This window comes from Neorhodopirellula pilleata, assembly GCF_007859915.1.
GTDB classification, from domain to species: domain Bacteria; phylum Planctomycetota; class Planctomycetia; order Pirellulales; family Pirellulaceae; genus Rhodopirellula; species Rhodopirellula pilleata.
The window spans coordinates 362,359-420,029 of sequence record NZ_SJPM01000002.1 but is presented as its reverse complement, the minus strand read 5'-3'; the positions used below and the strand labels follow the sequence as shown (position 1 = coordinate 420,029).

At 57.2% G+C, this 57,671-nt stretch carries 40 protein-coding genes (1 of these 40 running past the window's edge); 18 read left to right on the top strand and 22 right to left on the bottom strand.

From position 1 onward, the window contains the following. The first annotated feature begins 119 nt into the window (after positions 1 to 119). Both Pla100_RS06690 and Pla100_RS06685 read left to right on the top strand, forming a co-directional pair. On the top strand, positions 120 to 2,765 hold the full coding sequence (locus tag Pla100_RS06690) for a ComEC/Rec2 family competence protein (RefSeq protein ID WP_231602785.1): 2,646 nt from the start codon (positions 120 to 122) through the stop codon (positions 2,763 to 2,765). Positions 2,766 to 2,856: 91 nt separating this feature from the next. Then, positions 2,857 to 4,038 (top strand): aminotransferase class V-fold PLP-dependent enzyme, encoded by a 1,182-nt coding sequence (locus tag Pla100_RS06685; RefSeq protein ID WP_231602784.1) that lies wholly within the window; start codon positions 2,857 to 2,859, stop codon positions 4,036 to 4,038. Between the two features lie 375 nt (positions 4,039 to 4,413). Here the strand turns inward: Pla100_RS06685 and Pla100_RS06680 are convergent, their stop codons facing one another. Together Pla100_RS06680 and Pla100_RS06675 are read right to left on the bottom strand one after the other, a co-directional pair. Beyond that, positions 4,414 to 6,504, bottom strand: a complete 2,091-nt coding sequence (locus tag Pla100_RS06680) for a S9 family peptidase (protein ID WP_146576907.1) — start codon at positions 6,502 to 6,504, stop codon at positions 4,414 to 4,416. A 55-nt stretch (positions 6,505 to 6,559) separates the two neighbouring features. Beyond that, a complete protein-coding gene (locus Pla100_RS06675; protein WP_146576906.1) occupies positions 6,560 to 8,449 on the bottom strand; it encodes a hypothetical protein in 1,890 nt (629 codons plus the stop codon). 968 nt (positions 8,450 to 9,417) lie between these two features. Here Pla100_RS06675 and Pla100_RS06665 point away from each other — a divergent pair. From Pla100_RS06665 to Pla100_RS06655, 3 genes are read left to right on the top strand one after another with little or no spacing between them, the layout of a single operon-like run. Continuing rightward, positions 9,418 to 9,651, top strand: a complete 234-nt coding sequence (locus Pla100_RS06665) for a type II toxin-antitoxin system Phd/YefM family antitoxin (protein WP_146576904.1) — start codon at positions 9,418 to 9,420, stop codon at positions 9,649 to 9,651. A gap of 5 nt (positions 9,652 to 9,656) precedes the next feature. After that, positions 9,657 to 10,034 (top strand): type II toxin-antitoxin system VapC family toxin, encoded by a 378-nt coding sequence (locus tag Pla100_RS06660; protein WP_197167745.1) that lies wholly within the window; start codon positions 9,657 to 9,659, stop codon positions 10,032 to 10,034. Beyond that, on the top strand, positions 10,031 to 10,315 hold the full coding sequence (locus tag Pla100_RS06655) for a hypothetical protein (RefSeq protein ID WP_146576902.1): 285 nt from the start codon (positions 10,031 to 10,033) through the stop codon (positions 10,313 to 10,315). The genes Pla100_RS06660 and Pla100_RS06655 overlap by 4 nt, the downstream gene beginning before the upstream one ends. Before the next feature lie 99 nt (positions 10,316 to 10,414). On the opposite strand, the gene Pla100_RS06650 is transcribed toward Pla100_RS06655, so the two are convergent. The 4 genes from Pla100_RS06650 to Pla100_RS30390 all read right to left on the bottom strand — a co-directional run bounded on the left by Pla100_RS06650 (position 10,415) and on the right by Pla100_RS30390 (position 14,438). After that, a complete protein-coding gene (locus Pla100_RS06650; RefSeq protein ID WP_146576901.1) occupies positions 10,415 to 11,575 on the bottom strand; it encodes a hypothetical protein in 1,161 nt (386 codons plus the stop codon). A gap of 106 nt (positions 11,576 to 11,681) precedes the next feature. Next, positions 11,682 to 12,629 (bottom strand): glycoside hydrolase family 18 protein, encoded by a 948-nt coding sequence (locus Pla100_RS06645; protein WP_146576900.1) that lies wholly within the window; start codon positions 12,627 to 12,629, stop codon positions 11,682 to 11,684. Between the two features lie 102 nt (positions 12,630 to 12,731). Continuing rightward, positions 12,732 to 13,409: a hypothetical protein gene (locus Pla100_RS30395; protein ID WP_197167744.1), complete on the bottom strand. Its 678-nt coding sequence runs from the start codon at positions 13,407 to 13,409 to the stop codon at positions 12,732 to 12,734. A gap of 33 nt (positions 13,410 to 13,442) precedes the next feature. Then, the gene (locus tag Pla100_RS30390) at positions 13,443 to 14,438 is read right to left on the bottom strand and encodes a hypothetical protein (protein ID WP_197167743.1); all 996 of its coding nucleotides are present in this window, start codon (positions 14,436 to 14,438) and stop codon (positions 13,443 to 13,445) included. Positions 14,439 to 14,737: 299 nt separating this feature from the next. Here Pla100_RS30390 and Pla100_RS30385 point away from each other — a divergent pair, with 299 nt between their 5' ends. From Pla100_RS30385 to Pla100_RS06605, 6 genes are all read left to right on the top strand, one after another. Further along, entirely contained in the window at positions 14,738 to 14,944 is a 207-nt protein-coding gene (locus tag Pla100_RS30385; protein ID WP_197167742.1) for a hypothetical protein, read from the top strand. Between the two features lie 1,222 nt (positions 14,945 to 16,166). Further along, entirely contained in the window at positions 16,167 to 17,114 is a 948-nt protein-coding gene (locus tag Pla100_RS06625; RefSeq protein WP_231602783.1) for a DUF4132 domain-containing protein, read from the top strand. Then, entirely contained in the window at positions 17,111 to 22,363 is a 5,253-nt protein-coding gene (locus Pla100_RS06620; RefSeq protein WP_146576897.1) for a DNA-binding protein, read from the top strand. The genes Pla100_RS06625 and Pla100_RS06620 overlap by 4 nt, the downstream gene beginning before the upstream one ends. Next, positions 22,356 to 23,570 carry an ATP-binding protein gene (locus Pla100_RS06615; RefSeq protein WP_146576896.1) on the top strand — a complete coding sequence of 405 codons (1,215 nt, stop codon included), beginning with the start codon at positions 22,356 to 22,358 and terminating at the stop codon, positions 23,568 to 23,570. The genes Pla100_RS06620 and Pla100_RS06615 overlap by 8 nt, the downstream gene beginning before the upstream one ends. A 40-nt stretch (positions 23,571 to 23,610) precedes the next feature. Further along, positions 23,611 to 27,420, top strand: a complete 3,810-nt coding sequence (locus Pla100_RS06610; protein ID WP_146576895.1) for a DUF5682 family protein — start codon at positions 23,611 to 23,613, stop codon at positions 27,418 to 27,420. Then, positions 27,417 to 29,297, top strand: a complete 1,881-nt coding sequence (locus Pla100_RS06605) for a hypothetical protein (RefSeq protein ID WP_146576894.1) — start codon at positions 27,417 to 27,419, stop codon at positions 29,295 to 29,297. The genes Pla100_RS06610 and Pla100_RS06605 overlap by 4 nt, the downstream gene beginning before the upstream one ends. A gap of 181 nt (positions 29,298 to 29,478) precedes the next feature. Here Pla100_RS06605 and Pla100_RS06600 read toward each other — a convergent pair whose 3' ends face one another. Both Pla100_RS06600 and ispH read right to left on the bottom strand, forming a co-directional pair. Then, on the bottom strand, positions 29,479 to 30,969 hold the full coding sequence (locus Pla100_RS06600) for a leucyl aminopeptidase (RefSeq protein ID WP_146576893.1): 1,491 nt from the start codon (positions 30,967 to 30,969) through the stop codon (positions 29,479 to 29,481). A 286-nt stretch (positions 30,970 to 31,255) separates the two neighbouring features. Next, a complete protein-coding gene (gene ispH / locus Pla100_RS06595) occupies positions 31,256 to 32,206 on the bottom strand; it encodes a 4-hydroxy-3-methylbut-2-enyl diphosphate reductase (RefSeq protein ID WP_146576892.1) in 951 nt (316 codons plus the stop codon). Positions 32,207 to 32,413: 207 nt separating this feature from the next. Here ispH and hpnC point away from each other — a divergent pair, with 207 nt between their 5' ends. From hpnC to Pla100_RS06575, 4 genes are all read left to right on the top strand, one after another. Continuing rightward, complete coding sequence (hpnC, locus tag Pla100_RS06590; RefSeq protein ID WP_197167741.1) at positions 32,414 to 33,379, top strand: squalene synthase HpnC; 966 nt, start codon at positions 32,414 to 32,416, stop codon at positions 33,377 to 33,379. Next, positions 33,376 to 34,392, top strand: a complete 1,017-nt coding sequence (locus Pla100_RS06585; protein WP_146576890.1) for a phytoene/squalene synthase family protein — start codon at positions 33,376 to 33,378, stop codon at positions 34,390 to 34,392. Before hpnC ends, Pla100_RS06585 begins: the two co-directional genes overlap by 4 nt. Continuing rightward, positions 34,389 to 35,861: a hydroxysqualene dehydroxylase HpnE gene (gene hpnE, locus Pla100_RS06580; protein ID WP_146576889.1), complete on the top strand. Its 1,473-nt coding sequence runs from the start codon at positions 34,389 to 34,391 to the stop codon at positions 35,859 to 35,861. Before Pla100_RS06585 ends, hpnE begins: the two co-directional genes overlap by 4 nt. Before the next feature lie 104 nt (positions 35,862 to 35,965). Beyond that, on the top strand, positions 35,966 to 36,331 hold the full coding sequence (locus tag Pla100_RS06575) for a DUF3127 domain-containing protein (protein ID WP_146576888.1): 366 nt from the start codon (positions 35,966 to 35,968) through the stop codon (positions 36,329 to 36,331). 170 nt (positions 36,332 to 36,501) lie between these two features. Here the strand turns inward: Pla100_RS06575 and Pla100_RS06570 are convergent, their stop codons facing one another. The 3 genes from Pla100_RS06570 to Pla100_RS06560 all read right to left on the bottom strand — a co-directional run bounded on the left by Pla100_RS06570 (position 36,502) and on the right by Pla100_RS06560 (position 38,831). After that, a complete protein-coding gene (locus tag Pla100_RS06570) occupies positions 36,502 to 37,347 on the bottom strand; it encodes a PP2C family protein-serine/threonine phosphatase (protein WP_231602782.1) in 846 nt (281 codons plus the stop codon). A gap of 87 nt (positions 37,348 to 37,434) precedes the next feature. Continuing rightward, the gene (locus Pla100_RS06565; RefSeq protein WP_146576887.1) at positions 37,435 to 38,277 is read right to left on the bottom strand and encodes a serine/threonine-protein kinase; all 843 of its coding nucleotides are present in this window, start codon (positions 38,275 to 38,277) and stop codon (positions 37,435 to 37,437) included. A gap of 296 nt (positions 38,278 to 38,573) precedes the next feature. After that, positions 38,574 to 38,831: a hypothetical protein gene (locus Pla100_RS06560; protein ID WP_146576886.1), complete on the bottom strand. Its 258-nt coding sequence runs from the start codon at positions 38,829 to 38,831 to the stop codon at positions 38,574 to 38,576. Between the two features lie 343 nt (positions 38,832 to 39,174). Here Pla100_RS06560 and Pla100_RS06555 point away from each other — a divergent pair, with 343 nt between their 5' ends. After that, the gene (locus Pla100_RS06555) at positions 39,175 to 40,878 is read left to right on the top strand and encodes a vWA domain-containing protein (RefSeq protein ID WP_146576885.1); all 1,704 of its coding nucleotides are present in this window, start codon (positions 39,175 to 39,177) and stop codon (positions 40,876 to 40,878) included. 152 nt (positions 40,879 to 41,030) lie between these two features. Here Pla100_RS06555 and Pla100_RS06550 read toward each other — a convergent pair whose 3' ends face one another. Further along, on the bottom strand, positions 41,031 to 42,698 hold the full coding sequence (locus tag Pla100_RS06550) for a UxaA family hydrolase (RefSeq protein WP_231602781.1): 1,668 nt from the start codon (positions 42,696 to 42,698) through the stop codon (positions 41,031 to 41,033). 137 nt (positions 42,699 to 42,835) lie between these two features. Here Pla100_RS06550 and sucC point away from each other — a divergent pair, with 137 nt between their 5' ends. Together sucC and sucD are read left to right on the top strand one after the other, a co-directional pair. Beyond that, the gene (sucC, locus tag Pla100_RS06545) at positions 42,836 to 44,020 is read left to right on the top strand and encodes an ADP-forming succinate--CoA ligase subunit beta (protein WP_146576884.1); all 1,185 of its coding nucleotides are present in this window, start codon (positions 42,836 to 42,838) and stop codon (positions 44,018 to 44,020) included. 118 nt (positions 44,021 to 44,138) lie between these two features. Further along, on the top strand, positions 44,139 to 45,011 hold the full coding sequence (sucD, locus tag Pla100_RS06540; RefSeq protein ID WP_146576883.1) for a succinate--CoA ligase subunit alpha: 873 nt from the start codon (positions 44,139 to 44,141) through the stop codon (positions 45,009 to 45,011). A gap of 423 nt (positions 45,012 to 45,434) precedes the next feature. On the opposite strand, the gene Pla100_RS06535 is transcribed toward sucD, so the two are convergent. The 10 genes from Pla100_RS06535 to Pla100_RS06490 all read right to left on the bottom strand — a co-directional run. Further along, positions 45,435 to 46,580 carry a TIGR00266 family protein gene (locus Pla100_RS06535; RefSeq protein ID WP_146576882.1) on the bottom strand — a complete coding sequence of 382 codons (1,146 nt, stop codon included), beginning with the start codon at positions 46,578 to 46,580 and terminating at the stop codon, positions 45,435 to 45,437. Between the two features lie 10 nt (positions 46,581 to 46,590). Beyond that, positions 46,591 to 47,277 carry a TIGR00266 family protein gene (locus Pla100_RS06530; RefSeq protein WP_146576881.1) on the bottom strand — a complete coding sequence of 229 codons (687 nt, stop codon included), beginning with the start codon at positions 47,275 to 47,277 and terminating at the stop codon, positions 46,591 to 46,593. Between the two features lie 10 nt (positions 47,278 to 47,287). After that, entirely contained in the window at positions 47,288 to 47,944 is a 657-nt protein-coding gene (locus tag Pla100_RS06525) for a TIGR00266 family protein (protein WP_146576880.1), read from the bottom strand. Between the two features lie 36 nt (positions 47,945 to 47,980). Continuing rightward, complete coding sequence (locus Pla100_RS06520) at positions 47,981 to 49,105, bottom strand: M48 family metallopeptidase (RefSeq protein WP_146577312.1); 1,125 nt, start codon at positions 49,103 to 49,105, stop codon at positions 47,981 to 47,983. Between the two features lie 17 nt (positions 49,106 to 49,122). After that, positions 49,123 to 51,102: a glycoside hydrolase family 16 protein gene (locus tag Pla100_RS06515; RefSeq protein ID WP_146576879.1), complete on the bottom strand. Its 1,980-nt coding sequence runs from the start codon at positions 51,100 to 51,102 to the stop codon at positions 49,123 to 49,125. A 75-nt stretch (positions 51,103 to 51,177) separates the two neighbouring features. After that, complete coding sequence (locus tag Pla100_RS06510; protein ID WP_146576878.1) at positions 51,178 to 52,098, bottom strand: alpha/beta hydrolase; 921 nt, start codon at positions 52,096 to 52,098, stop codon at positions 51,178 to 51,180. Between the two features lie 130 nt (positions 52,099 to 52,228). After that, positions 52,229 to 53,245, bottom strand: a complete 1,017-nt coding sequence (locus tag Pla100_RS06505) for a glycosyltransferase family 4 protein (protein ID WP_146576877.1) — start codon at positions 53,243 to 53,245, stop codon at positions 52,229 to 52,231. 1 nt (position 53,246) lies between these two features. Next, a complete protein-coding gene (locus Pla100_RS06500; protein WP_146576876.1) occupies positions 53,247 to 54,881 on the bottom strand; it encodes an alpha-amylase family glycosyl hydrolase in 1,635 nt (544 codons plus the stop codon). 11 nt (positions 54,882 to 54,892) lie between these two features. Then, on the bottom strand, positions 54,893 to 56,341 hold the full coding sequence (locus Pla100_RS06495; RefSeq protein WP_146576875.1) for a glycoside hydrolase family 130 protein: 1,449 nt from the start codon (positions 56,339 to 56,341) through the stop codon (positions 54,893 to 54,895). A 7-nt stretch (positions 56,342 to 56,348) separates the two neighbouring features. Continuing rightward, positions 56,349 to 57,671, bottom strand: the 3' portion of a protein-coding gene (locus Pla100_RS06490) for a glycosyltransferase family 4 protein (protein ID WP_231602780.1). It continues 957 nt past the right edge of the window; 1,323 of the gene's 2,280 nt are visible here — the last part of the coding sequence; its start codon lies off the right edge, out of view; the stop codon is at positions 56,349 to 56,351.

The following is a 57,671-nucleotide window of genomic DNA, read 5'->3' as shown; positions in this document are numbered from 1 at the left end:
CAACCGCTAGACTTTATCACCAGTCGCTCCGGTTTCGCAGCGAAACCCTGCCGCCTGTAATGATTGTCCTGATTAATGTGTGACATCTTGCCAGATTTTCGGTGGATTCATTGGAAGTTTTGAAGCGAACGAACGAGCGACCTACCCCCTCTCGGATCGGGGCGGCACTGGCGACACTCCGGCAATCCGTCACACGCCTAGCGGTGACACAACCGATGACGGCCCTTGCGTCTGCTGCCCTGGCGGGAGTCGCCATCGACCACGCATTCCCGATGAGATTGGCCGTATGGTTGTCATTGATGGCGGCCTCGACTTTGGCTTGGTGGACGATTCGTCGCCGTTTGACCGCTGATCAGACGGCACGCAAATATCGTGGATGGGACGTTGTCTGCTTGTGCATCACGGTCGCTTGCGTGTTGGCGATTCGGCATCACTCCGTGATCGCACGCTATCACGACGCTAGCGTCTTGGACGTCCTCACCGAAACGGCCGAGCCGACGATCGCGATCGGCGTGGTTGATGAAGCGGTTCGTGTGCGACGCGACCCGATCGATGAAGTCGCCCCATGGATCGACGCGGCGGATCTTTCGGGTCAGCCGGACGCCTCGAGTCGCTATCAATCGTTGATCACGTTGCAACTCCAAACGCTCCGACGCGGGATCCAGGATATTTCGTTTTCGGGACGGGTGCTGGTGCGCGTCAACGGAGACCTCTCCGAGCTCCGACCGGGGGATCGCGTTCGTGTCTTGGGTCATATCGCAACCTTGCCCGCTCCGTCGAATCCTGGGCAAAGCGATCCTCGCATTTGGGCGATGCGGAACGAGATCCATGCGACATTGAAAGCGGACCGTGTCCGAGACATCGAACGATTGGAAGGTCAATCAAGGTCATCGAATTCTTATCGATGGGTCCAACGACGTGTCACCGATATCGCCACATCGGCGCGCCAAACGATCCTGCAAACGGTTTCGCCGGAACAACAAGGAATCGCATTGGCGTTGATCCTCGGTCAGCGTGACCTGCTCGAAAACGATACTTCCGAAGCATTGATCGTGACCGGAACGGCTCACTTGCTGTCCGTCAGCGGCCTGCATTTGGGGATCTTGTTTCTGGTCGCTCGTTTGATCGCGGGGTTATTGCGAATGCCACTGGGCGGCCAATTGATTTTCTTGGCGGTCGTGACGTTGTTCTATGTCGCAATCACCGGCGGCCGGCCGCCCGTGTTGCGAGCGGCGATCTTGTTGGCGACGTTGATGTTATCGATCGCGATCGCGCGTCCTTATCACCCGCTCAATTCACTATCACTTGCGTTGATCTTCTTGCTGTGGGCGATGCCGCTGGAGATTTTCAGCATCGGGATGCAATTGTCGTTTCTAGCCGTGGCGACGCTACTGTCGTGTGGGCGTCCGAACCGGCGCAGCCCCACGGCCGCCAACGACGCCGTCGACTTAGAAGAAAATTTCGATCGGTTGGCCGATCAGTCTCGCCCGCGTTGGGTGCGCGTCGCTGGATACTTTGTTTATGCGGTGAAAACGGCGATTTGGTACAGCGGTTGTGTGACGGTCGTCACGTTGCCACTGGTTTGGCACGAGTTCCATGTCGTCTCTCCGGTCAGTGTCTTGGTTAACGTGATCTTGTCACCGATGATGATGGTGGCGTTGTCCGTCGGCGTCGCTACGGTGGTCGTCAGTTGGATTTTCGCGCCGCTGGCGATCATTCCGGGTTGGTTGTGTTCACTCATCCTGTCATGGATGACAAGCGTGATCGAATGGGCCAGCGAAGTGCCTGGCGGACACTTCTGGCTGCCTTCGCCATCGATGTTCTCGGTGGTGACGTACTTCGTCGGTCTGGTCGCGATCTTGGCGTTTCGCGCACGGCAATCACGACGCAAGCCGATCACGATTTGGTCGGTCTTATGGATCATGCTCGCTTGGAAGTTGGCAACGATTCCTGCTCCGCTTCCTCCCGCAACCTTCGAATCCACGTTCATCGATGTGGGACATGGCACCGCCACAATCTTGCGACCTGATCGAGAGACAGTGTGGTTGTACGATTGCGGTTGGCTGGGAAATTTTCGCAACCGAAGCGACATGATTGATGAGGTTTTGTGGTCGATGGGAGTCACTCGAATCGACGGCATCGTTTTGTCCCACGCCGACGCCGATCACTTCAACGCACTGCCCGGGTTGGTCAAACGTTTTGCGATCGAAAGAATCGTGACGCCCCCGGGGATGTTGAGCGGTGAAGGCAGATCGCTCGGACAAGCTCGGCGAGCAATCGAAGCGTCCGGTGTGGAGGTGACCGAACTGGACGCGACCAGCGAGATTCCACTGAATCAGTTAGGCGATTGGTGGCGTCAGGTTGAGATCTTGCATCCACCGGCGCAACGCATCGAAGGCAGCGACAATGCCAACTCAATGGTGTTGCAAATCAACCATGCTGATCGTCCGTTGTTGTTGCCCGGTGATCTGGAACCTCCCGGCACGTCGGTATTGATATCACAACCCCGACCGCGACCGGGCGGCGTGATGATGGCTCCCCATCACGGCAGCTTGCGAATGGACGCCGACGCGGTACTGCAATGGGCACGGCCGAGCGAAACCGTCGTCAGCGGCGGCAAGCGAGCGGCCAAGGTGGAAGTCACCGAGATGTTGTCGGCCACCGGTGGCGGGGTTCACGTGACCTCAAACGTCGGTTGCGTGCGGGTGCGGATCGACGGGGGCGGAACGGTGCAGATTCGTTCTTGGAAAGTTTCGCCTTGGTAGGGAAGTGTTGGTAGGGAAGTGTTGGTAGGCAAACGCTACTCGGGCAGAAGTTGCGGTGCAGCCGGAAGCCAATTTGTGATACGCTTCCTGCATGAACATTCCCCCGAATCCTTGTCCTACATCGATCGATCTTGTCTGGCCGTGGTGGCGAGATCAAATGCCCGTGTCGCGAGAATGGGCCTACTTCGATCACGCCGCCGTCGGACCGCTCAGCGGCGCGGCCGCCGATTCGTTGTCGCGGTTCAGCCAAGATGCTTCGCTGAACGGTGACGTTCATTGGATGCAATGGTCGGGCCGGGTTCAAGAATTGCGGCAGATGACATCGGAGTTACTCCACTGCGGGATCGATGAAGTCGCGCTGGTGCCCAACACGACGACCGGCATCAACTTCGTCGCCAACGGTTTCCCCTGGACCGAAGGGGACAACGTGATCGTTCCCGATGGCGAATTCCCCAGCAACTTGTTCCCCTGGTTGAATCAAAACTCTCGCGGCGTCGAAGTCCGCGTCGTGCCGCGTCGCGACGGCCGGGTGATCGTCGACGATTTGATTGAGCGGATCGACTCCCGCACGCGATTGATCGCGGTCAGTTGGGTTGGGTACGCCAGCGGATTCCGAATCGATTTGGAACGACTCGTCGAGCAGGCACATCACCGCGGCGTGCTGGTGTTCTTGGATGCGATCCAAGGGCTCGGCATTTATCCGCTCGATTTGCAGACCTGCGACGTTGATTTTCTATCCGCCGACGGACACAAGTGGTTACTCGGTCCCGAAGGTGCCGGCGTGGCGGTCATTCGCAAACGTCATCTCGAGACGCTGCGATGCGACAGTGTCGGTTGGGCCAGCGTTCAGAACTCGCATTTGTTTTCAGGAGCCACGTTCGACTTAAGAGAAACCGCACAACGGTTCGAAGGCGGGTCGGCGAACATGAGCGGTCTGATGGCGCTCGCTTCATCAATGGACATGTTTTTGTCGGTGATCCGAACACACGGCGTCTCGGCGATCGGCGATCGCGTACTCGAGCGGGCAACGCGACTGCGTGAGTTGTTGCGGCAACGCGGGGCCAACTTGTTGTTTGACAACGAGCCCTTCGACCAACACGGTTCAGGAATCGTGACGTTCGAAGTCCCTGGACAAACGCCCGCCGACTTTCGATCTCGAGCCCTTGAGAATCACATCGTGGTCAGTTGTCGTGGAGGCGGCATCCGGGCAAGCGTCCACGTTTACAACAACGACGCCGACCTCGAGCGATTGTCGGAACTGGTCGCTCGCTAACAGATCGCGACATCGATTGACGCCACGTCAACCGTGGGCCCTCCTTGACCCAGCCCACTTCGGTCACCAAGTAGGCTGGGTCGCAGCGATAGCGGAGACCCGGCAAGAGTTCAAGCAATCCAAACATTCCGATGGTCGATGCTCTTCCCGGAGCCTGCGTCTTCTTCCATAAAAAAACATCTGCGAACGGTAAGCATCGCGTGAACAATAAGTGATGGATTCTCAACGTGGCGTCGACTTTCAGTCGACGTTTCAGGGTTTGGCGACTGAAAGTCGCCACCACTTAATGTTCACGCGATGCTAAGAGTGCAGACGTGGGCAATGACCACTTTATGGGGATCAATCGTTTCACGACGGGCCAAACGAACCATGACCTCAATGGGCATCGGATGCTTCCTTCGTTCGTGGTCCCGGGGGGAGGTTCTGTAACAGATAACGCGTAATTAACATCCTCACGTGAATCAGAGTTCCGGTGCCCTCTTGCAGCCCGTGATCGCGGTTGGGATACACCATGTAGTCGAACGGCTTCCCGAGTTCGATCAGGCGATCGACTAGCCCTTCGATAATTTGAATGTGCGTATTGGTCTCTCCGGAGCCGGTCACGATTAACAACTTTCCCTTCAAACCCTCGGCATAATGGATGGGGGCGGATCGCTGGTAGCCGCCCGGATTGGTTTCACGGGTCCGCATGTAGATTTCTTGAAACCACGCGTTGTACAGATGCGGTTGCGGTTTAGGTACCACCGCGATGCCGACATGATAAACGTCGGGTTGGCGAAACATGGCATTGAGTGTGTTGGATCCGCCACCGCTCCATCCCCAAATGCCCACACGAGAAAGATCGACGAAGGGACGCATGCGTGCCAATTCTTTCAAGCCAGCGGCTTGCTCCTCGGTCGAGAGGGGACCGAGGCTGCCGAAGATCGCTCGACGCCACGCAGCGCCCTTGGGGGCCGGCGTGCCTCGGTTGTCGATCGACACCACCAAATAGCCAAGATCCGCGACGGCTCGCAAAAAGTGACTTTGCCCGGCGCCCCAACTGTTCAGCACCGTTTGTGAATGTGGTTCACCGTAAACATAGATGAAAACGGGGTACTGTTTCGTTTCGTCGAAATCCTTAGGTTTCATCATCCACGCGTCCAGGCTGATGTCGTTGCCGATATCAAGTTGCACGAACTCGGTCGGATGATGCACGACGGATCTCGCTAACTGGTGCAGTTCCTCGTTCGATCGGACCACCGCGACGGTTCGATGCCCCGCGACTTCAATGAGTTCAACGATCGGAGGTGTGTCAAAGGTCGAAACCGTGTGAAATGCCCACTTCGCATCAGGAGAAAAGTCGTAGTCGTGGGTTCCCGGCTGGTTGGGCGGTGTGATCCGTTGTGGCTTGCCTGACCCATCCAAGGAAACTCGATATAGGTATCTTTCCGTTGCGTTCTCGGGGGAAGCGTAGAAATAGTACCAACGGTTGGTTTCATCAACCGTGGCGCGATCGATTATGTCGTAATTCCCAGGAGTCAGCAGCGACAACTCCTTGCCGGCTCGCGAATAGCGATAGGCATGTCGCCAGCCGTCTTTTTCGCTAATCACAATGAACTCGTTCCCATCACGAATCCAAACCAGCCCGGAATTCTTTGCCTGGCTGGCCACCACCCAAGCGGGATCCGATTCATGAAAAATCCGTTTCATCTCGCCATCAGGCTTCGCAAGAAAAAACTCGCGGACGTCGCGAGAGCGACTCAATCGTTCGATGAGCAGCTCATCGGTGCCCCCCGCCCACTCCACCGTTCCTAAATAAAAACCTTCATCTGGAGATTCGAGGGGCAGCCACTCGCACTTGCTTGACTCGACGTTGACGATCCCAACTCGATGCGCAGCAATCTTCCCGCCAACACGTGCGAAACGTTGCTCCCGAACCGCAGGATACGAGGGATCCTCAGGGACCAGCATGGATCGCTGCTTGACGAGTGTCTGGTCGACCTCAATGACGGACACGTGTTTTCCATCGGCACACCAGCTTAAACCACGAAAAGAGATGTCGCGGTCGGGCGTGCGATGCGTCAGTTGGGCGAGCTTGTCCGTTTCCAGGCTCCGCACAAAGACATCGCGGTCTTGAAACTCAATCTTGTATTTTCCATCCGGGGAAACCAACCGGCGTGAGTTGGATGGTTGCTCCACGGTCCGTTGCGGATCGAATGGCTTGGCCGTCTCAACGTTGAAGTGGACCGTCGTCGATCTTCCATTGCTAGGATCCGTTTGCTCGACCGAGTAGCCACTGCTGTCGGGTAACCATCTTGCTTGAAAAGGATCCGGACGAAACTCATTGCGTTCGTACACCGATTTCAAGCGAGCCAGTGTCGTCCCATCAACCCACGCCTTCGGAAGCGGCTCCGCCGAAAGATCGGAGTGCGCGCAAAGAATCATCAATAGCACGAAAACCGATGAAGAAAAAAGAATTCGAATCATTCGCCAAGTACCTAGAAAGTGACACACTACCCCAAGAATCGTTCCGCCGCTGGATTCAGGTGCCACCTGCACGCGACTTCAGATCTTCTGCTTGCCGCAATATCCGTTCAACGTCCTGTTGACGCAACGCGTCGAGCAACCTGCGTTGCTGTTGACGGTCCAGTTTCGTTGTTATCTCCGATTCGTGCACACCAAGAGGAACATTCTCCAGCGACCAATCGTCGCTACGCTGCGTGGCAAAGGGGATGTCTGTCATGCGTTCGGCTTGCAGGTTTCCTAACGGACTACGTCCCCAAGCGTAACGGAAGTGGATCGGGCGAGGGACCATTGGACTGCTCAATACCAAGACCTTTTTGTTCGTTTGCGGCTGGCCTCGATCGGTCTTGCCGGTCACGAGATGTTCGGCTTTGGCGGGATGAAATCTTCGGTCTTCTCCTGCGACGGCAAAGCCAAGGATCGGACCACCATCGTCAACTGCGCTCGCCGGCTCGTCGAGTTGCAGCTCGATATGGTCTTCGGAGACACGGACGCCCGTCGCGATCGGTGGTTTCCAACGAATGGATTTTTCGAATCCGTATTGGGTCGCCAATGCCCAACGAGCGATCCGTTCTCCGGCTGGGATTTTCAACTGTGGATGATACCAACGGCGGCGAAGGTCGTATGTGCTCACAAAGCCGATGTTCTTGTCGCCATTTTGATACAGGTCCAAGAACGTTTGATACTGAGCTTCGCGGATGAAAGGACCCGGATTGGCCATCATCTCGCAATAGTTGTCCAGTGTCTGCGCTGGTCCTTCGGTGCATAGCGACAAGATGCCAAATGACATCTCGGGATCGTTGAACGCCGCCCTCCAAGATTCGATCATGTGAGGAAAGACATCCCGATACATGATCGCACCTTCGGTTCCGTTAAAGCAATTGTTGTAGCCCTGGTGAAAGATGGCGCCTTTGATTGAGAGTCCTTCCAGCGGACCGATCATGCTGGCGTAACAATTGCCAGGCCGATTCTGATCCTTCGCGGGTCCGGGACGCAGATCAGTCGGCTCGGTCTCGTTGGCTGGCATCTCTCGGCCTTCCTTTTCGAAACGCTCAATCTTTTGCCGATGGTTTGCAACGCGTTGCTCAAGGTCAGCTTTGGAATCCCAAACGGCGACCTTTTGATCCCATTCTTGCAACAGGGTTCGCACTTGCGGCGAGTCGATTGTCCTGAGTACCGAATCAGGCGTCCAGGTCTCGACCGTCGTGCCGCCGCGGGATGCATCAATCACGCCGATAGGCACTTGAGAAGCCATATGAATGCGTCGAGCAAACACGTATCCGATCGCGGACAGTTCGCGAACAATCTCGGGAGAACACTCATCCCAATCGCCTTTGCGATAGTGGCGTCCGAACCAGTCACTCCACTCGTGCAGTCTCGCGAAGCCCGGTTTTTTGTCCTGGCCGTTCATCGCCGGAACGGTCAGAATCCTGATGCCGGGGTAATGAGCCGAGATGATTTCCAGCTCACCGTTCTCGACTCGATCCAACGGAAATTCCATATTGCTCTGACCACCCAACACCCAAATGTCGCCGATCAGGACGTTGTCTAATGTCAGCGTTTTGCGGGTGCCTTTGATCGTCATCGTTTGCGGCTGACTGTTGGCGGTCATCGCAGGCAATGTGACTTTCCATCTTCGGTCATCCGCCGCCGTTGCCGTTTGTTTTTTACCCGCAAACGAGACGACGATGTCTTCACCAGGCTCACCCCATCCCCAAACAGTGATGGGTTTGTCACGTTGCAATACCATATTCGATTGGAACACATTGCTAATGCACAAGCCGCCACTGATCGCAGGGATGTCAATGACATCTTCACGTGGCATTTGTGCGTTCTGGGCAAATCCAATGACTGCGACGCATGCGATGATGAGATTGGCACAGATCACGACCGAAGTATTCTTGAGCATGGGAATCCTGTTGGTAACCTAATCGAAGAGTCGCTGGAAAGTCTCGCAGTTCCGTATAGCATCGCGTGAACTTTAACTGCGGCATTATCAAATTGGCGCAGGCTTCCGACCTGTGTTTTTGTTTCCACAGGCTGGAAGCTTATGCCACTCATTGTTCACGCGATGCTAAGCTGTTTCGGAGAATCGTAACAGTCTAGTCCCTCAACGCCTGTATTGGTTTGAAACGTGAAAGAACGGGGACTGAAAGAACAGTAAAGAGCGGGTACAGAGCACGTAAGAGTCGAATGCGTGGCATCCCCAAGAAATGGGGACAGAGCAATCTCTAGAGGTTGACACTCTGCCGCGATAAGAAAATATGGAATCAGTCGGTGATGCCGAGTCTCAATCCTCACCTCACGTACTGGGTTGCTGTGATGGTTCGTTTGGCACGACGGGAAACGATCGATCCCAACGAAGTGGTGATTGCCCATGTTTGCAACCGCACTGTTCGCAAATGTTTTCTCATGGGAGGAGACTCAGACTCTGGAAAGAATTTCGACCATCGGAAGGTCTGGAAAGGCTCACGCCGCTGGAAAGGCTCACGCCGGGGTCAGTCTGGGTTTTCGGTTTTGACCATGTTGGAATCTGACGGACTTACATGGGATTTCGCTTGGAGCTTGCTACTCTGCTTGCCAACTTCGCGTTGAGTGCCCGGTGCGCTTTGCCATCTGATCAAAACGAAAACGCGTCGTCTGGGTGACGCCCCAGATTCGAGATTCAACACTGGCGATGATCAGATGGAGAATTATGGACGGCAGAAACCACGACCGCATCCGTATCGCGGGTGCTCGTGTTCGGTGAAGCGGCGGGTGCTATGGTTCGTCAGGAAAACGAGCAGACAGACACCTGAGTAAAGTTTTGAAAGTCGATCTTCTTGATTGGGGTAGTTGTCGGTTACAATGGAGGCACGATGAACAATGGAAAATCCGATGGCCGACAGAATCTCAATCGACGAAGCCCAAGGGCATTTGAAGGACCTGATCGCGGGTCTGGCTCCCGGTGCGGAGTTGGTGATTACGGATGACGACAAACCGGTCGCCAAATTGGTTTCCGAGCAAAGGAAGCTAGCCGAGTTTCGTAAACCAGGACTTGGCAAAGGCATGATCTCGATCGTCCGTGACGATGACGCGCACCTGGACGACTTCGCCGACTACATGCAGTGAGAGTCTTGCTCGACACTCACACGCTGTACTGGTTCATCGAAGGCGATGCCAAGCTGAGCACCCCAGCAGCCGCTGTGATCGGTGAGCCAACCAACACAATTCTTTTCAGCCCAGCTTCGTACTGGGAAATGGCAATCAAGATTAGTCTTGGCAAGTGGCAATTGAATCAGCCGTATTCTGACTTCATCGACATCGCACTGGTGAATTATGGCTTCGAGATTCTGAACATCAGCCCCGGTCATACGGCAGAGTTGCTGAACCTGCCCTTTTACCATCGCGATCCATTCGATCGCCTCCTCATTGCCCAAGCGATCGCCGAAGGCGTCGAAGTTGTTTCGGCGGATACGCAGTTCGATGCGTACCCCGTCAATCGAACGTGGTGAAACGTCAGCCAGAGTCGCCGCAGGTAGCTTGGTGCAGTCTTGGTCCACCTTTGGACCAACCGATCCGCGAAGCGATCGTGCTGCTTGTCCATCAGGAGGGCCGGAGGGTGCCATCCACGTTTCTTCGCGTTCGGTGCACGGCCTGGTTTCGACCTTCTTTCGTGCTCGTGCTCAGCATCGCGGTGCTCGTGCTCGCTCGAAAGACGATGGAAATCGAGCCAATCGCTGTCGAACGCTGGTTCAGTCATCGCGGCAATTCGGTTGGCATGGAATTGCAATGATTACGATTTTCACGTTTGATATGACGATGAGGGCAGCGGCAAGCCTAACCGACCGGTTCAGTTGTCAGTTTGAACGGACGACGATTGGAAGCACGCCGACTACGCGAAGCAGGCCGCACCGCTACCCTGGCCGCGGTAGTGGTGGCGGCCCGTTTGCTCGGCGTGCTGTTTCATGGACTCGGGACGACCCACACACGCGCTCTTGCCAAAGTAACGTTGCCAGTTCCAAACCAAATCTCGCCACATCGACACATCAATACCCAGTGCCGCTAAACACTTCGCCAACCGTGGAGGCACCTCCGCTTTGACGCCTTGGACACTCTGCTTGGCCGTCCAACAAAGCAGTTCCCAGTAGTCCTTCCAAGACAGACTCAAGAACCCACGATCACTACTGCGAACGCCACCGGAGTGAACCTCGGCTTCGCCGGACAGGATATCCGGCTTCATTGTCAAAGGGCTCAACCAAGCGTCACGCAGGATCCGACGGCCGGTTGGGTTCTTTCGCTTCGCTTTGCGTTCTTTCCGCAGGTCATCGACCGGTGTCTCGCGGATCTTGCGGCCGGCTTCCTCCGTCGGAATCGGCTTCAGGTCAAACGCGGCGGAGTCGACTTGTTCTCCCTTTTGTGCCTCAGCACGATCATAAGCACTCGTAAACCGACACCCTTCGGGGCCTCCCGCGATTGCCGCCCGGACCGGGTTCAAATCCACGTACATGCTGCAGGCAAGCAACCCGGCGTCATCGATAATTCTTTGAGCCTTGAACCTACCTTCCCAGAATCGACCGGTGCACTGATCTTGAAAATTGGCCATCCGTGCGATCGGTTCCGAAAGCGCCCTCATGAACCAAGACACATCGCAGAGTCGCCGCCGCACCTCCGCCAAGCGTTTCTTATCCCGGACAAGTGTTTTGACATCATTCTCGGTCGGTTCAGCCAAATGTTCTTCCATCCGTCGACCGGGAAAGACTCTCAGCCAGCGAATCGCGACCTCTTCGTCGGACCACTGCGCACAGACATCGGGCCGATTTCGCAGGATCTGGTGGATATGATTGCTCATAATCGCATAGGAAAGCACATCGATCGCGAACACCGAGGCAAGAGCCTCCATTCTCCTGCGAATCCATTCTTTCCGGAACGAATAATCGACCCCCGAGACCGGATCGACCCCAGCCAGCCATGCTCTCCGAACACAGCGTTGTATGCAGTGCACATAACAAATCTCTTCTGGCGAGAACTGTTCGGAGCGTTGTGGACGAGGCATGGCAATCTCCCGGTTTGAGTAATTTCCCGAATTCTACGGACCACCTCGCCCCTAGTCAATGGTGGGTGGCACCATTTATTCCACCGCTTTGTTCGCCACGGTCGCGTTATTTGATGCTTCTCGATACAGCTTCGCGGATTACTTTCAGCAGGGACTGATTACCGGGCGCATCCTGCCCAAGTTCCCACACCATTACCCCGGCAAGCCGAGAATCCATTGCGGATTCGACTTTGCGACGGATTGTCTCCGGGCCATTGAAGTACATTTGCCCGATCTGATCAATCTTCGGATCGGGAGCGAATTTAGCAACAAGTTCACCGTACGTGCTCGCCTGCCGACTCTGAACGTCGCGACCGTAAAACGGTAGTCCAAGGACAATTTTCCCCGCCGGGATATGCGCATCGATGAGAGTTTGCACGTCCTTCCGGGTTCCGTCGATCGTCGAGTGCTGCTTGTCGTGATCGTAAGCCATCAGTTGCACACCATCGACGGAATGGATCGCCAAGGCCGGGAGCCGCTGCCACGCGGCAATAGTCACTGTCAGCATCAACCCATGTGGCTTGGACGCTAAGCGAAGGTCGGCAAGCAACTGGCCGTAGGCTTCCTGTTCCGGGCCATCTGTCGGGTGTTCCCAATCCAGGTCGATCCCATCCAATCGCTTTTCAAGCGCAAATCGTAGCACGGCGGCCGCAAATGTCTTGCGTTTTTCCTGGGATGCCGCGACTTGAGCGAAATGCGTTGAGCGATCCCACCCTCCTACGGTGAGGAACAATCGAACGCGACGCTTCGTTTTGAACGCGAGCAGTTTTTCCCACGGGCAGTTCTCCAATCGCTTCAGATTGAGGCTGCCGTCCACGTTCGGTTCGGCAGAAAAGACGATCAAGTCCGTCAGGCCGTGGAGGGGCTCGACATCGAGTTCGGCGAAGCGATAGTCCGGTAAGTATCCGGCGACACGGAACCCGCCGAATGCCCTATCGTCATCGGCTTGCAGCGAGCAAGGGGCGGCAGTGGCGATGACCAGCGCTGACAAGGAGATTGCAAGTACGTCTCGCATTGATGGTCTCTTCCGACAGCCTTTGTTGGGCGAACGTCCGCGATAACCGAGTCGCGGCGATTGATTTTCTATTGTCAAAAACGCCTGCTCCGCGACTTCGGTTCATCGTTTGGTTCGCCCATCTGCTTCCAATGACTTCAAGCCCGCTTGAGCATTATCGATGAAGTGTGGTGCCAGGGCAACCCATTGTTGATTCAGCGCCTGTGCGAGAGCTTCCAGTTGTTCGCACCACCACGATTGGCGTTGCTCGTCCCAATAGCTGCATTCGCAAGGCTGGCTAGGTTGCTGGATCGTAGAAAGGCAACGTTCGTAGAAATCTTGTGCGACGTCAGGATTCGTGTCAGCACATGCATGACCGCGATTACATAAGGCACCGCCAAGGTAGACTTCGTTTTCGCGGTCCTTCGGAAACAATCGTTGCAGTTCCTGGCGTACTGAGATCGCCATATCGAATGATGCTGCCGCCTCGGCAAGCATATGTTCGTCGAGGTATTGAAGACCCAAGTGATTATGACATGCTGCCACAACGCTGAACGTCGCCAATGACGCTTTCGTCCGCGAAGGGCGTATTCCATCGAGAAGGGCAATCCCACTACGGAAACTGTCCCTCGCCAAATCATTGGCACCGTTCTGACGAGCAACGTAGCCAATATCGTAGCATTGATCGAGTAGGCGTTTCCGTCTTCCGGGCCACCACAGAAACTTCATCTGGCTGCGAACGACACCAAGGCGAGCTTCACATTGATCGATGTCATCAGGAGATGGACGGTCAACGGTCAAGGCAGGTATACCATTGTGGGCGAACGACAGCGATCAGCGGGCGGCGGGAGTTGATTCGCCATTGTCAGAAACGCCGCCACCGCCGCTCCGTTGCATCGCCTGGTTCGTCACATCGAGGGCATCTATTTCCCGCTCTATATCATCATATGTACATTCGATCACGAAAACACGCTCGCGCAGATCTTCTGGTAATAGTTCAAGTAATGCCTCGGTGGTGCTCGATCGTAACGGTTGCTCTTCGTCGGTAAACAGAAGCAGCACTAGCTTGGTGATCAACCCTTTTTTTAATTCTGGTAGCGCACTCAACAAAAACAACTGAATGTCCCGCGCTGGCCAACTCGGCCGGAATGTGGAAATCGCGACCTTGTCGCCACGTCGTGAGTAGATGCCATCAAATAGGTTTTCACCTTCCTCATTTACCGAGCCGTGCTCGAGCTTCATTACTTTAAAGTGCTGCTTGTTTGCAAACCCAATGAGAGCCTTTTTGTGGGCGGCCTGATAGGCTTCTTCGCGAGCCTCCTCAAGTTCTTTGTCGCGTTTCCTTTGAGCTTCACTTTCCTGCGATCTCAGCGATCTGAAGATCTGCTGGCGAATTGCTTCTTCTGTTTGGTCTGGTGACTTTCGTGACCGGGGTATGTTTCGTGCGAGATCATGCGAAATTTCGCCAACGCGTCCTGATATTATGTCCTCAATTCTTTTCTCTGTAACGTCAGTCGAGGCGGCAATCTTCTGAAGTGCCTCTGCGGTTTTCGTGTAGATTTCGGTCTGCAATCGCAGGCTGTCGTCGTTGCGGGCGGCGAGCGTGGTTTCAGATGACCGCCCGAGCTGGATAGCTACGACCGCGAGGATAATCGACGCCCCGCCGAGAAGGACCGAAATCACGAATCCGATCAGAGCCATAGGCGTCAGTGAAGTTATTTGCGAATTCGAAGCGGAGAGAAAGAAAAGGCCTACCAGCAGCCCGGCAACAAAGGTAACTCCTATCACTGAGAGCTGACGGTATGTAATTGATCTGGGAGTGTCGCTCATGTAGTGGTCTCAAGGATTGCAATTGGGTCTGACGAACAACATAATTATACAGGTTTGAACCGGTATATACTCATACACCGGGCTTTATCCTGCGAATATACCCCGCGGAGGCCTTTGGCGCTAGCCAGAAACCACAAGGCTGTGAAAGTGCTTTGTGGACCTGGGCTGGTTGGGCAATTGTGGGGCTTTGTCATCGCTTAAGGGAACACTAGCGTTGCTCGATCTCTTTTTGACGACACTGTTGAGCTTTGGCATGGCTGTGGCTTCGGCGGATGGGTTGTTATCGCGAACTCGTATTGATGCGTTCGAAACCTAGCCTTTCGGCGATCGTTGCGACTCTGGCTCAAAAAGGGAAGCAAGAACGCATTCTTGATCTGCATGTGTCGACGACGGTTCAGAAGTTGATGGGGCACAAGGACATCGAAACGACGATGAATTATGTGCACGTGGAGGTCGGGTTTGACAGCCGCTTGCAAAGCCCGGTGGATCGGTTGTTGCAGGGGTGATGCTGGGCTGTCAAAAACTTGGTATCGCGACATTTTCGTTCTCCACAACTTCCTGTCACCTCTCTGCGAAGCTGGGAGCGGTCGGATCGAGCGAAGCAAGATCCGGGAGGGGGCATCCCACGGCAAACCAAGCCGATCCAGCCAAACAACTCTCGTGCCCCCTCCCTCGCGGTGGCCTGACGAATCGGTGCGGAACTGGGTAAAGCCGGTAAGGATTTGGAACGCGAAAATGGTCGCTTGTTTCGCATCATTTTCGACTTTCTGATTTTTAGAATTTGTATACCGGATGGTGTTATTGAGGTCTGTCAATATTGAAACGCGTTCCTATGACCTTATCTCGATGCGACCACTTTTTTGACCCGTCTTAACACCGATTCGTCAGGCCACCCTCGCGGACTCCTGAACGTCGTCGCTCGACCTCCCCCAAACTGCGTTCGGGAGAGGTGACAGAGATCACCCAGTCCTTCGGACTGGGCTGGGCAAACGGATGGGCCGTTGGCCCGAAAACCGTGCCGACCCGCTTCGGGCCGGGGAGGGTTACGCTTTGGGCTGGTATCAACCGCGTTTAAATAACACGAAATACGGCAATCACTGATGTCGAATCTGCGACCCATTCTGGGTCGAGAGATCGCGCAGATCACTGACCGGAGGTGTTCGCTGCGCTCGAACCTCCGGCTAATGGCTATGATCCCTTCGGGATATAAACCTTGCGCAAACCAAAACGCCCGCAACACGAACCTTTTGACAGGCCAACGTTCGCGGGTTGATGGTTTAATCCTCATCAAAACCCGACGCGTGAGTTTTGAAGTAGCGATTTTGCCTGTGGCATTGGTTTTTCGGAACCCGCTGCGTAAGGAGGGATGAGCCGATATCAATTATCCCTCGCTCACGCTTCGGGTTACGATTAAATCAACACGCCGCTAGCCGCGGGCTTTATCGCAAATAAGCCACCATTCGGAACCCGTGGCTAACGCCATCGGCTCACAAAAACTGACGAACGCACTAGATCAACAGCCCGTTGCGCGTCGGGCTTCTATGGATTCGGCGTAGCACTTTACAAATTCTTTCGGCGGTTGCCCCACGGACGTTGGCGGGTGTGCCAAAATGCGCCTCGCTTTGCATCGCGTGAACAATAAGTGGTGGCGACTTTCAGTCGCCATGTCCTGAAACGGCGACTAAAAGTCGCCGCCACTTGGAAAACGCGTCACTAATTGATCCGGCGATGCTTAGTATCTGTGTTGGGTGTATTGGCATTGTCACTTGGAGGTGGGTCATGGTGGCGGAGGCGGTGGCGGCTTGGCTGCCTGGGGAACGGGGTTACGAAATCGGGTTGCGAAAAGGCAAATTGGTTTGCCGTAATCCTCAGGGCAAAACGTTGGCTTCCTTGCCCAAGTGGTTGAAGGAAAGCGAGATCGCCGAGTCGCTGCGGGCGCTCGCCGAATGGCTCGACGATCACCAAGCCGAATGTCGGCACACGATCGAACGTTGGATGCTCCGTTCACTCTCGGTGCCTCGGGAAGTTGTCAACGAAATTTGGGCCGACCCGGATTGGCGATCGAGCCTGGAAAACCTCGTCGTCGCGCCCGTCGATGCGAAGGGTAAACCGAATTTCGAAAAAACCGGTTTGCTCAAACAGGTCGACGCCCAGCGCGGCTTGGGCGTGGTCGACCTCGATGGCGAGACGCGATGGCACAAGTCGCCTGCAATGACGGTGCCCCACCCGATCTTGATCGCCGATTTGGAAGAGCTTCGCGAACTTGCCAGCGACCTTTCGATCACACAAACGATCGATCAACTTTACCGCCCCGTTCATCAACCGACCAAGGACCAAGCGGAACTTAAATCGATCAATGATTACACCGAGGGCATGTTCGAACAGCTCAACTTCGCACTCTCACTGTGCCGCCGTTTGGGCTATCCCGTTCGCGGCGGCTACGCGACGTGCCGCGTTTGGGAAAACGACGTGATGATCGAAGCCCGCTATTACGTCGGCGACGAGTATCCGGAAGCGGAAACCTACACCGGTCCGTTGGTGTTCGTCGACGCCAATGACAAAGCGGTCAAGATCGCGGACTTGGGCCCGGTCACGTTCAGCGAAGGGGTTCGCATGGCGTCGGCGATTTACGCCAAACGCAAAGTCGAAGAATCCGCATCGGAGGAAACGCCATGAGCAAGGCAACGAAACCTGGTCCAAGAACGAAACCGGCCAAAAAAGCCGCCGCGAACGCCAAAGCCGGCAAGCCGACCGCCGAGCAACTGCGATTGGAAGCGACCTTGGCTGCCGGCGGGATGGTGGCCGCCAATGCCGACGTCGATCCGAGCGTGACCGAGAAGGTCGTCGCGAGACGTTACACCGGCGGGGCACTCGGCGATCGGGTCGTCGTCCGCTTGGGTGCCGACCGTTTGGGACCTGCCGAAGATTTGGCGATGGAGTTCCTCGGCTTGCGGCCCGATGGAGAGAGCCAACCCGTCGCCGTCCAAAGTCGCCGGGCGTTGGGGTTCGCCAGCTGGGCGTTGATCACGCATCCCGAAAACGCCAAGGACGCGTTGGCTTTGGTCAAACAGATCAAAGCCGCCGGCCGCAAGGCGAAGTCCAAACCGGGACACGCGATGGAGTTGTTCACCGAGATGGCAAACGTGCTGAACCGTTCGGTTCGCCATTTCTTGCCTCCGTTTTGGGAAGAGGTTGCGAGGATCTATAAGGACTTGGGCAACGTGACCTACGCCGGTCGCGCGATCGGCAAGTCGCTCGAAGCCGAACGGGTCCACGCGTTGGTCGTCGATCGGCACCGTCGCCGCGATGCGGTCTTGGAATTCACGCTGAGCGGTTGTTTATCCGGCAAAGCGTTGACCGAATACACGAAAGATCTTGAGAAGCAATTCGAACCGGCCGAGGCGTTCGAAACGTTGTCCGATTTGAACGTCCGGCGAACGCTCGGCGGGATGCCGCCGATGGCGACGGCGGCCAAGGACATCGCCCGGTTCGCCAAAGCCGCCGGGTTGGATGAGAATACGGAGGTCGATTCATTCTTGAAAACGATCATCTCATCACCGGCGATGTCGCGGGCGTCGATGCAGTTTTGGAAATCGGTGAAAAAAAACGTCGCCCGATTGGTGAAATCCGATCCGTCGTTTGGCATGTGGTTGTTGGCTCACACCGACCCGAAGTCTTCGTACCGGGACGACAGTCCCGTGTGGGCTTGGTTGGATCTACTCGACGAGTGGAAAGTCCTGCCGCTGTTGGGCCAACCGACATCAAAGCTACCGGGCCATTCGGAAGCAATGGGCGATGTGGAGATTCCTGGCGGTCGGGCGGGGTGGATCGGACGATTGGTGACGGTGGAGACGTCACCTCCGCCGAGGGTGTTCGAATTGATCGAATTGACCGCGGGCGTGATTCGCGACGAAGGCGTGCCGATCCCGCTGGGACGTCGAGGTTATTACGGCGGCGTGCTCGATGCGGACGTGCTCGAGATGATGCTCGACTTAAAATTGCCGATCAAGGATTACGACGATCATCGGACGTTGAGTTTTGAAGGTTGGTTGCGAGCCGAGGTGGATCACCCGCGACGCAATTCGCAACTGACACATTTGATCGAACACGAAAAGTTGGGACGAAAGGTTTACGCCCAACTGGCCGATTTGGTGACGTTCTCCGGAAGCGTTGGTGGACGTCATTCGTACGGTCGTACTCCCGCGAGCCAGCGAAGTTTCGAAGAGGCCGCCGCCGATCACGAGACCGTGCGTCGCCTGTGGTGGACGTTCCTCGACGATCAACTCAAGAAACTCGAAGAGGGTGGGTTGGTCGACGCGGAAGAAGCGTTGAACATGCTATCCAAATCGGCCGGCCAAAAGACCGGAGAGCAGTTCCCCGAGCTGACGAGCCGTTTGGCCAAGGTTGATTTGATCGACACATTGCAGCGGACACTCGAGGCGGGCGTATTCGACGAATACGGATGGCCGGCGCTGGACGCTTTCGCCGCCGAGCATCCGTTGCCGACGAGCAGTCGCCGCCGTTCATCAGCAGTCAGTGCGTTTCCGTATTTGAATGTGTTGGTGAACGACCAAATCGAATCGTTCGGACCTAACGGACGGCAAACGCTCGGCGGGTTTTCGATTGCCAAGGATCAACGTTTCGAATTCATGATCCGCGTTGGCGACGATGCCGTGATCGGGTTGCTCGACACCAGTTCGAGTTACGAACACAAGATCGCGTGGCTCAGCGACGGAGGTAAGCTGAACACAACCAAGCAGTACTTTTACGGCCTGTCGATCGAAGCTTCGATTCCGTGTGATGGTGGAATTTTTTATGGCACGCGGGTGTTGAAGTCCGGCGACGAAACGATCCCGACGTATCAAAATTGGTTCAGCGACGGCGAGCGATATTGGGCTCAGAAAGCACACGATTATTACTGGAACCAGTTCGACGACGACGCATCCAACCAGGAAGCTAAAAAACCGGTGCTGCGGGAAGTCGACCCGGTCACCGGTAAGGAGATCCGCGAGAGCATCCCGCCGTGGTTCGAAGAGGACCTGCCCGCCGGTGCTCAAATCAATTGGCACACGTCGCACTTGTTGCCTGCGCCGCAAGGCTTAACGCGATCGCCACTCGGTTTAGCCGATGGCATGTTGGGCATGCGGATTATCGCCCGACGGGACGGGCAAATGGAAAGCCGCGGCATCGACGGGCGAAAGATCGTGCTTTCCAATGATCGCCAAACCGGTGGCGGGTTTGACTTGGCGATGGCGATCATCGACAAGCCGGCTTCGGATTCGTTTTGGATGCTGACCAACCACGATGCTTTGGTCGACGTCGACACCGGTCGCAAAATTGCACTCTTGTCCGATTCGGTCAATCGATACTGCGAGGGCCAACCGATCCTACTGCCGCGGATGTTCTTTCATTACTTCGAAGTTCGGTGTCTGAAAAGTTCGAAGAAGCTGCGTCAGATCAAAACCGCTCAGGCGAAGAAGTTGTTCGACGCCGGTTTGGTTGAGCACGAGGCGCTCAAGGTCAAGGAAGATCCCAACCATCCCGACCCCAATCGCACCGCTTGCCATGCCGCCGTGTCGGCGCTGTTGCCCGACGCGCCCGCGTCGTTGGTCAAAGGCATCGCCAAGATCGCGAGGATGGCCGCGGTCGAAAAAATCTCGCTCGACAAACTCGTGGCGAAAGTATCCGGGGCCGGCAACGATGGGGCAAAGTCGAACGAGAAGAAAACATCCGAAACCGAATCGATGGCGTCCACGGCGGCTGGGTCGAAGGCATCAGCGGCCGTTCAAATATCCGACGACGCGATGAACGAGGCGTTATCGGCATTGAGCGTCCCGCTAGCCGCAGGTGGCCTTTCGGACATTCGTCGAAGTTACTACCAGTCAACCGTGAACTTCAAACAGATCGACGCGGTGACGCGATTCTTTCGTACCGGCAACGTTGAAAACATACCCAAAGGCGATTGGCTTTTCGCCAGTTTGATCGACAACGCGGCGGCGGGCGCTTGGAAGGTATTCTGGGATCACGCCCACCGAGGTGCCGACGAGGGCATGCCCGTCAATCAACGCTTGCGAGGCGATTGGTTGGTGGCTTTACGTTTCATCGCCGATTGTGGGTTGGTCGATCTGCCCGGACGGTTCACGCTGTTCAGCGGTCCCGCGCCCGACGAAGCGGCTTTGAAAAAACTAGCCGCCGCCGACAAGGGCCCCAAGGAAGACCGGCCGGCCGCTATCGTCGAAGGGAAATCGAGGCATGTTGTTTACTTGGTTTACAGCTACCAGAATTCCCAAATCGTTTCGCTCTCGTACAACGAAACGGGCGATCCCAAACCGCCGAAATCGTTCAACATCGAGAACTCCATTCCGCTGCGGAAAATCTGGGGCCGCTCGGGCATCAAGCATTTTGTGGACGAGGTCGAGAAAGTCGAAACATTGCCACTGATTGCACCGGAGAAATTATCCGAAGCGGCGGAGTCGCTCGGCGTGTCGCCGATCGAGGTGGCGCTGGCTTGGATGGGCAACTATCGCTCGGTTCGCTACGGGCAAGAAAAATTGACCAAGGAGTTACGCGAGCACTACGGTTGGAAAGTCAACGAAATCAAGACCGCCGTCACGGCTGCCAATGCCGATCCGGTGTCGCTTGAGGTTTCAGCCGACGGATGCCGACGCGATTCCAAGGGCGCGTTGGGCAAGAACATCGATCGGACGTTTCGTTCGATGGTCGCCACTTGGCAAGAAGCCCGCAAAGCGAAGGTGATCTTGCCCGCCGACGTGATCGCGGCATTGCAAACGTTGCGAGGCGGTTACCAGCGACTCGATACCAAACTCCTCGGTGAGTTTTTGGGAGACCCGGCGACTTCGCCCGTGCTGGCCGTTTCCAAGTGGTCGTTTAAACTCGGTAGACAGTACCGCTCGGAAGTCGTCGAGATCGAGTACACGCCGCCACGTTCGGTCCCAGTCGAGCGTGTTTTTGAAGTTCTGCCCGAAGCGATCGCGATCCTCAACTACAGTCTGCCGCCTGGCGATCCGGCTCGCGCGAAGTTGCCCGGCTTGATCGACGCGGTTCGCGATTACTTGAACCAAGACGACGTGATCCTCTCGATGGGCGCCTCACGCACCGAGCCGTTCCGGGATGACCAAGCGATTGATGTCGAGGGGACGATCGCAAGGTTCTCGACGCAGGTGGCCAAGTGCCAACAAGATGCCGGCGGCTTTCACACTCTCGATGGCGGATTGATCGTCGGTGCGATCGCGCCGCCCAACATCAGTCTATGGTTTCGGCCGGCTCGATTGCGAACGGACAAGGACCATGCAAGTTTGATATCGGCTGCGTCGCTCACCTTTGATTACTCGGGCGATGGATCTACCCACCTCGACATGGCTGACTTCGTCCGCGAGATGCGGGGCGAAGCGATGACACAGTTCCGCGAAAACAATCTCGGTTCCAAGTTTGCGGCCGATGCGATCGAACAGGACCCGCGAGTCTCGGCGGCGGATTTAGTTTCCGTGGTCGCGAAGAAGTTCAAAATCAGCGAGGAGGCGGCGACGTGGTACTTGCAATTGTTGGCCCTGCACGATTGTTCGGACGCGCGAATCAAACAGTGGAACGGTTGGTCGGCCGCGCAGCTCAAGAAGACCAAACCGGAACTGCTCGACGGTGGTTTGGTCGTGACCGCCAAACGCAGTCGGGCGGGTCGGGATGTGTTCTTGCCCGGCGGTTGGGAAGCGTTGAAACTGCCAAACCTGCCGATCGAAACGTGGAAACTGCCGATGTTCGGACATACCAACACGGATCGGCTGCGTGGTGGTTATGCAGGTTTGATCGTGTGCCCGAGGCCGGTCGGGGAACAATTCCGTGTGGCGTGGCAACGGGTCGTCGATGGCGACGCACCGAAGTACGAAGAGGCGATGACGTCCAATGGCTAAGAAAAAAGCATCGTCCGCTGAGGCGACATCACAATCCACTTCCGAACCCGCATCCGCATCAGGACCTGCATCGGGCCGCCGCGTGCAGTTGCCGCCGGCGGAAGTTCGTTACGCCGATGAGTTGACCGCACTCGCGGCAGCCGATCGCCACGAACGACCGGAGGGCTGGTCGTTGTCGCCGCAATCGATCGTCGATTTCATCTGCGGCAGCGACGGCGTCAAGGTAGGCGGTAACAAGGCGGAGGCTCGTGTGATCACGGAAAAGTTCGTTGGCCACCGGGACGTTGTTCAGCGATGCGTGGTCACGTTGGCCGGCGAACGCGGGTTGATGTTGGTCGGGGAACCGGGCACGGCCAAGTCGATGTTGGGTGAACTGTTGGCCGTCGCGATCAGCGGCACTGGGTCGCTCGCGGTGCAGGGAACCGCCGGGACGACGGAGGATCAAATCCGATACGGGTGGAACTACGCGATGTTGCTCGATCGCGGTCCCGTTCGCGAGGCGCTCGTGCCCTCACCGGTGATGACGGGCATGCGAGACGGCAAGGTCGTTCGGTTCGAAGAGATCACGCGATGTTTGCCCGAGGTGCAGGATGCGCTCATTTCCATCTTGAGCGAACGACGGATGATGATTCCCGAGATGGATCACGCGGCCGACGGAGCGGGCAACAGTTTGTTCGCCGCGCCGGGGTTCGCCTTGATCGCAACGGCGAACTTGCGCGACCGCGGCGTTTCGGAAATGTCGGCGGCGTTGAAGCGTCGCTTCAATTTTGAAACCATCGCGCCGATCGCCGACGAGGTTCGCGAGCGGGAACTCGTTTCGACGCGGGCGGCCGCACTGCTCGCTGAAACGGGATCGAAGGCGGCGGTGGATCGGTCGTTGGTCGAATTGTTGGTGACGGTGTTCCGTGACTTGCGAAACGGACGCAGCGACGAGGGATGGCAGGTCACCCGGCCGAGCACGGTGATGAGCACCGCCGAAGCGGTCGCGGTGGCGACGGCGATCACGCGCGAAAGTGTGTTCTTTCCGAGTGGCTTTGACCCCGTATCGCGAATGCCCGGGCATTTGCTCGGGGTCGTGATGAAGGACGAAGCCAAAGACCGCGAACGACTGCTCGCCTATTGGGACGGGCCGGTTCGCCGCCGCGCCGAAGACGGTTCACCGCTGTGGAAACGCTTGATGGAACTTCGCGGCGTCCTGGAGGAATGACTCCGTGACACAGTCGGTTGAATCCCCAATCGAACAATCGATGCGATCGTTGGCGGAATGTCGTTCGCCTTTGTTGATCGGCGTGCGTCATCATTCGGCGACGCTCGCCCGTGTCGTGCCGAAGATCCTCGACGCGTTCGGCCCCGAATGCTTGTTGGTCGAATTGCCTGCCGACTTGGCCGATTGGATCGAATTCCTCGGTGACCCGCGAACGATCGCGCCTGTGGCGATTTCCGCTGCCGATGATCGTCGAGGGTTGTTCTTTTATCCGATGGCGGACTTTTCCCCCGAATGGGTCGCGATCCGTTGGGCACGCGCCAACGGTGTTCCCGTCGTCGCGTGCGATTTATCCGTCTCGGCGAAATGGGAAGAACCACCGTTTGCGCCAGGGCCGAAAGAGCCGCCGAAAGAGCTGCCGAGTGAGACCGCGTTGGACGTGTTGTTGCGACGTTCGGGCGAAACCGATACGGGCGGTTTGTGGCAACGTTTAGTCGAATCGCCGGGTTTCGACGCAGACCCTGATTCGATTCGAGCCGCAGCGTTGTTGTTCGGTTGGGCGGTGCGAGAAAGTTCGCCGGAAGTTTCAGCGCGTGACCGAGTGCGTGAGTCGGCGATGCGGGAAGCGATCCGCCGGGCTCCTTCACATAGCGCGGCGGTGGTGGGGTCGTTTCATGCCGCCGCATTGCTGCCCGACGTGATCGAATCGGAGCGGGATCGCGACGCGGATAGGCTACGCGAGGCGCAACCGGACGTTGCACCGGATTCGCATTCGGCCGTGGGTGTGTCGTTGGTGCCGTATTCATTTGAGCAACTCGACGAGCGGAGCGGTTACCCGGCCGGGGTGCGCGATCCGGTTTGGCACCAGCGAATGGTCGAGGCGAATTCACGTGAGGAGGCCGACGCGGCGGCGGCGGAATTGATCACACGGATCTGTCGCGAGTTGCGGACCGACGGGCACGTCGCCGGGATGCCTGACGCGAGCGAATCGCTGCGTATGATGCGAGACTTGGCCCGCTTGCGAGGATTGCCGGTGGCGGGTCGGGGAGAGCTGATCGAAGCGATCCAGTCTTGTTTAGTTCAAGGCGATTTGATGGGCCGCGGGCGAGCGGTATCGGTCGCGGCGGGCGAAGTCTTGATCGGACATCGTTTGGGAACCGTGACGCCCGCGGCCCCGCGATGCGGTTTGGCGGTGGAGATCGATCGGCAATTGCAGGAACTGAAACTGCCCGGCCGCGATTCTTTCGCGAGCACTCCCGCCCCGCCGAAACGGCCGTCTCGATACGGCGTCGCCCGCCGGGGATTCGACGACCAAGCCAAAGAGATCAGCCTGGACGTGCTCCGCGATCGACGCGACCGGGCGCGGGCGGTGGTGTTGCGGCGGTTGAACGCGGCAGGCATTCCTTACGCGACGCGGGTTGACGAAGTCGAAAGGGGGCATCGCGAAAACTTGATCGAACGTTGGCGCGTCGCGTGGCAACAGGGCACTTCGGCGACGATCGAATCGGTGTCGCGATACGGCGTGACGTTGCGACAAGTCGTCGAAGGGATGGTGCGTGGCTCGTTGATCCGATCGTCTTCGTCGATGCCCTCCATCAATGGAAATGTTTCCAGCAACCTGTCTGGCGGGACGGATGCGGACGAGTTGCCGGCGACGACCCTGCGTTGTTTGCACGTCGCGACCCAGTGCGGCTTGGTTTCGCTGACGCATCAAATGTTGTCGCGGATCGGCGACTCGTTTCGAGCCGCAGCGGGTTTGTCGGAGTTGGTCGAAGCGATCACGATCATCGCCCGCATCCGAATCGGACACATGCCGGGGTTGCCGTCGGACCCGGCCGACGCGATGCCGCCTTGGGTGGAATCGTTCGCTTGGCCGGGCGACGGGGTGACGATCGACGCGTTGCTGGACACGGCCCTCGAGCGATTGTCGGGAATGAGCGGTTCGGAGGAACCGTCGGACGTCGCCGCGCTGGTCGATTTCTTGGATTGGATGACCGGCGACTTGCGTGACGCCGTATTGAACCCCGAGGGAGGTTCGAAGTCGGACGACAAACGCATGGCGATAACGCATTGGTGCCGACAAACGGTCCGCCACGGCGGAAACCGCATGCGAGGCGCGGCGGCGGGGGCGTTGTGCCTGTTGGACGAACAATCAAACGAGGTTTTCGCAACGTTAACGCGCGGTTGGTTGGACGCGGCCGTCGATCGCGAGGGGCGAGACCGACTGCGGGGCGGTTTAAGCGGCGCGACCCAGGTTTTGATGCCGCGGATGCAATCTGATCCGGCTTGGTTGCGAGGCATCCAAGACGGAATCGCCACGATGAATGATGACGTGTTCTTGGCTCGGTTGCCTCCACTGCGAGGCGCGTTTGCCGACTTTTCGCCCACCGATCGGGAAAGGATGTTGCAGGTCTGTTTGTCGGAGTTGAAAGAACGAGGATCGACGTTGACGGGTGCGGCCGAGTCGTTCGCGTGGGCGAATTCATCCGACGCGGACGCGATCACCGATGAGTGGGTGCACTTGCGGGAAGCAGACTTAGCCGGCCGCAAAGCATTGATGTCGTCTTATCCGGAAGCGGAATTCTGGTTGCAACCCACCGACGAATCACCACGGCAAACGAGCGGCCACGAACGATCGCCAAATGCGCATCCGCAACATTGCGACGTGGTCGGGAACGAAGCACGGGCAACGGTCGCCATGGAGTTACCGCTCGCCGATCGTTGGCGTTTGATCTTTGGTTTGCCGCCTGAGAACCGGACGCCCATGGCGATGCGATGTGCCGGTTCGCTCGATCAACTTTATGGGCGAGGTCGAGGCGAAGGATCACGCGGCGGTTTGGCAGGCGATAAACACAAGCTCCCTGGTGCAGGTGGTGGTACCGAAGCACCACAACCCACGACCGCACAGTGGGCGGAAGATTTGGAAGCGTTGTTCGGCAGCGATATTTGCCAGGAGGTTCTCGGTGCCGCAGCGGGCACTGGACGTTCCGGGGTGATCGAGCACCTGGACCCCGACAGCGTCACGCCGTCGATCGAATTGTTGCAACAAGTCTTGTCGTTGGCCGGAGCGATGCCTGAATCGAAAGTCGCCACGCTGCGGCGATTGGCGGCCCGGATCACTCAACAATTGGCTGAACAATTGGCGGTCCGTTTGCAGCCCGCACTGACCGGTTTGTCGTCGCCGAGACCGACGCGTCGTCGAGCCAAGAAGTTGAACCTCGCCCGCACGATTCGGGAGAATTTATCCAACTCGCATCGTCGCGGCGATGGTCGGGTCGGGATCGTTGCGGAACGTTTGATTTTCAACTCGCCTGCCAAACGGCAAATGGATTGGCACGTCACGTTTGTCGTCGACGTATCAGGTTCGATGTCAGCATCGGTGATTTACAGCGCATTGGTCGCGGCGGTGCTCGACGCGCTGCCCGCGTTGTCGGTTCGGTTCCTCGCCTTTAGCACCGAAGTGTTGGACTTCAGCGAACAGGTCGCCGATCCGTTGTCGTTGTTATTGGAAGTTCAGGTCGGCGGCGGAACGGATATCGGTTTGGGTTTGCGGGCGGCCCGGGCGGGCGTGTCGGTTCCCTCACGGAGTCTGGTGATTTTGGTTTCCGATTTTGAAGAAGGCGTGTCGGTGGGACGGATGGTCGCCGAGGTGCGGGCGATGGTCGATTCGGGCATCCGTTGTTTGGGTTTGGCATCGCTGGACGATTCCGGTGTGGCCCGGTATCACCAAGGTTACGCCTCAATGATGGCCGGGGCGGGCATGCCCGTAGCGGCGGTCAGTCCCGAACATTTGGCGAGGTGGATCGGCGAACAGGTTCGTGGTTTGGGCGGCGGTTCGTCGTCGGTCTCATGAACAAAAGACCCACTATGGACGCCGGACTACTGGCGACGATGATCGACGCGGCACCCGGCCGGGTTCGCAAGCGATTGGACCGCGAAGCCACCGCGGCGGAGGCTTGGGCTTGGACCGAACAGGCGAACGTTTGGAGCATCGAAGCGGGCGAGGAAACCGTCCGTTTGGAACCCGGCGAAGACGGTTGTTTGGTTCGTGGCGAGTCGATGTCCTGTTCGTGCTTGTTGTCGCCGAAGTGTTTTCATTTGCTCGCTTGCGTGACCACGTTGACGATCCACGTGACGGAGGCGAGTTCGACCGAGCCCGATGGCGAGTCGCCGCCGGATTCTCAATCGGGAACGCCGATTGAACTGCATAAAAGTGAAGAACCATCCGCTGCACCGGTGAAAATCTCGGCGGATATGCGATCGACGGCGGAACAATGTCTGCAAGCTCTGGAAGGTTTGTTGATCAGCGGCGCACGCGCGGGCGGTTTGATCATCCAGTCGTCTTTGTTGCGGGCGGCGCACCAGGCCCGTTCGCAATCCATGTTGAACCTTTCCTCGGCACTGATTCGGGTGACCGAAGGCGTCCAGCGGATCCGCGCCGGCGACGATCATGCCGACAGCGATGGCCTTCGCAGCGACGTGGTGACCGCGATCGAAACGGCGTTCGAATTGACCCGTTCCGAGTCGCTGCATCCGGCCAAGCTGGGTTACACGCGACGTCCGTTCTCACCAGTTTCTTTGAAACGCCTGCGCGGCGTGGTCGCCGAACCGATCTTGACGCTCAGTGGTTACGCGGGTGTGGTCGTTCATTTCATTGGTGATGACGGACGTTTGTATCAGGTCGTCGAAACGCGGCCCGGTGAAGCGGCTCTGGTCAGTCAAGCGTATCGTGGCGGGATCGATTTGGGGGGCACGACGGCGTCGGCGCAAGTCATCAGCCGCGCGTCGATCGACGTCCAGAATCTGACCGCTTCGTACGACGGCCGCTTGGGCAAAGGATCGAAAACCCGTTGGGCCATCATGCCATCCGACGACGAACAGCAAGACGCAAACCAAGAGGCGGTTGGACGTTGGGGGCGAGCTGCCGCCGATCAAATTCGAGACGTATTCGAATCGGCCGATGCCGCCGACGCCATGCCGCGGGGTGGATGGGATTTGGTATTTTTCAAGGGAACCATCCTTGGTGCCGACGGCCGATCAGTCGTGTTGCAGTTGGACGACGGCGTTCGAGTGAACTTGGGCATCGCGATCGATCACGCATCACTTCGTTTCCGTGAGAACATGGAGTTGTTGGCCCGATGCGTCGGTTTGGAAATCGAAGTGTTCGGCCGCGTGCGATTGGATCGAGCCGGATGGATCGACGCGCTTAGTTTTCGGGCAGGTTCCGACAACGTGTCGTTGCCCGAAGCGTGGGGCGGGCGATGCCACCTCGGACTCGACGAACTCAAGCGACATTATTTCCGCAACACGGAGCGTTTCGCGATGGAGGTCGACGATCGGCCTCGGTTCGATGAGGACAGCATCGCATCGGATGGCGGAGATTTATTTCCCGGATTGACGCGGCGTTTGACGACGTTGGTCCTCGGCGGACGCGGGGCGGTCGGTTCGATCGGTTCGGCCACGCATCGCCGGGACCGCGCTCGACTCCGCTCACGCGGTCAAGTCACCGCCGCGGCCATGCTCGATGCGCTCGCGGTGGTCACGTCGGACGTTCGCAACAACTCCGCGCGACTGACGTCAGTGCAAAACGCCCGACCGCCGAGACCAATACAGAAACTGGCGCAAGGATTGGCGATGGCCAACGCGTACTGCGAGGCGTCACGCCGACAGTACCAACGAACCAAATGGTTACACTTGTGGGACTCGGAAATTGCACCGGCAGCGCGGTGACAAGCTGGCACGCGGATCGAAGACATTCATTGGAGTCACGGTGTCACTCCCGATTCTGCGTCAGAACGTGTTTTAAAAAGGGGTCTGACCCTTTGGAGGCGAATCGATTTCATCGGGTTTTTGGCCTCGCCGGAGAGGGTCAGACCCCTTTTTAAAACACGTTCTCAGCTCTTGATAAAGGCTAACTGCGGTCACGAACCCAGCGGACGAGCGATCTCACCATCACGCCGGTGGCACCTGCATCGCGGTGTGGTTTAGGCGAATCGGCGAAGGCGGGACCGGCGATATCGATGTGGACCCAAGGGGTTTCGCCGACGAAATTTTCCAGGAACTTGGCCGCCGTGATCGCTCCCCCCCAGCGGCCTTCGCCGACGTTTTTGATATCGGCGACCTTGCTTTTGACTTTCTCGTCGTAGAGCGAAAACATGGGCAGTTGCCAGACCGGTTCGTTCTCTTGTCCGGCGGCATCACTGAAGGTACGACAGAGATCATCGCTGTTGGTCATCAAGCCGGCGACCTCGTTGCCCAACGCGACCATGCACGCGCCCGTCAGGGTCGCCAGATCAATGATCGCCGATGGCTTGTGTTGCACCGCCACGTCGAGGGTGTCCGCCAAAACGACTCGGCCTTCCGCGTCGGTATTGAGGATTTCGATGGTCTTGCCGCTGCGGGTTTCGATCACGTCGCCGAGTTTGTAGGCGTCTCCGCTGATCATATTCTCGGCCAATCCGCACAATCCGATCACGTTCCGTTTCAGACCGAGTTGGGCGATCGCCCGCATCGCGCCAACAACCGTGGCCGCGCCGGCCATGTCGCATTTCATGTCCACCATCCCGTCGCTCGGTTTAATCGACAAACCGCCCGAATCGAACGTGACGCCTTTGCCGACGATTGCGATCGGTGCCTCGTCGCCACCACCGTTGTATTTCAAGATCACCAAGCGGGGCGGGCTCGTCGACGCCCGGCCGACGGCCAGGATCGCGCGGCAGCCTTCTTTTTCCAAACGCGTCTCGTCCCAGATTTCGCACTCGAGCCCTTCTTCGCTGGCCATGATTTTGGCACGCTCGGCGAACTCGGTCGGGTTCATGATCGTCGGCGGTTCGTTGACGAGCCGGCGGGTGAGATTGATGGACGAACCGAGCGTCTCGCCTTCGGCGGTAGCTTGCGGAGAAACACCGACGAACGCGAGTTTTTCCGGAACGAAGAACGCCGGCTCGCTTTGGTAGAGATGCTGTCCTTCGCACCCGGTTAGGGTTCCGGCTACCAGCGCGTCGTGATGTTCCGGCGAGATCGCGTCACCGACCAGGAACGTGATTTCCGCTCGTGATTTGTCGACCAAACGGCGAATGACGGCCGCACCCGTTTCTAAAATTTTTCCACGTGTCCGTTGAGCCGTCTTTCCCAAGCCGGCCACGACGAGGATTGGCGCGGACGGGTGGCCGGTGGCGACTTGAACGATCTCACCGGACTTGCCCTCGATCTCGCCGGACTGGATCAGTTGAGCGAGTGCGGTTTTGGCAGATGTTTCCAATTCGTCGATACGATCGATCGAGACGTACTTTTTCTCGGACGACTTATCCGCTTGGACGGCAAAACACACCATCACGCCGGTCGCCGTGACTTGCTCGGGAGTGGTGATCTTGGGGGCGGGAAGCGGAGCAGGAGTGATCATGACGATTGGCTGGATGGATTGTGGGAAGTTTGCCGTACCGGACGATGATCATAACCCGAAGCGCCCCGATCAAGCCACCACGGCGTCAGCGAACAGGTCGATCCCCCGATCCCCGCCGACCCACTCGCTTGCCGGTCTGTTGTTTTAATTGTTTAACGGCAAGCCGCAGGCGACAGAGTTTGAAAACGCAGGCGCCTGCGGCTTGCCGTTAAACGAAAACGCCCAAACGTGCACTCAATCAACACGCCGTTGTGCTTCGGGCTTGTAGGGTTGCGGCGTCGCTGGCTTAAGCCGAGGCGGCTTTTTCTTTCGCAAACGCTCGTAGCGGTTTGGGCAACGGGAATTGAACGTCCTCGCGACGGACTTCGCGTGATTCGATCGTGGCGTTGAATTTCTCTTGCAACCAGGCGATCGTCGATTGGACCACCGACTCGGGGGCGCTGGCCCCGGCGGTGATCAAGACCACGTCGTCTTGTTCGAACTGGTCTTCGCTCAGATCGGCGGGACCGTCGACCAACCAAGCCCGTTGGCCTTTTTCGGCGGCCAGTTCTCGGAGGCGTTGGCTGTTGCTGCTGTTTTGGCTGCCCAAAACGACGACGACGCTGGCCTCGTCGCTGAGCAATTTGACAGCTTCCTGGCGGTTCTGCGTCGCGTAACAAATGTCTTCTTTGGGCGGGCTATCGATCTGTGGAAACCGACTTCGCAACCGAGCGATGACGCGGTTGGCGTCGTCAACACTGAGGGTCGTTTGGGTCAGATAGGCCAACCGAGTCCCCTCGGGAAAGGTCAACGCATCGACGTCGGCTTCATCTTCGACCAACACGATCGCCTCGGGGGCTTCGCCCATCGTGCCCAAGACTTCGTCGTGACCTTCGTGGCCGATCAAGATGATCGTGTAGCCCGCTTTGGCGTACTTGATCGCTTCGAGGTGGACCTTAGTCACCAGCGGACACGTCGCATCGATCGCGTGCAGGTTGCGATCGCGTGCCGCTTGGCGGATTTCAGGGGACACGCCGTGAGCGGAAAACAACAGCACGCTGCCTTCGGGGACTTCGCCGATCGTGTTGACAAAAATCGCCCCCTTCCCTTGAAATTCGTTGACGACGAATTGGTTGTGGACGATCTCATGATAGACATACACGGGGGGGCCGAACTTTTCGAGCGTCAAGCTCAGCGAATCGATCGCCATATGAACGCCCGCGCAAAAACCGCGGGGGGCTGCCAAGATGATCTTCATGAGTGGGCCGATCCGAGGGGTCGTTTCTTGAGGCAAAGGGGAGGGTCTTGAGGCAAAGAGGAGGGCAAAAAGGCGACGGGTTTGCCGCAACGGTAAACTGCCGGTCGATCAAACTGCACGTCGATCGCTGAACCGTTAAGATAACCGCAGTCGCGGTCGCCCGTCCAACGGCTACCGGACTGCTTCGTTCCTCGGATTGTGAAATTTGTGTCTGACCACGCGCCGCCGCCCACGACCGAACAAGTTGCCGCATCGAGTCGAGAGTGCCGCCGCATCGCGAGGGGGCATTACGAGAATTTTCTCGTCGCGAGCGTGTTGTTGCCGCGATCGATGCGTCAGCCGTTCTACCACCTTTACGCGTTCTGCCGCACGGCGGACGACCTCGCCGATGAATCCCCCACCCCCGAGGCGGCGCTTGCCGGAATCGCTGAATTTCGTGAACAGATCCGACGTGTCTTCGAAGGCGGCGAGTTGAAAGGTATTTTTATTGCTCTGGCTCAAACGGTCGGCCGATTCGATTTGCCGCGAAAACCGTTCGACGATTTGCTCGATGCGTTCGTCGATGATCAATCGATTCACCGATATCGCGATGAAACCGAATTGCTGAATTATTGCCGTCGCTCGGCGAATCCTGTCGGCCGGTTGGTGCTCGCGTTGGCGGCGGTCGAATCGGCCGATTGTGTCGACGAAAACAACCTACGTCTGAGCGATCAGGTCTGCACCGGCTTGCAGTTGGCGAACTTTTGGCAAGACGTCGCGAGGGACTACCGAATCGGACGAATTTACTTACCCCAAACAGTGATGCAGCGGCACGGATTTGATGAGACCGCATTGCAATCAACACTCCAGCACCAACGTCCGACGCCGACGGCGGTGCGCGCCGCGATTGCCGAACAATGCGTGATCGCGAGAAACAAGTTTGACTCCGGTCGGCCGTTGATCGGTCGAGTTCCCTCGTGGCTAGCAGCGGATATCGAACTGTTCATTCGTGGTGGGCTCGCGACGCTCGACGCGATCGAGCGGATCGATTACGACGTACTTCGCAAGCGGGTGCGGGTCGGGAAACTGCGGCAAGCCTGGTTGGTCGGACGTGTCTTGATCCGAAAACCATTCTTGCCAGGACGATCGACATCCGCATCACAACTACCCCAGACGATGGGCGGCGACGTATGAATCGGAATGTCATCGATCGCGGCCAGCGGAACCGCGAGATCGCCAACAGCTACGCCGCCGTACGTCGAATCGCCCGACGTAGCGGCAGTAGTTTCTATCGTTCGTTTTGGTTGTTGCCACGGGATCAACGTGATGCCATGTCGGCGTTGTACGCGTTCGCGCGGGTGACTGATGACTTGGGTGATTGTGACGAACCGGCGAGCATCCGGCGTCATTGGTTGGATTTGTGGCGACAGATCACGGCGATGAATTTGATCGGCGATTCCGACCAACCGATCCGTTTTGCTCAAAACCTCGAAGGCATCACGGACCACCAATTCGAACATCTCAATCGACACGCGATCGAGATCATGCCGGCGCTGCGTCATGCGGCCGATCGTTATAGCATTCCATCGCGATACTTACTCGAGATCATTGACGGCGTTTTGGCGGACCAACAAAAGAACCGCTTTGACACGTTTGAACAACTCGAACATTATTGCTACCTCGTTGCCTCGGCGGTGGGCATCGCCTGTTTGCACATTTGGGGATTCCGATCGCCGCTGCCGATGCAGGCGGCCGTGGATTGCGGGCTGGCGTTTCAATTGACGAACATCCTGCGTGACGTTTCCGAGGATGCGCAGCGAGGACGCATTTATCTGCCCCGTCAACACTACGAACAACACGGTCTTGATGAAGACGATTTATTGCATCCGCGACGTGACGCGAGATTGCGATGTTTGATCGTCGATGAGACCCGTCGAGCATCGGAGTTGTTTGATTCGGGATGGCGGGTTTGGGACTCGCTGGAAGAACCCGGGCGCCCAATGTTCAGCATGATCTGGCGGACGTACCGATCGTTGTTGACTCGCATCGCCGAGGACCCCGACGCGGTGGTCAAACGCCGCGTGACGTTGGGGATGCGACAACGACTCGGAATCGTCTCGCATCATTTCATCAAACCGCTCTACCACCGCTTGCCCGTTCCTCCGTCGGAAATCGGTTGGGCTCAGCGCACGGACAGGGCTTCGTGAATCCGCGTGTCGTGAACCGGCGTGTCGTGGTCGTCGGCGGCGGCATCGCCGGCATCGCCGCCTCGATGGCGATTGCCGAAACGATGCCCGACATTCGCGTCACGCTGTGTGAAGCTCGCCGCACCTCCGGCGGACGGGCCGGATCGTTCGTCGACCCGACGACCAACGAAACGGTTGACTATTGCCAGCACGTCGCGATGGGATGTTGCACCAACCTGCTCGATTTACTTCACAGGTTCGACATGAGTGACGAGTTCACTCGCTATCAATCGCTGACGTTCTATCATCCTGAATACGGGATGTCGTCGTTCGCGCCGAATCTGCGGATGCCCGCGCCGTTGCATTTGCACAAAGCGCTGGCGGGATTGCGATACCTTCGACTGCAGGAACGAACGCGACTGGCTTGGGCGATTACCAAGTTGATGCGTCAACGTGAACGTACCCTTGAAAAGGTCACGGCCGCGACTTGGCTCGATCGTCATCGCCAGTCGTCGCGTTTGCGAGTGCGATTTTGGGACGTAGTTTTGGTCAGCGCGCTCGGGGATGTGCCCGAACGGGTATCGATGGCAGCCGCTCGCAAGGTAATCGTCGACGGCTTCGCCGCCGCTCACGGTGCATCGGATGTGTGGGTGCCCAACCGGCCGCTTTCGCAAATTTTTGGTAACTCGATGTTGGATCACCTCGCGCGGCATGGCGTGGAGGTGAAGACCGGCTGTCTCGTGCGATCATTGCGATACGACGAACGCGACGAGGAGGTCGAATTGATTTGTGGAGACGATGGGACACTCCGATCCGATCACGTGGTCTTGGCAACGGCTTGGCGGTCGGCGTCCAAGTTGATCGAAACGATCGAACCAGGACTGAATCCATCGGCGCGATCGTGGCAGGATGCCACCGTGTCGTTTCTTTCGTCGGTGAAATCGTCGCCGATCACGGGCCTGCACCTGTGGTTTGATCGCGAGATAACGCCGTTACCGCATGTGGCGATGGTGGGCACGGTTTCGCATTGGCTGTTCAAACAACCGCTGCGGCAGTCGACGAGCGATCGCGCGGGCGATCAGGCGGGCGTTTACCACCAAGTCGTCATCAGCGGCCCGCACCGCTTCAGCGAATCATCGAAGGACGCTTTGCTGTCGGCCGTATGCGACGAACTTGCCAAGGCCTTTCCGATCCCGTTTTCGGGTCCGAATCCGGCGAAGTTGTTGCATCACCGGATCGTCACCGACCCGAACGCGGTCTACAGCGTCACGCCGCAGTTCCAGGCCCATCGACCGGCCACGACGACGACGTTGGCGTGGTTATCATTGGCCGGTGATTACGTCGACACCGGTTGGCCGGCGACGATGGAGGGTGCCGCGATTAGCGGTCGATTGGCGGCCGAAGCAGTCGGGGATCGGTTCGGCCGCCGCGTCCATTGCGTCACGCCGCCGTTGTCCCCGGGACGCTTGGCCCGATGGTTGATGACCTGATGGCGGATCTCGATCCCGGGGCTACATCAAATGGGTTGGTCGGTTTACACTCTGGTTCGTCGCACCGGCGACAGGCACCGATTTCAACCGCAGCGGATAGTTAGATGAGTGATGCAAAAGTTCGTGGCATTGTCCACCTGGTCGAAGAAACGAAGACCTACGGTCAGAAAGGTTTTCGAAAACGCATGGTCGTTCTGGAACAAGAACAAGGCAGCTTCACTAACTACGTCCCGGTCGAGTTCACTCGCGACGGATGCGATCTCGTCGACGGGTTGAAGAAAGGCGACAACGTCGAAGTCACTTACCGACTCAACGGACGACGCTGGCAAAAAGACCCCGATAGCGAAGTGAAGTTCTTCGTCAACGTCGAAGCGATGTCGTTCCAAGTACTCGAAGGCGGTGCGGGCGGAAGCTCGGATCCCAACGACGCATTCGACGAAGCGGCCGATGAGGAAGACGCACCGTTTTGATCCCTAGGGTATGCACTCGTTCCCAGGCTCCCGCCTGGGAACGCACTGTTTTGGAGGCTCTGCCTCCCGTCCCCAAGTTCCGTACCGACTCGCCAGGCGGGAGCCTGCGATGCATTGGGTTCCCAGGCCGGAGCCTGGGAACCAGCCGCAACTCGACTCGGAAAGTCAAGCTACGGTGTCATCAAGACGACCGCCAAGTCGTCCGGTTTACCGGGCATCGAGTGGTCTTCACCCCGCATCCGCTTGCTCGCCAACGCGACCAGCGCATTCATGCGATCGAGCGGTTTGCCGATGCGGGCGAGCTGAGCGATCTCGCCGAGTTGCAAGTTGTCGAACAACCCGTCGCTGGCAATGACGATACTGTCGCGAACGGCCAGCGGAATCGCCGGGCCGATCTCGATGTGCATTTCGCGCGACCCGACCAAATTCGAAACGATGTGCCGGTCATCGTGCAACATCGCTTCGGCTTCTTCGATCGCGCCCGATTCGATCAAGTAACCGACGGGCGAATGGGACGTCGATCGCCATTTCATCGTGCCCCGTTGGCCGACGATCATCGCCATCGAATCACCGACTTGGTATCCGCGAGCGATCCGATTTTGAACTTCGACGATCGAGATCGTCGTGGCGGCTCCCGTGCCCATGTCCAAAATTTCGGCGTTCGCCCTCTCGATCCCGTCCAGAATCGCCGGACGTAGATCCGAGCCGTCGATGCGGTCTTGCAGACTTTCGGCGATGCACTGTACCGCGATCGCGGACGCCTTGTAGCCCAACGGCGCGCCACCCACCCCATCGGCCACCGCCATCACCAACGCCCCGTCGGGCAGGCGGATTACAGCGGCACTGTCGTCGTTGGGCTCGTCCTTGTCCGGGCAGGTCCGCGAGAAAACAACCAAATGCCCAGGCTTGCCGGCCCCGAATCGATGTGAATCCACGAAATCGACCGGCAGGACGCGGGGCGACTCCATCTCGCTTTCGAGAAACAGGTGGACGGCGGTATCGAGGACGGTGGTCACGGGTGGGGGGGAGTGAAGAGTGAAGAGTGAAGAGTGAAGAGTGAAGAGTGAAGGGTGAAGAGTGCTTTGATTGGGGGCTTTTGAATTCTACGTTGCCTTGCGGCTTCGTTTTGCAAAACGGGTTGCTTTGATCCGACATTTCTCCCAAGCCTCGGACATTTTGACGGCGTCGGGGTATCGATCTCTTGGTTTAATTGCAACGGATTTGCGGATCACCAGGATTAAGTCCGGGTGGACTCGCTTGCGAAAACCGGGCGACCCCGGAAAAGGCCATTCAAACGGATATTCCGGCCATTTTCCCGAAAACATTCGATAAAGAATCAATCCGATCGAAAAAACATCGGCCCGCGTTGACGGCTTCCCCATCGCCTGTTCGGGGGCCATGTAACCAAGTGTCCCGGTCCCGGCACTACTGATCGTTTTCTGGGCCGCCTTGGCGATCCCGAAGTCCCCCAATCGCAGCGTCCCGTCGTCGAACAGGAGGATGTTTTCCGGTTTGATGTCGCAGTGGATGATCCCGCAACTGTGAGCGTAAGCGACCGCGTCGAGCAACTGGGAGCCGAAATCAAAGGCCGTATCGAACGACATGCGGCTCTTGAGCCGGTCGTCGAGCGTGCGTGCGGCCAACGGAACGACGATCACGAAATGGTCGTCGATGAAGCTGGCGTCGCGAATCGGCAAAATATTGGGGTGTTCTAACCCCATCGTCAACTTGGATTCGCGACGAAACTCGTCGATCAGTTCTTTGGAAACCCATTTGGCGTTGGGGATCTTGAGGGCCACCTTGATGTTCAGCAACGTGTCGGTGGCGGAATACACATCCGCGAATCCGCCCGAACCGATCCGCTTCTCCAAGCGATATTTTCCCACGCGACTTCCGACGCGAAGTTTCGGCGGACTGGATGACGGTAAGGGTGGCAAGCGAGTCATGATTGTTCGTCGCGATAGCGTCCGATGGCGACTTGAACGTTCGATTTTTGAAGTTGCAACCATAATTGATTAAGCGTCTGCATGACAAGTTTCGGCGGCATGGGACTCCTATTCAATTGGAGGGTAGTAACAGTCGACGGTGGCGAAAGTTCAGGATAGCGAGACGCCAGGGTAGCGAAACTCGCCAAGAGTTTCGGCTTAGTGCCAATCGCTGCAAATCTTCGGACGTCTTCGCAAATCCATGATCGAATCAACCGCAACGCGATCGCGCTACGGCAAATTACTGACCTAGTAGGTTATTTTTGTTCGGCGAGCCATTTCGAGTATCGTTCGCCCGCTTTCTCATAGGCACGCAGTTTGGTGGCTCGCCGTCGTTCGTTCCATTGGCGGTAGGCTTCCTTCAAGTCGCCGTCGGGACCGATTCGATCTCGAAGCCCGGCCATCAACATCGCGTCGGACACTTCCATCGCCTGCCACCATCGCTGAAAATTCTCGCGAATTTGTTCGGGGGTATCGTACCGAGACGGCTCGGCGGTTTGTTTCGGTTTCGTCATGGATGTGGGTGAAATGATGGTTCGAGCTTATTCGTTTTCGATTCGGCGGCATTCGATTTTCATCCGATCGACTTTCATGCTTTGCTGAAAGTCAATCCGTCGGCTTTGCGTCCACGTACAATAGGACTACGTTCGATCATCAGCCGCGACGCGCTAGTGGTCTGTTGATTTAGTCGTTTAACGGCAAGCCGCAGGCGACAGAGCTTGAGAACGCAGACGCCTGCGGCTTGCCGTTAAACGAAAACGCCCAATCGTGCACTAAATCAACAGCCCGCTAGCGTGTTGCGGCTGATGAAGTGGTGATCTGCGAACGAGCCCTTTCCTTATTCAATCCAGTGTGGTCATGAAAAATCGTTCCCTCGGTGGTGTCATCCACGCCTATCAGAAATACGATCCGACCGCATTCCCGCCGCCCACTCAGCCGCCGCCGGACTTGGTCACGCCGGCGTTCGAGCAGGCGTTGATGTACGGAAACTTCCGCGAGCTGACCGACGAGGAACTCGCCAACGCCGTCCGGCTCGACCCTTCCCAAATCGCCGGTTTGGGTCCGAGTATCGATTTTCTTCGCGCACTGCTTGAAGAGCGTAAACGCAAGATACTCGAAACCTACGAATCCCGCACGGTGCAAAAGAAGGCTCGCAAGGCGTTCCACCAAGCCGCCAAGAAAGTCAAACCACCCGCCCGGATGGAAAAATTGTTTCAAATGGCGATCAATCAAGAGCAACCGTTCTTGATCGAACGACTGTGGTACGAGACCGGCGACGATCAAAGTTCACTCGCCCGCAATCTGTTGGCAACCGGTTCGGCGATGGCCGATAAGCACAACATCGAAGAGCTGGCGACGAAGTACGAGTTCACCGGCAACGAATCGATGACCGTTCCGAAGGCACTGGAAATCAAAGAGGAACTCGAGAAGATTGACGAGCTGTTGGAACAACTCGACCAAGCCGAAAAGACCGCTCAGATCGGCCTTATCGACATGGAGATGCTCAGCGAGTTCGCACAACCGGGCGACATGGAACAGCTCGAAGAGATGCGGACTCAAATCGAGAACATGCTCCGCGAACAAGCCGAACGCCAAGGGCTTGAACGACGCCCCGACGGCAAGGGTTTCCGCTTAACGCCCAAGGCCTACAAGATTTTTCAAGGCCGATTGCTGCAGCGAATCTTCAGTGAACTGGCCCCTTCTCGCTCGGGACGACACGAAGGCGACGTCGTCGGTGAAGGTGCCGTCGAGTTGCAACAAACCAAGCCTTATGAGTTCGGCGACAGCGTTGCGAACTTGGACCTGCCGCAAACGATCATCAATTCATTGATTCGTCAAAAAGACGAACGGCCGTTGCGTTTGCACTCCGACGACATCGTCGTTCACAAAACGCGAAACCATCCCAAGTGCGCGACCGCCGTGATCATGGACATGAGCGGATCGATGCGATACGACGGCCAATACATCAACGTCAAACGCATGGCCTTGGGATTGCAAGGACTCATCAACAGCGAGTACCCCGGTGACTTTTTGAAGTTCATCGAGATGTACACGTTCGCCAAGTTGCGTTCCCCCGGCGAGATCATCGAACTCATGCCCAAGACCGTGACCATCCATGATCCATGGGTGCGATTGAAATGCGACATGTCCAACCCGGACATCACCGAGCATCAAATCCATCCGCACTTCACCAACATCCAACACGCGTTGAAGCTGGCCCGCACGAATCTGATCAACTGCGATACGCCGAACCGGCAAGTGTGTTTGATCACCGACGGTCTGCCGACGGCGCACTTCGAAGACGAGACACTGTACATGCTCTATCCGCCCGACCCGCAAACGGAAGCCGCGACGATGCGGGAGGCGCAGCTATGTCACAAGGAAGGCATCACGATCAATATCTTCTTGATCCCGAGTTGGTCGCAAAGCCAAGAGGATATCCGGTTCGCATACCGCATGGCCCAAGCGACCAAGGGCCGCGTGTTCTTCACCAGCGGCAAAGACTTGGACCGTTTTGTACTTTGGGATTACGTCCAAAACCGGCGCGATATTATCGCGTAAGATTAGCTGTTGGCTGTTGGCGATTAGCTGTTGGCTCAGAGCTGCCGGGTGTTCGTCGCAAAGCCTCCTCCACCGAGCCTACTTCGGGGCACCGTGTAGGCTGGGTCGCAGCCGCTTCGGCGGAGACCCGGCCGATCGAAGCGAACCGCCACTCACAAAGTCGGGCCGACGGTCCATGGGACGAATTCATGATCGCCGAGTCCGAGTTGTTCGCTGCACGTCGCCGTGCCGCTGGCGTGCAATAGAACCTGTTCCCACAAACGATCACCCACCGATTCGATCGTCTGGCCGGTCAAGACCACGCCCGCGTCGAAATCCATATCCTCAGACATGGATTCGAAGAGCAACGAGTTGCTCGCGATTTTGATCACCGGGACCGGTTTGCCACCGAAGCAACTTCCTCGGCCGGTCGTGAATAGTACCAAGTTGCATCCGCCGGCGACTTTGCCGGTCACGCTCGCCGGGTCGAAACCGGGTGTGTCCATTACCGAAAGGCCTTGCGTCGGAATCGGAGCGGCGTAATCAACGACATCGACGAGAGGACTGGTGCCGCTCTTGGCGACCGCACCGAGCGACTTTTCGGTGATCGTAGTCAAACCGCCCGCTTTGTTCCCGATCGAAGGGTTGTTATCGAGCACGCCGCCGTAGACCGCCACATGCTCTTTCCACCACTGGATCTTGGCTATCAACTTGGCGGCGACCTCGTCGCTCACCGCCCGCGACGTCAATAGATGTTCGGCCCCGTAGATTTCCGTCGTCTCGCTGAGTACCGCCGCGCCGCCATGGGCAACGACTAAATCCGCGACGCGGCCGACGACCGGGTTGGCCGTCACGCCTGAGTAACCGTCGCTGCCACCGCACTCCAGCGCCAGCCGCAAGTGCGATGCGTCGACGGGAGTACGGCGAAACTGGTTGGCTTGATCGAGCAATGTTTCGATCATCCGTTCGCCGCGATCGATCGTCGCCCGCGTTCCGCCTTCGGCTTGCATCGTCAACATCGCCACGCCGACCTCGTCGTTTTGACAAGACGGCTCGGCGATCGCGTTGTTCTTGGATGAACCATTCACGCCGATCGACACCAACCGATGATGGTCTTTCAAGTACTCCGGCGTCGTCTGTTCGCATCCCAAACCGATCATCAAGGTCGCCCCGACGTTCGCGTGAGCGGCGTAGCCACGAAGCACTCGCCCCAATGCTTGTTGCTTGGGACTGGCGTATTGCAGCGCACATCCGGTCGTGTGCGTTGCGAGCGCGATGCCGTCGACGTTGGGGAATTCCGCTAACCTTTCGACGGGAAAGCGTTTGGCAATTTGGTGGCACACGGTCGCGCTGCAGTTCACCCGCGAGGCGATCAGCACGTAGTTGCGAGTGCCGACTCGCCCGTCGCCACGATCGTAGCCGAGGAACTCGCGTCTTTGGGGGCGATGTGTGTTCTCGGGATCAAGACTCCGCACGGTCGAGCGTCGCCCGGTGACCGCGTTGCCCATGTTCGATTCGTGAGCGTCGGCGAGGTTGTGACTGTGCACGTGGTCACCGACCGAAATCGCCTCGGTCGCGACCCCGATCGGGCTGCCGTACTTCAGCACGGGGTCGCCGATTGCCACCGACCGCAGCGCGATCTTATGTCCCGCCGGGATGGCTTGTCCGGGCACGATCGGGTCCGAACCGCTCGCCAGAGGGCTCTCGATGTTTTCGCCTGCGATCAATCGCCGCACCGCGACGCCGACGTGGTCGCCTTCGCTTAGCACCACAATGGACGAAATGGCTGCGGAAGTTGCGTTCTGATTGATAATCGGATTTGCCCTATTGAAAGAATCCAAGGTTTCGCACCCGTGGCGACGCCTTCGACGAAGGTTTATATTCCCCGCAGACCGGCCGAACAACAATCGTTTGCGTTGGCCACGTCGTTTTGTTTTGCCAATCCACCCATTTGATCCGCCCAGCGGGATTCGTCCTGATGAAAATTCACGAGTATCAAGGAAAAGAACTCTTCCGCGCCGCCGGCGTCCCCGTCCTGGAAGGGATCATGGTGACGACGCCCGACGAGGCTGCGGCCGCATACGACAAATTAGGCGGCAAAATCGCCGTGGTCAAAGCCCAAATCCACGCGGGCGGTCGGGGCAAAGGGAACATCATCGACAACCCGGACCAAAAGGGCGTGGTGTTGTGCAAATCGGCGGACGAAGCCAAAGCCGCCGCCGCCGGATTGCTCGGCAATAAACTGGTCACGATCCAAACCGGGCCCGAAGGCCAAACGGTTTCGAAAGTCTTCGTCGAGGCCGGTTGTGACATCGCCCGCGAACTGTACCTCGGCATCGTCGTCGACCGCGCCTCGTCCAAGCCGGTCTTGATGGCCAGCACCGAGGGCGGCGTTGAGATCGAAAAGGTCGCCGAAGAAACCCCCGAGCTGATCTATAAGGAAGCGTTCGACCCGGCGATCGGACTCGAAGCGTTCCAGATCCGCAAACTATGCAAGAAACTGAACATCGAAGGACCGGCCGCCAAGAGCGCGTTCAAGTTCCTGACCGCGATGTCGAAGTTCTTCATCAAGTACGATTGCTCGCTCGCCGAGATCAACCCGCTCGTGATCACCGGCAACGGCGAAATGATCGCTTTGGACGCGAAAATCACGTTCGATGAAAATGCGATGTTCCGTCACCAGGACCTCGAATCACTGCGTGACCTCAGCGAAGAGGAAGAGAGCGAAATCCGAGCCGGCAAGGCGGGGCTAAGTTACGTCAAACTCGACGGCAACATCGCCTGCTTGGTCAACGGTGCCGGACTGGCCATGTCGACAATGGACATCATCAAGTACCACGGCGGGCAACCGGCCAACTTCTTGGACGTCGGCGGTGGTGCCAACGCGGCTCAAGTCACCGAAGCGTTCCGGATCCTTTTGTCGGACCCCAATTGCAAAGGCGTCTTGGTCAATATCTTCGGCGGGATCGCCCGTTGCACGACGATCGCCGGTGCGTTGATCACGGCCAGCAAAGAGGTCGGTTTCAACGTGCCTTTGGTCGTTCGACTCGAAGGCACCGAAGTCGAGGAAGGCCGCAAGATGCTCGAAGACAGCGACGTCGACATCATCACCGCGATGGACCTGACCGACGCCGCCAAAAAGATTGTCGCCGCGACCGCCTAGCGGCCTTGCCGCAGCTTGTTAGCTATTAGCTGTTAGCTGTTAGCTTTTTTCATGCACGTCACATCACACCCTCGGCTGTTAGCCAACCGCTAATTGCCAATCGCTAAAAGCTATTGAAATGAGTATTCTGGTCGATAAGAACACTAAGGTGATCTGCCAAGGCATCACCGGCAACGCGGGCAAGTTCCATGCGATGGGCTGCCGCGACTATGGCACTCAAATGGTCGGCGGCGTCACGCCGGGCAAAGGTGGCCAAGAAGTCGAAGGCATGCCGGTCTTCGACACCGTCGAGGAAGCGGTCCAGCAAACCGGTGCCGACGCGACGATGATCTTCGTCCCGCCGCCCTTCACCGCCGACGCGATTCTCGAAGCCGTCGATGCGGGCATCCGCGTGATCGCCGCGATCACCGAAGGTGTGCCCGTGATCGACATGGTTCGCGTTTATGAAAAAGTCAAAGCGAGCAACTCGATCTTGATCGGCCCGAACTGTCCCGGTTTGATCACGCCGGGGCAGTGCAAGATCGGCATCATGCCCGGATACATTCACACCCCCGGCAAGATCGGCGTGATGAGCCGCTCGGGAACGTTGACCTACGAAGCCGTTTGGCAAACGAGTAACTTGAAACTCGGTCAAAGCACCTGCGTCGGACTCGGTGGCGACCCGATCGTCGGCACCAGCTTCATCGATTTGTTCAAGCTGTACCAAGAAGACGATCAAACCGAAGCGATCCTGATGATCGGTGAAATCGGCGGCAGCGCCGAAGAGGAAGCCGCAGCCTACGTGAAAGCACACGTCACCAAACCGGTCGCCGCCTTCATCGCCGGCCGAACCGCTCCTCCGGGCAAACGAATGGGTCACGCCGGTGCGATCATCAGCGGCGGCAAAGGGACGGCCGAAGAGAAAGTTGCTGCGTTAGAAGACGCCGGAATCGTCGTCGCCCCAAGCCCCGCCGAAATGGGCCAAGCGATCGTCCAGGCGATGAAGGCTTAACATCGCGTGAGATTGAAGCGATGGCGAGAATCACCGATCGGAAATGATTCTCGCTCACCCTTAATGATCCTTGAACAATCCCTTAACAAGGGCGATAAAGGCAGCTAAGACACCGTTGCCTTCGGCAAATTGCTTCGGATGCTCAAATTTCTACCGAAATGAGCAAGTTCTTTTCATTAGCGTCAGCCCGGTGCCGATACTCCTAGTGCGGTAGTCGTGTGGTAGTCAAAATGACGACCTTCACCCACTCCGTTCTATGCGAGTTTCGGATGGCCGGAACCAAGGGGCACGAGGTCTGGCCATCCGACTCGCTTAGAGCCTATCCGAAAAGGGGTCTGACCCTCTCCGGCGATACCATAAAAACGACGAATATCGAAGCGCCTCCAAAGGGTCAGACCCCTTTTCGGATAGGCTCTCAGTCAATCAGTTTTTGTTCTTGACCGGTCGATACGGATTGACCCATTGCAGGAACGATTTGGCTTGGCGGGTTTGAACCCAAACTCTGCCTTGGCCCGCGAATTGACAGACCAGTCCTTCACCGCCGAAGAAGAACGATTTGATCTTTCCGCCTGCTCTTAATCCAGGCAACACGGTGACGCGGTATTGCAGCGTCTCTTCGAACGCGACGATGTACCCGGTGTCGACCATGAAACCGTCCGTAACGTCGATCGGCATGATTGCTCCATAAGAGCTAAAGAACAGATCCCCGACGCCGCTCGCCTTGAGCAACACCAAACCCTCGCCGCTGAAGAAACCCTTCGCGCCCTGCCAACTGCCGGTGACCTCGACGCCGTCGCTGTTGAACATGTAGGCACCGCGCTGCAGATACATGGTGTTGCCGTTGAGACGATGGTAGGCGACGTCGCCAGCCGCACCCCCGGCGAACATGATTTCGCCGGGACCGTCCAGGGCGGTGAAGGTGTTGATGATCAAGCTCTCACCGCCGAGGAACCGACCAAGCGTCTTGCCGAGGCCGCCCTTGAAGCCGGCTTCGAGATGCACGTTAGGTGACATCGATACCATCGCGGATGGTTCGGCGAAAATCTTTTGACCGGCGGGAATGTGGATCTTTGCGATCGCAAAGTCCGGGCGTTGGGTGATTTCGAATTCCAGATTCGGAGTCCGGCCACTGAGATTTTGAGTCGCCGAAGTGGGTTTCGATTGCGGTTTCGCGACGGGTCGACCGGGAAGGCCAGTAGGGGGAATACCGGTCGCACCACTGAACGCGACGGGTTCACCAACGAGTTCGGCTTCGACGATGTCGCCGGTCGCCCACGCGTCCTCGATCGGATTCGCAAACGCCATCGGAGCCGCGACCGCTGCCGAGGCGGGTCGCGCCGGCGCGCTTGGGACGGGGTCCGGGTTCACTCGCGGGGTCGGAGCGGGAACCTGGGATTCCGGCTTGATCGCGTTAGGCGGCGAGACATGATTGGCTGTCGCAATCGTGCCCGGTGGCAAGTCTTTGATCTTGAGCAACTGGCCGCAGTCTTTGCATTTGACTTTCTTGCCGGCGAACGTGTCGGCGAGGCGGTACCCCTTGCTGCAATTGGGGCAGGTGATTTGAATCATTTCAATAACCTCAACGGGGTCGCAACTTTGGTCCCAACAACTTGCCGAAACTCGGCGGGTTGTGGCTTTGACAATACAGCCGTCCTTGGCCACTGAACTTGCACACCAATCCTTCGCCACCCAGGATACTGCCGACGAGGCTCTTGCCCGCTTTGCCGATCTTGAACTGCAACGTTTCATCAAACGCGACGATGTGCCCCGTATCAACGACATACTCGCCATTGACATCGACGGGATAAATCGCGCCGAAGCTGCTCAGCAAGAGATCACCGCGTCCGCTGCACTTGACCCAAAACATGCCTTCGCCGCTGAACAGAGCCTTGCCCAGACCTTGCCATGTGGCATCGATCTCGACACCGGTCGCTGAGGCCAACCAACTTGACCCTTGTACGATCAAGTTCCCGCCGGTCATCGGGTAGTGCATGATATCGCCGAGTAAGCCCGGCCCGATAATCAACGTTTGATTGGCAGCCGTCGCGGTGAAATGATTCAAGAAGAAGTTTTCACCAGCAAACATACGCTTGATCCCCTTCATAATCCCTCCACCACCGCTACCGCGATTTCGCGAAGTGGTTTCGACGGTGAACCCGCTCGACATGGCGATCATCGCGCCGACTTCGCAGGTCACCGATTCGCCCGCTTGCAGGGTCAGTTTGGCAACGGACATCGCCGGTCGGGCGAGAAGTTCGTGATGCATGGCAATCTTGTTAATATAAGTGAGAGTTGGTCCAAGCCGCTAAACCGTCAAACGATCGGGATTGCATGTAGATGCGTCCGGGACCGGTGACGCGGGTAACAAAGCCTTCACCACTGAAGAAGCTCGAGAAAATTCCGCCGGCCATACCGATCTTCACTCCGATGGAAGGTTCATAAGCAACGAGGTGGCCCGAATCGACGACGTACTCACCGTCGATCTCTCGTTGAAAAATGCCGCCGTAGGCACCAAACCAAATTCGGCCACTGCCGCTAACTTTCAAACGAAACAACCCTTCCCGAGCAATGAGCATCTTCCAACCCGCCCAACCCAATCCCAACGTGACGCCGGGCTCGCAGGCGATGAACGCGCCCGGTTGTAAGAACATCGTGTTGCCACTCAGTTCGATGCATTGAATGTCGCCAGGAAACGCTTGGGTTAAAACCAACTCGCCGGCGGTGGCTGTGGTGAAGGTGTTGACGAACATCGATTCCCCACCGAAGACGCGTCGCAATATCGCTTTGATGAATCCGCCGTTCCACTTCGTACTCATCTCGATGGTCGAACTCATGCTGGCCATCGCGTCGGCTTCGGCGACAATTTGATCGCCCGCTTCCATACGAACCAGGATGTTCGCAAACGAAGGCTTGTCACGGATCTCGGTGTGCATCAGGTCGTCTCTCGTCGGATTCGTTTACTGGGTTCTTCAATCGGTCTTGAGGTTCTTCAATCGGCCTTGAACCGATGGCCAGTCGACATCGAGTGGTTCGTAATTTTGCTCGGGCAACCCCGCGATCATGTTTTCGACGGACGCTATTCTAGCCGCATGATCGGGATGCGTGCTGATCCAAGAAAAAATCTCCGGGACTTCGTCGTGTTCGTGTTGAAGGAGTGCGAAAAACTCTCCCATGCCGGTCGGGTCGATGCCGGAGGCATGCAACATCCGGACGCCCTCTCGGTCAGCCTCGGTCTCTTGTTCACGCGAGTAACTGTTGATCGTCGCCATTTGAAACAAGTCGGCCCCCGCCCCGATCAGGCCGCCGACGTCTCCGATCAACATGGACACGCCGGCCCAAATGCCCATCGATCGAGCGACGCGTTGCAGGCCGTGCCGCAACGTCGCGTGCGACATTTCGTGGGCCAATACGGCAGCGACCTGTTCGGGACGTTCAGCGTTTTCGATCAAACCGGTGTAAACGACCATCGACCCGCCGGGAAGCGCGAACGCGTTGACGACGTCCGACTGAACCACGCTGACACGAAAATCCAATCCATTGATCGCCGCTTCGGGTGCCATCCGGTCGACCATGCTTTGCATCGCCTCGACGACCACATCGTCGGTCACTCGGGGGCCGCCCAAGTCCATCGATGCCATCGCGGCCGAACCGATTTTTTCATCCACGCTTATCGGTAGCGCCATCACGGCGGCGGTCGCTCCGGCACGAATCGCGAAGTAGCCGACGACGCAGGCCATTACGATGCCGACGAGCAGCCCCGTGCCGATGACCCATTGTCGACGGTTCTCGCCACGCTGTTTTCGCAAGCCGATCTGCAGTTGTTCGTCCAAGATGCCCGACGACGCCAATGACAACGATCGGACGAATCTCGGGTCCTCGCAAAAGATCGTGATGTTGCGATCTCGCCCGCGGCAGAAAACCATCTTGCCGCTAAAACCACCGATCTCGACTTGGCACTCGCGATACGGGATCAAGAACTCTTGACCGTCCGGTGCGCGAGCGAAAACCCCCGCCGGTCGCAGCTCCACGTCGCCGCCGCACCGACCGTCGGGCAACGTTTCACAAAAGCACCCGCCTGAAAAATGCTCATCCATCGACGTCACTCACTGAATCATTCATTGGGCTTTTGGTAAACATCCTCGTTCGAGGAAATGGGTTCTGGCGACGCGACGATTTGAATTCCGGTGACCCCCGTCCATCCGCCTTTAAGGTTTCCATTCCATTGGATCTGTACTGAGTTGGCGGAGTTTCCTCGGAACGCGACTGTATTACCGGGAGCGAGATGCAATGGATCGGTCGACTCTGAGATCTTGAATTTTCCGTCATGCCAACTCAGGTCGTAGTAATATGTCCCCGCCGGATCGACTTTATCTGCTTCGTCCGAGCGAAGGGTCACCGAACCACTGCCACCTTGATCGCCTGCGCCAACGTAAACGAAGACGTCGTAATTTTCAAAGGGAATTCCTGTGACTTCGAGGCTTCCACCTAGCTGGATGAATCCGGATTGAAGAGCGAGATTACCGTGCTGAAATCCCCATTCACGGGCCGACCGGGAACGCCAAGCTTGATCACCTTCGGGCACTGACCACAACACGGACATCTCTGGAATCGTTTCGCCCTGATCATCGTTTAGTGTCGCCAAAGCTCCATCGGGACCAATCAAGTTGTTCCAGTTTCTCTGAGAAACTGACTCGTGTCCGGCCGTGTCCTTTGGACGAAGACGAGTCGTGGCCTGATCTTTGACTTGAAAGTTCAACCCAATCCCGGCTGTCGCAAGCTGTGGCTTGGGGCCTTGGTCGGGTAAGTAATCGGGGTCGACTGGATTCTGTGAATACACCCTGACATAGTCGATCCACATGTCGGTTCCGTTGCCATAACGCTCTAAGTCGATCGGCCAACCGCTGATTCCTCCGATCGCCAGATTGATAAGAAAGAAGTGCGGATTCTTCTTTGAAACATCTCCGCTTGGATGCCGAAACACTTCGATGTCATCGAAATAGTAAACGGTTTGTTCTGAGCCAACGTAGACGCCGTAAGTATGAAACGTAGTCGACCAGTACGATTTGCCACCCAACTTCGTGATCTCTGGTCTGGCGGAGAACGCTTCTTTAGGTTGACCGTTCTGATTCTTTTGCCCCCAAAAATGCGTGACGATTGAATAGCCGGGATGATTCGGATTGCCTTTTCCCTTTCCGCCGTAGGCTTCCACGATGTCCAGTTCATCAGTTCCATTCTCGCCCAACGCTAGCGTCCAGAATGCCGGCCACGTACCGATCGCCGATTGAGCGGTGAACCGACACTCCAGGTAACACGGTGCCTGGGTCCAGGTCCCCCGAAAGTCTGCATCCACGGACGCGATGAGACCGCTAATTCCGTTTGGAGAGTCCTGGTCTTTGCGTGCCGAGATTCTTAACCAAGTTCCTTTGCGGCTGAACGGTTTGCCGTCACCAAGAACGTCTGAAAATGGCCATCCACTGAAGTCTCCACCGCCGGGTTTATGCGCCGAGTAGGTTGCTCCTCGCCCGTCGTTGGAGATCGATAACGGCCCATCGAAATCATCCTCAAATACGAGCTTCATTCCCTCTGCTGCGGGCGGAGGATTGTCGGGGATACCTTGATTCCAAACCGCACCGCCCTTATTAAAAAGCTGGAGCTCGTAGATGTCTTTGATACCCGCTTTGTTCTTTGCATAGATTCGAACGTTCATAGGACCATTCGGAAATGCGTCCGCATCGAATCGGAACGATCCGTTGCCTCTAGCGTCGAGCACGATTCCTTCGGGAGCAACGTTCACATCACGCCCCCAGCGATCAGAGGCTGCCGAACCGTCCGGCTGCGTCCAGCAGAACGCAGCCGCTTCGGTCATGCTTTTCGCACTGAATGTCACCGTTACCATTCCAGAAACTTCTGAACGCGGTTCCGGTTGTGTGACGCGAATGACCTGCGTCCATTTCTCCGCGCCTTCATCGTCGTGTCCATCGTTGAACTCGTGAAAACCATTCTCGATCTGCGTCGTTTCGTTCTCGACCGAGAACGCAGACGATGGAATAGCGAGTAAGGTCAATAACAACGCAGTGAAACGGAATGACATCTTTGCTCCGGCAACTATCTTCGGGTACAGAGTATCAAATCGGAACGAACGATCGCCGAGTAAGCTGATACTCACTCACTGCAAAAGCTTCTTCACCAAGAAATCTTGAGCGTTTCGGTATTCGGTGGACGAGTGTTTGGGAATGAGTAAATGGCACTCTTGCCCCACGCGATCCGCCTTTTCTTTCATCTTCACGCCGTAAACGGGGTGGTGGATGCCGTGACCTGCGTTCTTTGACGGCAGCGTCATGTCGTCGCCATAAGTCATGAAAAGAGGCGGGTCGTCACTGCTGACGTGATTGTACGCGGAAAACTCGACGTAGAGATCATGGTGCTTGTCGTAGTTCTTGAGTGCGTCTTGAATCGTAGCTTCGCCAACGGCCATGTTGATCATCGCGTGCTGCAGAACCATCGGGCCGAGCCAATCTTCGATCACCTTGGGGTCGATCGATGTTTGCCCCACGCTGACCGCGGCCGCAGTAACGCGGGTCGACTCCCAGGCGATCGGATCGTCGGCATCGGGCTTCGCCAAGTCATCGTGACAAAGCAACCACATCGACGTGCACGCTCCCGCGCTTCCGCCGGTCAGTGCGATTCGGTCCTTTCGGATATTCCACTCTTCGGCCTTGCTTCGCAGGAACTGGATCGCTCGCGCGGCATCGTGAACGGGTGCGGGCAACGCGTCCGTGGCGGTCAATCGATAGTTAATCGCCGCATACGAGATGCCTTTGTCGAGGAATGGCTTGACGTCGGCTTCACGACGCTGTTTGTCACCCCGAATCCACCCTCCGCCGTGGATATAAACCAACAACGGACGCGGGCCATCGCCTTCCGCCTGCCAAAAGTCGATCACGTTCCTCGCGTGCTCACCGTAAGCGACGTCGGCATAAGTCGGCTGGAATTTCGACGCCGCAGTCGGCTGCTTCTGCTCGGCGGATACCAGCCGAGGCGACCAGATGATGGCGATCGTAAAGAGTGTCAGACAGATTGTTTTCATGTTGAGAGCTGAGCGATGGGGGACGAAAGTGGCCGAGGCTGAATCGTTGAAAATGAATCGAACCGAACGAAACAATTGTATTCGAAGCCGAACGTCCCTGGGTGGCGGTACGTGAAATATGAAACGCCTCTTATCTTCGTTCATCAAGGATGCGCTGATAAACGGTCAGGTAGGCGTCGGCCATACGGTCGATCGTGAAACGCTCAGCAACGGCGCGGCGAACATGGACACGATCGATCTCGTCGAGACGCTCAATCGCTTGATTCGCTTCGGCAAGACTGTCGACCAGGAAACCAGTAACACCATGATCAATCAGTTCCGGCATCGATCCACGTCGTGACGCAATCGCGGGAGTTCCACACGCCATCGCCTCGATGACAGATAAGCCGAATGGTTCGTTGAAGTTGATCAAATGCAATAGTGCGCTGGCGTTTCCCAATGCGTCGAGCCGCTCCATTCCTCCAACAGCACCATGATAATGGATGTTCACGCCGTCAACGGCAGGAGCAACTTTCGCCTCGTGGTACTCACGATCCTGTACGATCCCGTACATTTGAAGAGGACGTCCGCTCCGGCGGGCTACAGTGATCGCTTCTTCAGCACCCTTATCGGGATGAATCCGCCCAAAGAAAAGTAGATCGTCGCTCGGAGCCGGGTTAAATGGAAACTCATCGATGGGAATGCCATGGTAAATGGTCGCGGCGTATGACAAGTCGGGATGACGATCGGCATCGCTGATTGCAATGAAATGAACGATGTCCTGGAATGCACGATACATCGGAAGAATCCGATCCGATGAGAAACCGTGAATCGTCGTGACGATCGGTGTGTCGATCATCCTCGCAAAGGCGTGCGCCGGAAAGTCCGCTTGGTTGTGAATCAGATCGAACCGGCCAGCCTGTTCAAAAAGGTGAGCCAAGTGCCGAAACTCCCAAACTTTGGCGTCGATCGAAGCGTCCTCGCCGTACGGTGCCGGTACCACGCCGTCAAGTGTTGCGGTGGTTTGGCTATCGAGAGTTGCGAACAAAGTCACATCAACACCACGCTGCACGAGCGCTTCGGTCAACATGCTGGTGACAAGTTCCCACGGACCATAGGCTCTCGGTGGTGTCCGCCACGCGATCGGGGCCAGCATTGCGATTCTCATCTCAGGGTTGCTCACTTAATTGTAGGACGAGGCCTTCGTTGGCGGCGAGTTTGCCCTCGAGTGTTCGAGGGATCGCGGTTCGGGGGATTGCGGTTCGGGGAGTGATCGTTGAACAAAGTTGTTTAGCAATCACGGTTCCCTTGGGAATCGGTAACGTTTGCGATTGGTCTCCGAGATTCAAAGCGATCAACAGTCGCTCGTCGCCATGGCGTCGTTCGAAGGCGAGCACATCGCCAACGGAGTCAACGATTGCAAAACTTCCAATCACGAGCGCCGTGTATTGACGTCTCACCGCAAGCAAAGATTGATATAACGACAGAAGCGATCCGGAGTCATGATCTTGCGCCGCGACGTTCCGCTGTTGCCAATCATGGTTGAGTGGAAGCCACGGGTCGACGGTACTGAATCCGGCATACTCGGAAGTGTCCCAGGGCATCGGCGTGCGCGAACGATCGCGGCCAATGCCCAGGTCGGGTTGACGTAAATCTTGCGGGTCGCGAACCCGATCACGTGGAATGGTCACCTCGCCAATGCCGATTTCGTCACCTTGGTATAGCGTTGGAGTTCCGCGAAGGGTCAGCAGCAGCATCGCGGCAACGCGTGCTTGAGCTTCACCCAGACGCGCCGCGATTCGACGGGCATCGTGACTGCCGATCACCCAATTTGGCCAGCCAAAAGCTGGAAGAGACGCGGCGTAGTTGGTGATCATTTGACGCAGCGAATCGGCATTCCAAGCGTTTTCGATCAGATGAAAGTTAACCGGTAGATGAATTTGAGGTTGGTCCAGAGTGCCGAACCATCGGGCAAGACGATCGTCCGGCAAACTGATTTCGCCAATTAATACGCGGTCCCCGTAGCGGTCAGCTAATGCACGAAACTCGGCCGCGATTTCGTGTGCTTCGGGCTGATCGGTCGAGTAAACCTGCCAAAGTCGGTCCCGTTCAGTGCGGTCCGGGGTCCAGGTCGGATTCACCGGATTGTCCCTCAACTCCGCGTCTTTGATGACGTGCCAGAGAACGTCAATTCGAAACCCATCGACACCGCGGTCAAACCAAAACTGCAGCACCGCCATCATCGCCCCGCGTAGTTCGGGTTGACGCCAGTTGAGATCGGGTTGCTCCTTCAGGAAGGCGTGAAGGTAGTACTGGCCCGTTGCCTCGTCCCACTGCCATGATGAACCTCCGAAATCGCTGATCCAGTTATTGGGCGGGCCTCCACCGGGTAAGGGATCTCGCCAAATATACCAGTCGCGTTTCGAACTCTCACGAGACGATCGACTTTCGACGAACCATGGATGCTGATCCGAAGTATGGTTAGGGACGAAGTCGAGGATAAGCTTGAGGCCCCGCGTGTGAACGGCCGTAAGCAACCGATCGAACGCATCGAGATCACCAAATATCGGATCGATGCCGCAATAATCGGACACGTCGTACCCGAAATCTACCATCGGGGACGGATAGATCGGGGAAAGCCAAATCGCGTCGACGCCAAGCCTTACGAGGTAGTCGAGCCGTGACTCGATTCCGGCGAGGTCACCAATCCCATCGGCATCAGTGTCCTGATACGAACGCGGATAAATCTGATAGATCACTCCGGTTTCCCACCAGCGACATTCGTTCAGAAGTTGGTGATCCATATCGATCGCTCCTACTTCGACATCGAATCAAGCAGCTCTTTGACTTCGATGGTGGCAAACGTGGTGGCGTAGTCGGACATGGCGTAAGGGATGATCAAGTGATCTTGGTGAACGAGGGAGCCGCAGGTGTAAACCACGTTGGGCACATAGCCTTCTCGCTCGATTTCATTGGGCGTGATCAACGGTTCTTTCAACCGTGCGATCACTCGCGATGGATCCTCGAGGTCCAATAGCATCGCACCGATACAGTACTTCCGCATCGGTCCGACTCCGTGGGTGAGGACGAGCCAACCGGCTTCGGTTTCGATCGGTGATCCGCAATTTCCCATTTGCACATACTCCCACGGGCTTGCCGGCTTGATGATCAGTTCACTTGTATGCCAGAAGTAAAGCATGTCGGAGTACATCAAAAACAGATGTTCGCCGTCTTGCCGGCCCAACATCGCATAGTGGCCGTTAATCTTTCTTGGAAATAACGCCATCCCTTTGTTCGAGACCGCCGGACCGTTGAGCGTGTGCATTTTGAAACGTAGGAAATCCTTGGTCTCCAACAGCTGCGGCAAAACCATCTGCCCGTCGTAGGCACTGTAGGTCGCGTAATATCGAGCGCTGCCGTCGTCTTGGTGGAAGTGCACGAACCTTGCGTCTTCGATTCCGTTGCTTTCGGTCGGGCTGAACGGAAAGACGACTCGCTCGGATAGCTCGTGATCGGGGGTGTACTGGATTTCATAGTTCGATTTGGCCAACATGATCACGCGTTGAACCAATGGCTCGAGTTCGGCGTGGCGGGAGCGGTGTTCGCGTAACGACGACTTTAAACGCGTTTCCAATTCTTGGAGCGTAAAGTCCTGAGGTAGCGCATCAAGGACTTCATAGGTGAACGAACTGCCTAGCCCCAGTTCGATCAGCTTGCGGCGAAACAGATCATTTTCGTAGCAAGAGTCGGGAACAAAACGCGGGGTGGTGACGAATTTGACTGGTTCATCGATAGCGATCTTCAAGTTGCGGTCGATCGTTCCGCTGCGGAAGACAATCGAGGATATGTGTCCCTCTCCGACCGCCCGCAGACTCATGGCAAACCGTCGTGACCCTGCCGGCAGGTTCGTCTGGTCAGGATGCCACACGAGCGACGGGTTGAACAAAGCCGCCGATTCAAGCGCATACTCTTGGGTGAAGTAAGCTCCCAAAAGAAGTCGACGGTTCTCGCTTAGGGGAGTATCGGTGAGAAGGTGATGTTTGATCGCTTTGAATCGTTGCTCGAAATAGGCTTTGGGTTTCTGGTGACGCCCGTGAAATTCATCGAGCACGTGGGCAAGTTGTTGATCGACCTCCACTTCTGACAAGGTGCAAACTCGCCCGATAACACGCAGCACGCGATCATTGCCCGGCGGCTGGAACGGTCGCAGGACGACTCGTTGTTTGTTGGGTGAAAGAACGATTCCGGTTCGTTGAATTGGCAAGTCATTTTCAGTGAGTTGAGGGGGAGGCGACGCGCATGGTGGCGTTAAGGCCGCGCATTTCGACGAGCGATAAAAGGAACGCGAGCGTCGACTCGGCACCTTGGTTTTCATTCACTTTGTTTTCCATCAAACCGTCAAAGCAACCACCCGTTGACGGATCGTAGATCGGCTGGCCCAGATCGTTTCGTCCCAAGAACCAATCGAATGCCAAGTGGGCTTGTTCGGACCAGAACGGATCCTTACTGACGGCAAACGCTTCGATCGATGCCGAAACCATCGCATGCGCTTCAATGGCTTGTTGGTCAAAAACGGCCGCCACTCCGCCTTCGCGGCTGAACCCGTTGGACCCGATCGGACGAAAGCGACCTTGAGGCGAGAGCTGGATTTCGCAAAGCCAACGCAACGACTTCAGTCCGATTTCCGCAGCCCGGTGATCGTCAAACCAACGACCGTGGGTAATCAACGATTGCGAAAGTCTTGCGTTGTTGTAAGTCGCGATGTTTTCAAACCACGGCCACTCGGGCGTTGCCGTCGATTCGTACATATCGGCCAACCGATCGGCAAGCTGTTGGCTCATCGCGGCGGCCGCACGTTCACCGCTATAACGTCGCAAGTATTCGTGGATGCCGATGATGCACAGCGACCAGGTCCGTGGCGAAGTCGTTTGCTCGCAGGCCGGAAACGCTCGTTGAAATAATTCTCGCGCCCAGGCAACCATTCCGGCGCGACGCGATCGACCGATGCATGTTCCCAAGGCCCACAACGCGCGACCTTGCGAATCATCCGATCCGTCGCTCTCCAACCAACGACGATCAAAACTCAAGAAGTTGCGAAATCTCCCTGAATCACGGTCAAATGCGTTATTCAGAAAAGCCGCATAGCGGGTTGCCAGTGAATGCACTTCGGCCGAATCCTTACCCTGCTCTTCCAGCAAGACCGTTAAAATCAATGCTCGCGCGTTATCGTCGGTGCAATAACCGTGCGCATGGTCCGGAACGGAATAGATGGCGTGTTGGATGACACCCGTTGAATCACTCAGATGCTGCAAATGGTCGAGTTGCATTTGCGGAAGAGCCAACGGTTGCTCATCCAGTGTGCGGACGGCAAGGGGCTTCAAGGCGGCGGACTGTTGATCGCGTGCCCGACTGAAAGAGTCGAGATACAACTGTGAGACGTTGTCCCACGTCATGGTACGGCCTAGCCGATGAGCTCGGTCTCTCATCTTCAAACGCCGCTCGTCATCACTCAACAATCCGATCACTTCACGAGCGATCGCAGACGAATCGGCAAACGGGACCAGCACCCCACGCCCATCGGCCAGCAACTCTGC

What these genes read in the sequence shown, in the direction of transcription:
- Pla100_RS06515 (WP_146576879.1), bottom strand. Translation starts at nt 51,102, where the DNA reads ATGTCATTCCGTTTCACTGCGTTGTTATTGACCTTACTCGCTATTCCA.
- Pla100_RS06520 (WP_146577312.1), bottom strand. Translation starts at nt 49,105, where the DNA reads ATGGATGAGCATTTTTCAGGCGGGTGCTTTTGTGAAACGTTGCCCGAC.
- Pla100_RS06500 (WP_146576876.1), bottom strand. Translation starts at nt 54,881, where the DNA reads ATGGATCACCAACTTCTGAACGAATGTCGCTGGTGGGAAACCGGAGTG.
- Pla100_RS30385 (WP_197167742.1), top strand. Translation starts at nt 14,738, where the DNA reads ATGCGTTCGAAACCTAGCCTTTCGGCGATCGTTGCGACTCTGGCTCAA.
- Pla100_RS06650 (WP_146576901.1), bottom strand. Translation starts at nt 11,575, where the DNA reads ATGCCTCGTCCACAACGCTCCGAACAGTTCTCGCCAGAAGAGATTTGT.
- Pla100_RS06620 (WP_146576897.1), top strand. Translation starts at nt 17,111, where the DNA reads ATGAGCAAGGCAACGAAACCTGGTCCAAGAACGAAACCGGCCAAAAAA.
- Pla100_RS06665 (WP_146576904.1), top strand. Translation starts at nt 9,418, where the DNA reads ATGGCCGACAGAATCTCAATCGACGAAGCCCAAGGGCATTTGAAGGAC.
- Pla100_RS06560 (WP_146576886.1), bottom strand. Translation starts at nt 38,831, where the DNA reads ATGACGAAACCGAAACAAACCGCCGAGCCGTCTCGGTACGATACCCCC.
- Pla100_RS06525 (WP_146576880.1), bottom strand. Translation starts at nt 47,944, where the DNA reads ATGCACACCGAGATCCGTGACAAGCCTTCGTTTGCGAACATCCTGGTT.
- Pla100_RS06555 (WP_146576885.1), top strand. Translation starts at nt 39,175, where the DNA reads ATGAAAAATCGTTCCCTCGGTGGTGTCATCCACGCCTATCAGAAATAC.
- Pla100_RS06535 (WP_146576882.1), bottom strand. Translation starts at nt 46,580, where the DNA reads ATGATTCAAATCACCTGCCCCAATTGCAGCAAGGGGTACCGCCTCGCC.
- Pla100_RS30390 (WP_197167743.1), bottom strand. Translation starts at nt 14,438, where the DNA reads ATGAGCGACACTCCCAGATCAATTACATACCGTCAGCTCTCAGTGATA.
- Pla100_RS06675 (WP_146576906.1), bottom strand. Translation starts at nt 8,449, where the DNA reads ATGCTCAAGAATACTTCGGTCGTGATCTGTGCCAATCTCATCATCGCA.
- Pla100_RS06645 (WP_146576900.1), bottom strand. Translation starts at nt 12,629, where the DNA reads ATGCGAGACGTACTTGCAATCTCCTTGTCAGCGCTGGTCATCGCCACT.
- sucC (WP_146576884.1), top strand. Translation starts at nt 42,836, where the DNA reads ATGAAAATTCACGAGTATCAAGGAAAAGAACTCTTCCGCGCCGCCGGC.
- Pla100_RS06510 (WP_146576878.1), bottom strand. Translation starts at nt 52,098, where the DNA reads ATGAAAACAATCTGTCTGACACTCTTTACGATCGCCATCATCTGGTCG.
- Pla100_RS06575 (WP_146576888.1), top strand. Translation starts at nt 35,966, where the DNA reads ATGAGTGATGCAAAAGTTCGTGGCATTGTCCACCTGGTCGAAGAAACG.
- Pla100_RS06685 (WP_231602784.1), top strand. Translation starts at nt 2,857, where the DNA reads ATGAACATTCCCCCGAATCCTTGTCCTACATCGATCGATCTTGTCTGG.
- Pla100_RS06625 (WP_231602783.1), top strand. Translation starts at nt 16,167, where the DNA reads ATGCTTAGTATCTGTGTTGGGTGTATTGGCATTGTCACTTGGAGGTGG.
- Pla100_RS06680 (WP_146576907.1), bottom strand. Translation starts at nt 6,504, where the DNA reads ATGATTCGAATTCTTTTTTCTTCATCGGTTTTCGTGCTATTGATGATT.
- Pla100_RS06600 (WP_146576893.1), bottom strand. Translation starts at nt 30,969, where the DNA reads ATGATCACTCCTGCTCCGCTTCCCGCCCCCAAGATCACCACTCCCGAG.
- Pla100_RS06615 (WP_146576896.1), top strand. Translation starts at nt 22,356, where the DNA reads ATGGCTAAGAAAAAAGCATCGTCCGCTGAGGCGACATCACAATCCACT.
- Pla100_RS06530 (WP_146576881.1), bottom strand. Translation starts at nt 47,277, where the DNA reads ATGCATCACGAACTTCTCGCCCGACCGGCGATGTCCGTTGCCAAACTG.
- Pla100_RS06565 (WP_146576887.1), bottom strand. Translation starts at nt 38,277, where the DNA reads ATGACTCGCTTGCCACCCTTACCGTCATCCAGTCCGCCGAAACTTCGC.
- Pla100_RS06505 (WP_146576877.1), bottom strand. Translation starts at nt 53,245, where the DNA reads ATGAGAATCGCAATGCTGGCCCCGATCGCGTGGCGGACACCACCGAGA.
- ispH (WP_146576892.1), bottom strand. Translation starts at nt 32,206, where the DNA reads ATGAAGATCATCTTGGCAGCCCCCCGCGGTTTTTGCGCGGGCGTTCAT.
- Pla100_RS06605 (WP_146576894.1), top strand. Translation starts at nt 27,417, where the DNA reads ATGAACAAAAGACCCACTATGGACGCCGGACTACTGGCGACGATGATC.
- sucD (WP_146576883.1), top strand. Translation starts at nt 44,139, where the DNA reads ATGAGTATTCTGGTCGATAAGAACACTAAGGTGATCTGCCAAGGCATC.
- Pla100_RS06610 (WP_146576895.1), top strand. Translation starts at nt 23,611, where the DNA reads ATGCGATCGTTGGCGGAATGTCGTTCGCCTTTGTTGATCGGCGTGCGT.
- Pla100_RS06585 (WP_146576890.1), top strand. Translation starts at nt 33,376, where the DNA reads ATGAATCGGAATGTCATCGATCGCGGCCAGCGGAACCGCGAGATCGCC.